Genomic DNA, 43416 nt, shown 5'->3' on the forward strand with positions numbered 1-43416 from the left:
TACCGATACCAGCGACGCGACATGTCAAGTGGGACCACGAATAGGTTTTCGCGCTCGATCTCCTCCAGGACCGAGGCCGAGCCAGACGTTTGAAGCATCGCATCGCACAGCGCGCCGCTGAGCCGTGCCAGCACTGACGTGTGCAGTAGGAAGCTGCGCAGTTCAGGTGATTGGTTGTCGAGGACCTCGGCCATCAGGTAGTCGACGATATGACGGTTGTCGCCCGCGAAGGTCCTGATGAACGAGGAGGCATCAGGACGCCCGGTAAGCGAGAGCGCGGCAAGATACAGGCCTGCGGCCCACCCTTCGGTGCGGCGGTGCAAAAGTTCAATGTCTGCGTCAGCCAAGTCGAGCCCGAACACATCGTTCAGCAGGCGGGCCGCGTCAGTAGCCCCGAAACGTAAATCGTCGCTTCGCATCTCGACGAGATCGCCGCTGGCTCTCAGTCGACCCAACGGCAACATCGGATCCGATCGGGTCGCCAGAACCAGCCGAAGGTTCGCCGGCATCCGACCGATGACGAACGCCACCTGCTCGTGAACCGCTCGATTCATCACCACGTGGTAGTCATCGAGAATGAGCACCATTGGGCTGGCGATCATGTCCAGATCATTCAGCAACGTAGGCAGGACGACCTGCACGGGGTCGGCGCCCATGGTCAGGAGTTCGACCGCGCGAGTTCCCACCCCCGGACTGACTTCCTGCAGCGCGGCGACCACGTACATCCAGAACCACACTGGGTCGTTGTCGGACCGATCAAGCGACAGCCAACCGAACCGCAGGTCGTCGCCCGCACTCATCGCCCACTGCGCCAGTAATGTCGTCTTGCCCCAGCCCGCCGGCGCACTCAGCATGGTCAACTTGCGGCGCCGCCCCGCGGACAGGGCGGCCAGCAGCGTCTCGCGCTCAACGACCTCGCCCGCGATCGCCGGGACGTGCAGTTTGGTCGCGAGCAGAACAGCTCGCTCAGCGCCTCTTGCGACGCCGTTGTCGCCAGGTCCATCCGAGCCGAGCATGTCCGAACTCCGTGAATCAGTTGAACCAAGCGTCTGGGCCGGAACACTCGGTGTCGAGGCATCGTGGGTTGGCGCCGGCTTCTCGCCTTCCCCGCCGCTCGCTACGGGCTCGCCCGGGTTCGGCCCGCGGGGCGATCGCGGAGATTTCATTGAATCAGATGTGTTCTCCCCGACTACTTCAGGCGCCCGCTGGCGGTAACCGTTTGAACTGGTGAACCCGCTTGCCGCCATCGGTTCGGCGATTTTCTCGTAAGCCGCGCTCCCACTGTGCCCGCTCACCGTATTTCTCCTCTTCGCCCAGCAATGCTTTTACTCATGCACCTCATGACAGCCCCGAACACGAATCACGAGCGTCTCAACACGAGGTGAATCGGCGTCTCAAAGTGAGACGTCTGCGGCGCGCTGACGGCCTCCGTCGTCGCCATCGCGAACTCATGGCCGTCGTGACACCAACGCGTACCCACCGACGCCGAACACGACCGGCACCATCATCAACATTCCCAATACCGTGCTCATCATTGACTTCTCGATTCCTCTGTATCCGATCCTCTGTGCCGCCGGTGTCTGGTTTGTGCTGCGGCGGTCGCGGCGATTCGGAATTCAATGACAACGTTGGCAGGCAGACACCGCCGTCACCATCGCCCAGCGGGTGATCTTTAATGGCGGGTCGGTGTATGGCTAGTGACGTCGATAATTGACCGATTGGTCAATCGGAGTCCTGCGTCAGCTGCGCCAATTGGGCGCGTGAAGTGATTCCCAGTTTGGCAAATGCGTTGTGCACGTGGGTCTTCACCGTGTGGGGGGAAAGGTGCAGCTCGGTGGCGACGGAGCGGTTGGTCGCGCCCTGTGCGATCAGGTTGATGACCTTGAGTTCGGAATCGGTGAGGCTGTCCCAACCCGTTTTCGTCCGCGGGTGCGTGGCGATGCGGCGCTCTACACCCAATCGGCGCAGCGCGCGGCCCACCCGGCGGGCATCGGCAATCGCTTCGCAGGCGATGTAGGTGTCGAATGCCGCGTTCAGTTGGTCGAGCGCCTCGCCGTTGCGCTGTGCGCGAGCCAGTTCGGCAGCGGCGTCCTCGGCAGCGCTTGCATACAGAAGCGGCCGCGAAGACGCACGAAGCATGTCCGCAGCAGCCACCAATATTGAAGCGTCACGCCCGATTATCCCGCGGGCATATTCGGCCACCCCTACCAGCAGCGGCACCGTTGGCCGCTCACGCTCCAGCACCTCGTTCGCCTGTAAGACACGTGCGCGCAGGCCGGCGTCGCCGGCCGCCGACGCCACTCGCGCACCCAAGATCACGAGCTCTAAGACCTCTGGCGTAAGTGGTGTCCCGAGTAGGGTGATGTCGCCGCCGAGCCAGCGCATTGCGTCATTGATGTCGTCGCGCTGCCACGCTGCCCGCGCCAGCACGTGCGTTGCCATCCGACGTACGAACGATGAGCCTGCGGGGTAGGCATCGCGAGCATCAATTTCCATTTGCTGCAACAGGTTTCGGTCATCGGTGCGCACCGCCACCTCGGCCAGAATCATCATGCGCAACATGTCCGCCTCGGTCGCCCCGGTGGCCTGCGGCGGCGGTTGGGACTCAACGGCGGCGCGAGCGGCCGACAACCGGCCCGCGGCGAGATGGACACGCCCGACAACGAGCGCCCACATACCGAGGTGCATCGTGTTGCCTTCCCGGCGGGCCTGCTCTGTTCCGTCGGCGATCTGGACCGCAGCGTCCTCCAACCGGCCGACCAGCGCCAGCTGGTTGGCGTAGTGCATGGCGGCGGCCAGGTAGTGATCTGTGTTCACATCACCCGCGCGGGCAAGCGCGCAAGCCTTCTCTAGGCGGCGTAGCGCGCTGCCCACGTACCCGTCCCCGCCGTCGAGGCGCGCCAGGGTGACATCGGTCAGGATGCTGGCTTCGAGATCACCGGTGGCGGTCGCGGCGGCGGCAGCCTCGTCGGCGGCCGCGCGCTGTTCGCCGCCTTGGTCGTACATCAGGTTGTAGGCCAGCCAGGCCAGGTGCCGTGCCCGGGTGACTTCGCTGATGTCGCCCAATTGCAGCGCTCGGCGATTCTCGTCAATGCGTCGTTGTGTGCTGTGCCTGGTGTGCGCCGCCCGCCGCAGACGAATTTCGGCCTCCTGCTCGGGCGACGCGGTCTCTGAGAGCGCCACGACGGCCAACTCTTCCGCCTCGACGTGGCGGCCGGCCCTGTTGAGCCACTCCACCGTTTCCCCGACCAGGGATCCATGCTCAGCGTCGTCGGCCGGCAACAGCTCCAACGCACGCTTGCTCAGGTCCGCAGCCCCACTCGCGTCGCCGTGGCCAACCGATTGGGCAGCTTGCCGTAGTGCTTCGATGGCCTCGCGGTCTCCCGGCTCGGCGCTGCGTGCCAGCTGGGTGGCCACCTCGGCCGGCGCGGCGCCGATACCCAGCATGACCGACGCCGATTGTCGCTCCATCGCCCGGCGCAGCGACTGCGGCAACGACTGCCGGGTGGCCTCCCGCAGCAAGTCGTGCCGAAATCTCAACTGGTCACCGTCTTCGACGAAGAGATCCGCGCGTACCGCCTCTTCGAGCGCCGACAGCAACGTGACCGGCTGGCGGTCCAGCATCGCGGCAAGCAAGCCGGCCGAGAACCGGTCCGGCAGCACTGCGGCTACCCGCACCACCTCTGATGCATCCTCTGACAGCAGGTCGAGTCGTTGCTCCATACTGGCGCCGAGACGGCACGGCAGCGCATATCCCGCGGCCACCGCACGCCCGCCGTTCACAGTGAGCCGGTCCTCCTCGCCCAGCCCCCTCAGGATCTCGCTGACCAGAAATGGATTTCCGTGGGCTTTGGCAGCCAGATTCAGTAGCGACGCATCGGCTTTCGCCCGAACGGCGTCTTGGACCATGTCGGCGACCGCGTCCGGCGTCATGGCCGTCAACCGCAAGAAGGTGGCGTTCGCGCGCTGCAGCAGGGACAAGGTCTCCTGCACTGCAGGCCCGCCTGCCCCGGTGCGTGCGGTCAACACCCACAGCACCGCCGCATCCGGACGCGCGGCGAGCGACCGCAGCGCCAACAGCGTGCCGTTGTCGGCCCAGTGAATGTCCTCCAGCACGATTGCCAGCGGAGTTCCGGCGGCCGCCGTATCAATCGCGTCGCCCAAATCGTGCACGACCCAGTAGTGCAGATCCGCCGAGCCGCCGAGCTGGCGCAATGCCTCGGCGTCCCCGACGGGAGGATCAGCGTGCAGGGTGGCCATGAACAGCGAGAAGAACGGCACCGTCTGCTGGTACTCGAACGCTTCCCCGAACAGGGTGCGCACCCTGGACCTTTCGGCGCTCGCCAACACCTCGGTCAGCAACCGACTCTTGCCGATGCCGGGTGGGCCCTCGATGACCAGCGCTCCCCCGCGCCCCTGGCCCAACGCAGTCACCAGCGCGCCAATCAGTTTCAGCTCATCCGCCCGGCCCCGAATCGGCGGCGTGCCCAGTCGTTGGCCGCCGACATCAAATAGGCCGGTTGGAGGACCCACCGGGTGTCCTATCTACCGTTTACCGATTGTCACTGCAATGCACGTCATTGTATGCCCGCGCACGTCCGTACCCGAGTGCTCTCGGTCAATCAGCGCCGCGCATGAGCTGCGTCAATTGGGTGCGCGAAGTGATGCCGAGCTTGGCGAAGGCATTGCGTAGATGCGTTTTAACGGTGTGAGGCGAGAGGTGCAGTTGCTGTGCGACAGAGCGGTTCGTCGCGCCTTCGGCGATGAGATGGACGACCGTGAGTTCTGAATGGGTCAGGCTGTCCCAGCCCGTTCGTGCTCGCGGGTGCGTGACGACGCGCCGTTCCACACCCAATCGGCGCAACGAGCGGCCGACGCGGCGGGCATCGGCGAGCGCTTCATGTCGGATGTAGGCGTCGAATGCCGCATTGAGTTGGTCGACCGCCTCGTCCATGCGGCCGACGCGCGCGAGTTGGGCGCCCGCGTCCTCGGCGGCGCCGGCATAGAGAAGCGGCCGCTCAGACGATCCAAGCAACGCCGCGGCGGCCACTAGCGCCTGCGCGTCACGCTCCAGTATCCCGCGGGCATATCCGGCCACCGCCGCCAACAGCGGCACCACAGGCCGTTCACGCTCCAGCACCTCGCTGGCCTGCAAGACCCGCGCGCGCAAGCCGGCATCACCGGCGGCCGAGGCCACCCGCGCGCCCAAGATCAGCCGAACCAATGCATGGGGAAAAAGGGGTGTCCCCAGCAGGCTGATGTCGGCAAGCCAGCGCGCTGCCTCGTGAACGTCATCGCGAGACCACGCTGCCCGCGCCAGCACATACGCTGATGCTCGACGTTGGCCCGGCGAACCGGAGTGGGCATCGCGTGCATCAATAGCTGTCTGCTGCAGCAAGTTTCGGTCATCGGTGTGGGCGGCCACCTCGGCGAGGATCAGCATACGATGTACGTCCTGCTCGCTCGCGCCTGTCGGCTGCGGAGGCGGAAGCGAATCAGCAGCGTCGCGAGCGGCCGACAGCCGGCCCGCAGCGAGGTGCACCCATCCGCTATAGACGGCCCACGTTTCGAGGGCCAACGCGTTGCCTTCCCGGCCGGCTTGCTCCATGCCTTCGGCGGCCCTGGCGGTCGCGTCGCCCAATCGGCCGACCACTGCCAGCAGGTTTGCGTGGAACATCGCGGCATAGGCATGTGCCAACGCCGTCTCATTCGTATAGGCGAGTGGTCGAAGCCGTTCGATGCGGCCTAGTGCGCGGGCCGGGTACCCCTCACCAGAATCGAGCAAAGCGTGGGTGACCTCGGCCATGATGGTGGCCTCGAGATCACCGATGGCTGCCGCAGCGGCGGCAGCCTCGTCGGCTGCGGTGCGCCATTGCCCGCTTTTGTCCTGCAGTACGAGGTTGTAAGCCAGCCATGCCAGATGCCGCGTCCGGGTGACCTCGCTGATGCCGCTCAATTGCAGCGCTCGGCGGTTCTCCTCTACCCGCCAGGGCGTGCTGTGCTTGGTATGCGTCGGAAGCCGGAGGCGGATCTCGGCCTCGACTTGGGGAGAGGCCGCCTCCGCGAGCGCCACGATGGCCAGTTCTTCGGCCTCGCCATAGCGGCCGGCCCGGTTGAGCCACTCCACCGTTTCGGCAACCAACGATCCGTAGTCACGGTGCTCGGCGGGCAGTAGTTCCAGTGCGCGCTTGCTCAGGTCCGCGGCCGCGCTGGCATCGCTGCGGCCCAACGATTGAGCGGCCTGGCGCAGCGCGTCGACTGCTTCCATGTCTCCGGGCTCGGCGCTGCGAGCGAGTTGGGTTGCGACCTCCTCGGGCGCCGCGCCCATGTCCAGCATGACGGTTGCCGATTGCCGCTCCATCGCTCGGCGCAGCGACCGGGGCAGGGATTGCCGAGTCGCTTCACGAAGCAGATCATGACGAAACCTCATCTGATCAGCGTCTTCGATGAGCAGGTCGGCACGGACCGCTTCTTTGACCGCCGATATCAGCGTTGCCGGTCGGCGTTCGAGCATCGCGGCGAGCAGCCGGACCGAGAACCGGTCAGGCAGCACCGCGGCTACACGCACGACTTCGCTCGCAGCGTTGGAGAGCTGGTCGAGTCGCTGCTGCATGGTGTCGCTGAGCCGTCGCGGCAACGCGTCTCCGGTGGCGGCCGCGCGGCCGCCGCTCACATCGAGCCGGCCTTCCTCATCCAGTCCGCGCAGCAGCTCCGTAAGTAGGAACGGGTTGCCGTGCGCCTTGTCGGCCAGACTGAGCAGTGACGCATCCGCGTTGGCTCGCACGGCGTCTTGCACGATGTCGGCGACCGCGGTCGGTGTCATGGCCGTCAACCGCAGAAACCTGGCATCCTCCCGTTCCAGGGCGGTCAGCGTCTCGCGAACCGCCGGTCCCCCAGCGCCGGTTCGCGCAGTGAGCACCCACAGCACCGGGGCATCGGGCCGCGTTGCGGCCAACGACCGCAGCGCCAGCAGGGTGGCGTTATCGGCCCAGTGGATGTCCTCGAGCAGGATCGCCAAGGGTGTCCGGGACGCCGCCGCGTGTATGGCGGCTTGCAGGTCGCGCACCACCCAATAGCGGAGATCGCCCGCCGTGCCCAAGCGACGCAAAGCCTCCGCATCACCGACAGGGGGATCAGCGCGCAGGGTCGCCATGAACAGCGAGAAAAACGGCACCGTCTGCTGGTACTCGAACGCCTCGCCGAAGAGTGCCCGAACACCGGCCTTCTCGGCGAGCGCCAAGACCTCGGTCAACAGGCGGCTCTTCCCGATGCCGGGCGGTCCCTCGATGACCAGTACTCCGCCTCGCCCCTGAGCGACGGCAGAGATCAGCGCGCCGATTACCTTCAACTCGCCCGTCCGGCCCCGAATCGGCGGTACGCGCGCCTTCCCCGACGCCCTCGTGGTGTTCACGCGAACCGCCGCCCACCGACGCGGAGTAGGCGGGTGAAGGAACCCCAAGGTGTGTCGTCCACAGTTCTCGGCAACGCTAGCGCTGACAGTCAGTGTTAGCGTGCTCCTCCGCCTTATTTGCTGTGAATCGCGTACTGGCGTCTCGAAGCGGCATGCCCGTGGGCGTGCCGAACCGCCCGTCATCGTCGTCCCGCTCGGCTTCCCCGAACGTCTCGGTTCGTCTGAGCAACGCCGTCGTCGCGCGTACAGTGAGTGCGTCTCGGGAGGTGTTTGACGCCTGTGGCCCGAGGGCGCTGAGCCCTCAGCTACAGGGACGGTCACGGGTCGGGGCTAAGTGACGGCGAGCCGAGGTCGAGGTAGCTGGAGGATGAGGTCGCAGGCCGGCCACACCACTGAAATTGAGCGGGTCAGGGAAGAGTTTCTGACCGTCGGCTCGACCGACGTGGTGCGCCCAGTCGACGAGGACTCGCTGCGGCCCGGTGTTCTGGACTCTTGGCGTCGGTCCCAGATCCTGCACGTTCACCCCGACCGGGTCCAGCTGCCCTACGTGCGCGAACCAAATAGGGGTTCGCGGTTGGCCCGCGCGGCCGCGCCGGTGCTGCAGCGCGTCACCGAAGACCTGGCTACGCAAGCTGTCAGCGTTGTCCTGACATCGACCAACGGCGTGGTGCTTGAACGTCACGCCGCAGAAGTGTCCATCCTCAACGCGTTGGACGCGATTAGCCTCGCACCGGGTTATAGCTTGGCCGAAGACGTGGCGGGTACCAACGGGATTGGCACCGCTCTGGAGACTGGCCGGCCCGCCTACATCCGTGGCGGCGAGCACTACGTCGGGATGTTCACCGGTTTCGCCTGCGCGGGATCGCCGATCCGGGATCCGATGACGCGCAGGTTGATCGGCGCCGTCAATCTGAGTTGCCTCGCAGACGAGTCCGATCCGCTGTTGTTCGCATTGGCTACCAGCGCCAGTCGCCACATCGAGGATCGGATGCGGGTAGTGGCTCACGAGCGCGAGAACGCGCTTCTAGAGGCGTACCTACAGCAGGCACGACGGTCTTCCGGCGGTGTACTTGCCATCGGTGGCGATATGGTGTTGATGAATTCCCAGCTGCGTCTGACACTGGATGGCAACGAGCAGAACGTGCTGCTCGAACACGCCTCCGACCTGCTTAGTCGCACGGTGTCGGGGACAGCGCTGGCTGTTCTGCCGAGCGGACGCATCGCCAAGATCACTACTGCCGATCGGTCGACATCACGCGGCCGCACCAACGTCGTCTTCCACGTTGATCTTTCCGACGGGATCGGCTCGCACTCTGCTCGACTGAGCCGCTCGGCGCACGTCTACATTCCTGGCCTGGCAGGCCGCAACAGCGCCTGGCTGCGCTGCTGCCAGCAGGTGCGCCAATCCTGCCGCGACCGCGACTGGGTGATGGTCGAGGGAGAGAAGGGTTCCGGCCGGGCACGGCTGGCTCAGGCGGTCGCGCAGGACCTGAACCCGGGGCGAACCGTTCGGGTGATGCGCGCCGAGACGTTTCCAAGCGCCGCACGTCTCGTCGCCGAGCTGGCAGCCGAATCGGGCGATGACGACTTCGCGCTGGTGCTCGCCGACGTGGATGAGATCGACGAGGACACACTCGACGCGATGACCTCGATACTGGTCACGCGCGCTGGGCGAGGATGGATCGCCGCGACCAGCAGTAGTGCGCACCCGTCAGGAGCGATCAAGCGACTGCTGCCACTGCTTTCTCTCACCGTCACGGTGCCGGCTCTGCGACACAGGATTGACGACCTCCCCGAACTCGTGTCCGTCCTACTGCGCGAGATCACCCGGGGTGCCGATGTGGGGCTGGCTCCCGATGCAATGCGCCAACTCAGCAAACTGCCCTGGCCCGGCAACGTCTCGCAGTTGCGCCGAGTTCTGACTGAAACCGTTGCCCGCCAACGATCCGGCGTCATCACCTCCGACAAATTGCCACCGGAGTGCCGCTCCGTCACCCGACGCAAGCTGACCCAAATGGAGGCATTGGAGCGCGACGCGATTGTCCGGAGTCTGCAAGACAACGGCGGGGACAAGAAAGAGGCGGCACACGCCCTGGGAATGTCACGCGCCACCATCTACCGCAAGATCAACGAATATGGCATCGCCTAACCCCCAAAAATCACCCGGGTGAATTAGTTCGTCGGGCGATGACCGCTGATCCCACGTCGGTGGAAGATCATCATCAGCCGGAGTGCGGAGGATGCGGTGAAGCCGACGATGTACCAGATCTGTGTTCAGGGCCGCTTGACCGAGCGGCTGGCGTCGGCACTCGAAGGGATGACCCTCCATGGCGGCGCCGTCAACACCGTGTTCACCGGCGAAGTCAAGGACCAGGCACAACTCTACGGATTCCTCGACCGGCTGCGCGATCTGGGCCTTGAGCTCATCAGCGTGCAGCCGGAGACCGAGCCAGGTCAGAGCGAGGCGGCGACAGCCCAAAGTTCTTCGGCCACAGCGGGGTCGGTCCAAGCAAGTCCACTGAGCACCACGTCGGTCGCACCCGCATCCAGATAGCGCTGAAGCTGACGCCTGACCGATTCCGCTGAACCCACCGCCGCGAGGTCTGTCGCGCCAGAGATACCCTCTCGCGCAATCACCTTCTGATACGACGGAATGGTCTCGAAGAAACTCAACTGCTCGGCCACGAAGTTCTTTGCCGCATCAACGTCGTCGGACACAATTGCCGGCACCTGCGCGATGATCCTAGGTTTCGGCCGTCCCGCGTCCGCGGCCGCCTTCGCGACGGCCGGTTCGATGAACTCTGCGATGGTCCGCGGACCCGCGAGGTAGGGCAGGGTGCCATCAGCCAGCTCGCCGGTGACCTGCAACGCCTTTGGGCCCATCGCGGCGACGTACACCGGGACGGGCGTGCCCCCGGCGACCCGCACCGGCCATGCGGGACGTGCGCTGATCTCGTCGCCACTGAAGTCCACCGCACCGGTATCGAAGATCGACCGCAGCACCGTCAAGTGCTCGCGGAGGCGTGTGATCGTATTCGGCCACGACGAACCGAAGGCCTGCCGTTCAGGCTGATGCGAGCCGAGACCCAGTCCGAGGCTGAAGTTCCCGTGCGACGCAGCCTGTGCCGTCTGCGCCAGAGACGCGACGATCAGCGGATGACGGGGGTTGATCGGCACCACCGACGTGCCGACACCGAGCCCCGGCACGGCCGCGCCGACCACGGCGGCGAGGGCGATCGCGTCGTGATCATTCTGCTGGCTCAGCCAGACCTGCCGGACGCCGAGTTCGTATGCACGGGTGGCTTGCGCCACCACCTCATCGACACGATTGATTGCTTGCGGGTTGGGAAACAACACTATTCCAGTCGGCATGATGATTAGAACGCTCGCACCGGTGTGAAAACTCCCGACCTAGTCACTTGACCAGAAGCCTTGCCGCACTGGACTTACTGACGCAGGCCAGCCTCGACGTGCTGGACGTACCGTCTCGTGTCGAGCTCCGCAAACCAGGTCAAACCATATGGACTCCAGGGTAATTGGCGATCTCCTCGCTGAGGCTGTCCGACGTCCTCGACTAGACGAATTCCAGAACATCGGCCACAGGACGGCGCGGCTTCTGCGGCCAGTTTTGCGGAAGCTTCGACCCCACCGCCAGCAGCATGACCGGCACTTCGTCCTCAGCCAACGCGAACTCGCGCGCCAGCGGTTCCGGGTCGAAGGCGATCATGGGCGTTGAACCCAGGCCCAGCGCGTTGGCCGCATACATCATCGCCGTCGCGGCGATGGCGCCGCTGCGTAAGGCCTCGTCGCGTTGGCACTGCGGCTTCTCGAAATACAACCGGCGCGCTGCATTTTCGTAGTCCAGTACTATCTCTGCCGGCATGATGCCCGCTTCCACCACGGGTGCCAGCCGCTGACGCACGACCTCGTGATCGGGCAACTGGCCGCAGATGATGAAGGTCACTGCCGCGGCGGTGACCTTGGGTTGATCCCAGGCGATCAAACGCAGCGCAGCCTTGGCTTCCGGCGTCCGTACCGCGATGAAGCGCCAGTTCTGCAAGTGGAAGGACGTCGGCGCAGTGGTCGCGATCCTCACCAGTTCGCGAATTTGGTCGTCCGTCAAGGAAAACGCCGGATCGTACAGACTCGTCGTGCTCCGGCTCACGAGGCTTTCAATGACGGGGTTGGTCATGGTGATTCCGTTGGTCATGGTGATTCCGTTGGTCATGGGGATTCCGTTGCTCATGGTGATTCCTGTGGAGTGAAGGGATGGGTTGGGGTACGGCGACGTCGAAGGGAGGGCCACTATCGGCGCACGCCCGCGCTGGGTTCCGGATAGTCCAGATCGGCTGCAGTCAGCCGGTAGATTTGCAGTGTGAGGCCGTAGTACTTGTCGGTCTCGCCGACCCACTCCATTCCGACCCGCCGTGCAGTGGCGATGCCTCGGATGTTGCCCAAGCGCACAACCGCGAACACCTCCGATACTCTGTTGGCGAAAGCCCGATGGGCCACCGCGTGACCGGCCTCGGAGCCGTAGCCGTGCCCCCAGGCAGTGGGGGTGATTTGCCAGCCGATCTCAAGGTCGGTACATCCGGGTGGCAATGGCAACAGGGCGACCGCTCCGATGATCTGCCCGCTGTCACGAATCTCGATGGCCCAGTGGCCGAGTGGCCGCCCGGCTTCATCGTGTTCGGTGATCCACCGTGCCAGCAGTTGCCGCATTTCGTCGCGATCGACCACGCGCGGCATCGCGGGGGTGAGCCAGCGCGCGACTTCCCGCTTGCCGAATATCGCCAGCGCAGCGTCGGCATCGTCAACTGTCCACGGGCGCAACCGCAGGCGCTTGGTGATCAGCTCGTCGGTTCCCGCTACTTGGACGTGCGCGTCCTCGGACATCGATTACTCCTTCCCACCAGATGGTCCGCTTGCCGTGGTCGGCTGACGAGGGTCTTCAGTAATGGACAAGTTCGGACTCCTCGGCGAGCAACGGATCCCAGACCTGATTGACCGTTGGATGTGGCGCGACAACATGACGTAACACCGTGGTTGGGACCTTCGCGACGATAGCCAGGGTGGCTGCTTGAATCAGTTCGGAGAACTCCGGTCCGACGAAGGTCGCTCCGAGCAGTGTGTTGGTCACGGCGTCGATGACCAGTTTCGCCCACCCCTCGAAGCCATCCCGATAAAGCGCAAGCCGTGTCACGGTTTCGGGGTAGTGGGCAGTTCGCGTCCGTACTATGAACCCGGCTGCGCGAGCCTGACATTCGGTGCGCCCCACCTCGGCGACTTGAGGGTCAGTGAAGATGACTTGCGCCGCGTTGCCGGTGTCACGGACAGTTAGTTCGTTCTCCCACAGTTGTCGCCCGCCGGCGCGGGCGGCGATGATGTCGGCCACGACGCGGCCGTGGTACGTCGAGATGTGCGATAGCAGAGCGCGTCCGGTGGTATCACCGAGGGCGTACAGCCAGTCGCCAGTGACACCGATCGCCTGTAGATGATCGTTCACGGAAACGAACCCACCGACTGGCAGGCCAACGGTTTCCAGTCCGATGTCGTCGGTATTGGCGCAGCGTCCAGCCGCCAACACGATTTCGTCTACCTCGATCGTCTGGTCGTTGAAAGTTGCGGTCACTGGGCCGCCCGCTTTCACGCGCGCTGCCTTTGACAACTCCGTCTCGAAGTGAATCTCGACGCCTTTGCTTCGCAGTGATTGCTCGACCAGTTCGCGGGCTTCGGGTTCGGAGTTGCGAAGCAGGGTGTTCCCACGTACCAGAAGTGTCACTGCGGAGCCCAAACCCGCCAGGATTGTCGCGAACTCAACACCGACTACGCCGCCACCCACCAGGAGCGCGCGAGGTGGCACGCGCGTCATGGTCGCCAGATCCCGATTGGTCCATGGGCATGCGTGCGCCAACCCAGGTATCGCCGGCACGCTAGGACGAGTGCCCGTGGCCACAACGACCGCGTGGCGTGCGGTCAGGACAGCTTCGGCGCCATCCGCATACGCCACGCGCACTGCTCGTTCGCCGCTCAACCGACCGAAGCCATGAAACACGGCGACACCGGCTTCCCGCAATGAAGATACTTGGCTTCGATCCGAGAGATGCTCGATGATCGAGTCGCGTTTCGCGAAGACAGCCGGGATGTCCAATTCCTGTCCCGAAACGGCTTGTCGTACACCAGGAACGGCCTTCGCCAGGTTGAACACCTCGATCGGACGAAGCAGTGTTCTGGTCGGGTTGCAAGCCCAGTAACGACATTCACCACCGACCAGCCGATTCTCAACGAGCGCTACCGCAAGGCCGGCCGACGCAAGGTTACGCACGGCGGCCACACCGCCCACCCCGCCACCGAGGACGATCACGTCGAACTCTTCGCCAGTCACATCTACCCTCATTTCCGAAGAACGGGGGGCCCGAAGTACGGTGCGTCGTGCTGTAGCTGGAAATCCAGTACGGCGAGCGGCATCTGCGCATCGAGGAGAACGGAATCGTATTCGCACGCCATCACCGACGTGGCGTCGGTATGCGGGTTGCGCCCGATCAACTCGACCACCAGCCGCAGTCGCGTCGACTCGGTGACGCCACGTCCCAGGACCCGGACCTCGGGCAGATCACTGAGCATGTCGAGCCGCATCGGTACCACCCTCATCGGGTGGCTGCTGCCGGCTGTACGGCCGCGGAGGGATGTCAATACGATGATGCCGGTGTCGGCAAGCAATAACTCGTTCGACAATGCATTGCCGGTCAGAGTGATCGAGATCGAACAATGCGATTGCGGCGGTTCTGCCGCAGCCATCGCAGTGGCTTCGACCAAGACCAACTCACGGGTGACCTCGCGCCATTGGTGTGCCCGTTCGTATTCCGAGTCGGGGTCTGTTATCGCTGCGCTTGCACGCTCGGCCGCGTTCTCGCGTGTCATGCGATCCGCCTTCGAGTTCAACGCGTCCACCACGCCCAGGTCCTTGTGGTACTCGTGTACACGATGCTCCTTGTTTGACTGCATGGTCGAATGTCGGGCGACCCGTTCTCCGGCGCGGTTCTATAGATTGATGGCCCCTCCGACCAGGGCGTGAAAGCATTCCTGTAGCCCTTCACCGAGTGTGGGATGGGTGTGTACGTTTCGCGCCAACTCGGTGGCGGTGAGGTCCCACTGCTGCGCCAGCGTCAACTCGGGAAGGAGTTCGCTGACTTCGCTGCCCACCAGATGCGCTCCCAGTAGCTCGCCATGGGCATCGTCGGCAATGATCTTCATGAAACCGCCGCGTTCGCCCAGTCCGTGTGCCTTGGCGCTGGCCTGCATGGGAAAAGTAGCGACCCTCAAGCTGTGGCCTGCGGCACGGGCCTGCTCTTCGGTGTAGCCGAAGCTGGCGACCTGTGGCTGGCAGAACGTCACACGCGGCATCATCTGATAGTCCAACGGCATCGTCGCCACGCCAGCAATGGCTTCGGCAGCGACCACACCTTGCGCGGAAGCGACGTGCGCCAGTGTAACTTTGGCGGTGACGTCGCCGATCGCATGGATATGCGGTGCGGACGTACGCATGTAGTCGTCGATGTCGATGGCGCCAGCGGCGGTGATACGCACTCCAGCTGCATCGAGACCGATTTCCTCGACGTTCGGACAAAATCCGATGCAGATGAACGCACGGGCGGCCTGCGCGCTCGCGGACGTTCCGTCAGCGCCGGTGTGGCTGACGACGACATGCTCGCCGTGGTCAACGACTTTGTCCACCCGGGTGGATGTGTGAATCGCTATCCCGCGTCGCCGGTAGTGCCGCTGAAGTTCCCGTGAAACATCGGCGTCCTCGTTCGGAAGAACGCGGTCGGCGAATTCCAGAATCTCAACGCGGACACCATAACTGTGCAGGATGTACGCGAACTCCATGCCGATGGAGCCGCCACCGATGATCACGATGGACTCGGGCAGATCAGCGCTGAGAATCTGCTGCTCATAGGTGACGATGTTGTCGCTGAGGTCAACTCCGGGCAGCATGCGCACCCGCGATCCGGTCGCGATGACGGCGTGGTCGAAGCTGAGTAACCTGCTACCTCCCTCACGCAGGTCCACCCGAAGCTGGTGGGAATCGATGAAACGACCGTGGCCGTCGATCTCCGTGATGTTGTTCTTGCGCGTCAGAAAGTGCACTCCGCGGACACGTGCCTCGGCAACTTCGCGGCTGCGCGACACGGCACGGGCGTAGTCGAGACCAATGTCACCGGAGATACCGAATGCCGCAGAGTCGTGGGTGACGATGGAGGCAATCTCAGCATTGCGCAGCAGCGCTTTTGACGGAACACAGCCTGTGTTGAGGCACACTCCGCCCCAATAGCGTTCCTCGACTATGCCGACACGCATTCCCAGCTGGGCGGCGCGGATGCCTGCCACGTATCCGCCGGAGCCCGCGCCGAGGACGATGAGGTCGAAGTGGTCGCCGGCGGGCGATGTCATCTTGGCTCCTGTTTTGTCGGGCGGACTGACGTTTCGGTGATCAGCGGGGAGCGTCAGCCTGCCTTGGCGACTATGGCCCGTCTGCGGGTTGCGTCGATCGCATCCGCCAGGAGCCACAGCGCCAAGCCGAGGTTCGCGATGTCCTTCATCAGGAACTCGCCGTCGGCGGACAAGATGGGAAAGCCGCCCGCAGAGGCTTCACCCACGCCGGGGGTCGTGACCATGAAACTCAGCGTGGTCACGAAGAACAGCGAGGCGAATACGCCGCCCACCACGGACGCCTTCGGGAACCACGGCTTGACCGCCAGCAGTGCTGCGACAATCAACTCGATTGATCCGTTCAATCGACCAAAGGCGTCGATCGACATGAGGTCGTACATCCAGCTCAAGAGAGGGCTATTGGCTACCCAATGTGAAATACCCTGGGCCTCATAGGTAGTGAACTTCATGGCGCCGAACCAGGCCAAGACTATGACCAGGCCATACCGAGCGACGATCGCCGCGAGCGCGGACGTCCGGGCGCTTCGAAGCTCATCAGCCACAGTGCTTGTGGCGCTATCGTAAGACATGCGGTCTCCCTTGGTATTTCATTGCACCGCTGTGGCGATGTCCGGCTGCTGCCATGCGGCTCAGGTCAGCGCTTACTATCCGTGCACAGTGGGTGAGTTGTCGTCATCCGGCTGTGCATCTCACCCGGGTGAGTGGTTCTGCCGCACCGTCCGGTGACGTGGTCCTCCCCCAGGCCGCCGGCTGGGCGAGTCGACGAGCAGATTACGCAATTGCTCTCGGCCGCGGTTGATCCGTGAACTCACGGTTCCCTGTTCGGTCTCCATGATTGCGGCGATCTCCTTGTAGGAGAGGCCGACGACATCGGCGAAGTACACGGCCACGCGAAACTGTTCGGGCAGGGACTGCATCGCGGCCTTGATCTCGGAGTCGGGCAGCGTTGCGAGAGCCTCGTCTTCGGCCGACCACAGGCCCGCCGATCCGTGCGCCGCGCTGGCTGCCAACTGTCGGTCGGTGATGTGGTCGGTGGGGTACTGCACCGGCCGGCGCTTCGCGGTTCGATAGCTGCTGATGCAGGTGTTGGTCATGATCCGAAACAACCATGCCTTCAGATTCGTATGCGGTTGAAACGAATCCCTACCGGCGTACGCCTTGAGCAGCGTTTCCTGCAACAGATCCTCTGCGTCCGCGAGGGCGGTGGTCATCTGAATCGCCCGCCTACGGAGCGGCTCGAGCAGCGGGATCATCTCACGTTCGAAGTGAACGGCGCTCGCCGGATCCACTGTTGCGCTGGCACATTCAGTATGCGCGCGCGCCACGATTCATTCCCATTGTCACGTCCGGTTCATCGTCGGTTGCACTTGCCCTTCGCTCTCCTGCTGTTGAGCCAGCATTCAGTGACGTGGGTGAGTTGTCGTCGAACCCTTTCGTCGCCATCGGTGACGCTCATCCTGGTGCGTCGTCGTCCGTGGTGAGTGGGCCGTCTCCCGTATCGACCAAGAACACTGCGAGTAGTTCGGCGGGTTCGGTAGCGCTGGCATTCTCACTGATCGTGTGGTGTGCGCCTGGGGGTTCATTCCACGTCTCGCCAGCGCGATAGACACGTGCGGGCTCGCCTTCGACCTGGCTGCGGATCGCTCCGGAGATCACGTACACCACGATGAACGCCGATTCTGCGTGGTGGTGAGGTCCGCTCTTCGCCCCTGGCGGATAGCTGACCGTCACTCCTACCAGCGATTTGCCGGAAACGTTGGTCGGACGATCGAAAACCGTTCGGGTGAACGGTGTTCGAGCTGAGTCCCCGGTCGCCGGCTCGGCGTGGGCTGCAGGAGCAAGAAACGCAATCGCGATCAACGCAGGGAGCATGGTCTTTACCGCCATGTTTGGGTGCCTTCTCTTCGGGAGTCTTGACGACTAACTGATGTGATGCGGTTTGGGGTCGTGCCCGCCGCTGGAGTTGCATCCCGGTCAGCGGCGGGCTCAGCCTCAGAGTCCCCGGCGGCGCCGGCCGATCATGCGATGGTTTCTTGTCAGTCTTCGACTACGCGCACGATCGTCTTGCCAGGAATGCGCTTGTTCGGAGCGAACGCGGCAGCTGCTTCAGCGAGTGGCAGCACGGCGCCAACCGGCGCCTTGAGGCGTCCATCGCGCACTCGCGCAGCGAGGGCGGCGAGCTGGGCGCGATCAGCTTCGACAACGAAGAACACGGCCCGACCGTCCGGCGGCTGGATGTGCGGCGGCTCGGCGACGGTGACGACCGTTCCGCCTGCGCGCACCAATGTGGCCGAGCGGGCCAGAATGTCTCCGCCGATCACGTCGAACACCACGTCGACTTCCCCTGCATCCTCCAGCTTTTCGGTACCCAGATCCAGGAAGGTGTGGACTCCCAGCTCGGCCGCCAGGTTGCGATCCGCGGTCCGGCCGGTGCCGATGACGCGCGCACCGACCTCACGAGCAAGCTGCACTGCGGTCGATCCAACCGCACCGCCAACGCCGTGGATCAGAACCGTCTGTCCAGCCGTGAGGTGGCCGTGGTCGAACAGAGCCTGCCAGGCGGTCAGTCCAGTAATCGGCAGCGAGGCGGCAACAGTGTGATCGATGTCGATCGGCAATGGTGCCAGATTTCGGGCTTCGACCGCGGTGTACTCCGCCAGCGTTCCGTTGCGCGACCAGTCGGTCAGGCCGAACACCCGCTGGCCAACACTCAATCCGGTAGTGCCGTACCCCAATTCAACCACGACTCCGGACAGATCATGGCCGGGCACGCTCGGCGTGCGGTCACGACCGGCGCGATCGGTCCAGGTGTCTGGCCACTCAAGCTCATTGAATATGAAGCTCGCAGCGTGCACGCGCACAACGACATCGTTCGAGGCTGGCTCGGGGTTGGGCAAGTCGGTAAACGACAGGCCGGCGACCCCGGCCTCACGATCTGAAACAGCGATGGCTTTCATTAGACGTCCTTCCTCACGTGGGTTGTTTTCTTGAGACTGACGAGTCAGCATTCCCGGACGCGGGGTGATCGGGCATCACCCGGCGAACCAATTCACCCGGGTGAGGACGAAAGGCAGTACTGAGGGCCGGTCGGCTGGCGCCCCTTGGTCATCCGGTTGCTTCGCGGATGTAGCGGCCGATCTGGCGCAGTGAGCGGGCAGCTTCGGGGATCATCGGCGCGCCGAGCTGGAATACATGGATTTGGCCCGGCCACAGCTGCACCTCGACGGGCACGCCGGCCGCGGCGAGTCGCTGGGCCGCCAGCTGCGCGTCGTGCAGCAACACCTCGCAACCAGACACATGGATCAAGGTGGGTGGCAGTCCGGGTTGGATGTGATCGAGCGGTTCGTAGAGCGCGTCGGGATGCGCGTTCGGGTCGCGGCGGGCTGCGGCGCGGGTGATCAGGCCGTGGAAGGCATGAAAAGCTCTGGGGGCAAACATTGCATCCGAACCAGAGTTGGGATGCGGCGTTCTCTGTGGTCTGCGCAGTTGCAATAGCGGCGACATGGCCACCAACGCTGCGGGCTGCTCGCCGTGCTCGAGCAGGCGTTGGGCCAGCGCGAATGCGAGATAGCCGCCGGCGGAGTCACCGGCAAGCACGATCTGGTTGGGTTGGTAGCCTTTTCGGCGCAACCACCGGTAGCCGTCGTAGCAGTCGTCGACCGCCTCGCGGATGGAATGTTTGGGGATCTTGCGGTAGTTGGGCACCAGTATGGGGCTATCGGCGAAACCCGACAGCATGCTCACGAGTCGTCCGTGGGAGTAGGGACCGCACGTGAGGAATGCCCCACCGTGCAGATACAGAACAGCCCGGCGGGTGCCGTCAGCCGGTAGCACTCCGGCGGCGCGGACGAGTTGCGCGGTGCAGTGCGCAAGCTCAACGCGGGTGCGCACCGTGCCCTGTGTCGGCGCGATGGCCCGGGCGCCGAACTCGACGGCGCCCCACGGCCACGGCGCCGAGGGCAGGCAACTACCCACGCTCAGCGTCGGCCGAATCATCAGCCGGGCGCCGAGCCAAGCGAGCCGCCCCGCGAGGCTAGGACCGTCCTGCACGACTTCTACGACAGCGCCCGCGCGGAGTGGGTGGCGGCGTCGGCCCCTTCCGGCCGTGGCTGCTCTTCGAGCGGGGACCGCGAACCCGGACATGGCGGCAGGTGCGCTCATGTCGATGCTTCCAGGCGAGAGTCACCAGATGTGCGACGCCACCCGATTCGATTCCAGGGGGCGCCCCGGCCGGTGTCGAGCTCATCGGGTCGCCCCTGACTTGGGGCCGGCGCACACTCCTCGCATCCGCGCGATACCTGCCTGTCAGCGAATCTGGGTGAGTCGCTCCGTGTTTGGCAACCTCCGCATAACGGCCGCGGCGCCACCGCCATGCGGCGGCGCCTACTCAGCGCGTGCTGCCGCCGGGCGTGCTCGTCGTCGGCGTAGGCGATCAGCCCGGCCGCGACCGAGGATCCCCCACAAACGGCGGCGGCGACGCCGAAATGGACTAGCTGACAGTCGATCAACATCAAGGCCGCGTAATCACCGGCCACCACAGCCACGAACAACAACGCGATGCGTAGTGGCGTCATGATGTCGGTCACTTCGGCCAGACAGGATGAACGGCGAAGACGTTGCGCAGGCACTCAGTGGCACGCCCACAGGTGTTGCACATCGGTTGGGTGCCGCGTCGAAACGCCATCTCGCACTTGTCGCCCACGTACGTGGCCATCGCCCGTCGCATGATGGACAGGCAGCCACGGCATAGCGTCTCGACGACGTCGCCGTCTGGGCTCAACCCCATCTGCTCGCATCCGTCGATGGCATGTATCTCGGCGACCGCCACTGCCGGCGCGCCGCACGCAGTGCCGGTCGACACCCGCTGGGCACTGCAGATGGGCCTCAACGTGTGAAGTTGATCCTCGATCGCGGGAACGGTGTCGATTGCGGCGACTCCTTTTCGCTGCGCCGAACGCCGGACAGACGCAACGACGTCCCGCAGTCGACGGAGCTGCCACGGTGTTCGGGCGACGCTCGCCTCACCAGGCGATCGTTTTGATTTGCAACGCTTCACTCTGGTTTCTCCCGTTTGTGGTGACGGCTTTGCGCGGTGGTCAACGCAGCCACACCTCGTCCTCCGACAATGCGACCCGTTGCTCGCTGATGTGCGAATACGAGTCAGCTACAAGATCGGCTGCACCTACTCCGGCCATCTGCTGAGCCAGCATTCAACGAAGTGGGATGAGTGGTCATCACCCAGCGAACTGATTCACCCGGGTGATCGGCGCATTTCGCAACATGGTTGGCGGTGGCATCTTGAGCACGTTCAGCCAGATCCTGGTCGACGTTGACGTCCGCGCTCGCACCATTCCGCACTCGACGCCGTGCCGGCGCACCCCAATCTGAAGACGGGCGCGCCGGCACATGGTGGTGACGCAGGGCAACGGTCAGGCCGTTCGCCGATCGATCCATCTCGAGGTGTCGCCGCCCGGGACGGCGACGGCCCGCAGCAATTGCTCGTGGCCGTCCCGAATACCGCGGTAGCTCGACAGATAGCGCTCGATCTGTTCACGGCGCAACGGCCGAGCCCAGATGTTCTCACCGGGAATCTCGATGCCACTGTCGTTGGACGCCGCCCGTTGCCGGGCGCCGACGCGGAACCCGACCACCGACGCGATCATCAACACGACCATGCTGGCGCCGATGATCCCGGCCAATGCGCTTTCGGCCGCCAGTGCGTACACGAACATCCCGAGTGCCACGAATCCCAACAGCAGGCACACGTACGCCACCACAGTCATCGAAACCCTTCGCAATGCCCTCAACACGCCTATCACCTCTCGAAACATCGATCCTTGTTCACAACGCTACGCGTATCGTAGCGCTACGCCTAGTGTAGCGTTTCTTTGGCGGCCGATATTCCGCCGATTGGGAAGGAGTCGCGGATGGCGCAGCGTCAGGACGTTGACGATGCAATCGCGGACGCCACCTTGGCGCTCTTGCGCACAAAGGGTCCCCGATCGGTGACCGTCGAGGCCGTGGCGGCGCGCTCGGGCGTTGCGAAGACCACCATCTACCGACGGCATCGTGACCGCAGGGAGATGCTGTCCGTCGCGTTGGCACGGACGACCACTCCCGAACCGCTTGCTGCGCAGGCGGATGCGGCCGATGCACTGCGCTGGCTCATCAGAGAAGCGGTCAAGGCAATCGAGGTCGGCATCGGCTTCGGCGGCTTCGCGGCCATGCTCACGGACGATGATCCTGACTTCACCAAACTCTTCCGCCGGATCCTTGCCAAGCAGCGCGCCGAACTGGAATCGGTAATCGATGCGGGTAAGGCCGACGGATCGTTCCGCCCCGACATCGACCCGGCCACACTCATCGATGGCGTCGTCGGCGCACACATCGCCGAGCGCGCCCGAACTGGGCGGGTCGCCACCGGATGGGAAAGCAGATTGTTCGATCTCTTCTGGCCGATTCTGCGGGCCTGAGCGCGTCACACCAGCAGCAAGATCGCCGCCTAGGCAGAGCAACACTGCGAAGGCCGCGACGCTGGAAAACCATTCTTCGGTCCAGGGTTCCGATTACGGGTGTTTCGCGCGCTAGGCGATCACTACGATCTCTGCAATCCACCTTCGCTGCTGCCTTTTCAACAGTCGTCGATCAGGCGCCAAGGTCGTACTCCGAAAAAGCCGACCTCTATCGCAGCGTTCTGGGCTCTGACCGTGCCGCGGCCGACACATACATCCGTCGACAACGGGACAGGCCCCCTGTCGTGGGGGCCTGCCTCGGTGAGGCGGTTACACCTGTGCATCATCAGCAGCTGAGCGTCACATACGCCGTCATGTTCGTCACGGTCGTGGCGATGTTAGGCCCAGGCGTGCCGAGCACGTTTCCAGGCACACCCGAGTCGGTACGCGAGTATGTCTGGCCGGGGCGCACTTCGGTTACCGTGCACTGATCCATGAGGCCAGTACCGGTTCGGCTGACGATGACGTTGTAGCCGTCGGATTGAAGTTTGCCGATGGTCTGATCGGCTGTGCTGACGCCGCTGGGGGCAGCGCTGGCCGCGGCGGCGGTGCCCAGCCCGAGCGCCGCGATCGCGACGATGGTTCCAACTGTGGTGGCAATATTCTTCATCTCAATCTCCCTCTGTAGGTAGCTATTTCGCTGCCTTCTGGCCATCGCATACGAAGTTGCCTGTGCCCCAACATCGAAATGAGACCCGACGAGATGCTCGTCGGGCCTGAACTGCTGTGGCAGCGTACTGTCGGCCATCGTCCGCCCAGTGGCGGGTGTCAACCAGAAGTCACCTAGTCCAAACAGGAGGACAGTCGCTTCTATTCCCGAGTGTTCCGTGCGAAATGCGCCTTGCTATCACGGCTTTGGCAGGCGTCTGGCGACATAGGTGGCACGTCGGTTGCCGTTGAGAGGCCATTCACGGTGGCATGGTTGGCATTTGAGATGACGGGCGTGGGCTCGGAGCAATGATCGATACCTGTGGATGAGGCTCGGCGAGGCGGCGTGAAGGTGGGCGCACATTCCCGAGGACGATCCATCGCGGAATCAGGTATTCGATCAAGACCGGCGTTGGCGCTGGCTGGGAAGGTACGCCCATGCTCACCGTAGTTCACGATGCTGATGAGGCCAATGGCAATGAGGCCGTCAAGCGTTCGCTGCTTGATGAGATTGTCCGCGACGGCGCCCCGGACGATGTTGGCTGCGGCGTTGCAGGCCGAGGTCGACGCGTATATCGACGCGCACGCCCGTGAGGTCGATGCGGACGGCCGCCGTTTGGTGGTGCGCAACGGCTATCACCAGTCCCGCGAGGTGCTGACGGTCGCGGGCGCCGTCGAGGTGACCGCGCCGCGGGTCAACGACCGGCGGGTGGATCCCGTTTCTGGTGAACGGCTGAGGTTTTCCTCGGCGATCCTCCGTCCTGGGCGCCGAGCATTGGATCCGATCGAAAGTCTTTTTGCCACCGTGCGGTTGCGGACCAAAGCCACCAAGGGACCCGGCGCCCGCGCCGCGGGAATTACCATGGCTTACAAGCTGATCGAACCGCACAGGCCCGCTGAACCCGGTGAGTCAACCGATACCGTTGTCGCCTGAAACATCGGCGTGGTGGCCTGGGCGATGCCTATCGCTCGTCGTGCAGAAGTGCTGCGAGGGCACGCGCGGCGTGGTCGAAAGGTTCGATGCTGCCCGCCGCTCGACACAAGACGTGGGCACCCTCCAGAATTGCCAGCAGCATCTGCGCCAGGTCGGATGCAGCGTTGTGGTCCATGCCCGCTGACGCGAGGCGCTCTGCGAGTTGACCAGCCCATGAGGACAAGGAGGCTGCTGCGACGGCTCGTAGCGGGTCGGACTCACCGGTAGAACCAACAGCGACAGCCGCTACTGCGCACCCTCCGCCCGCAGCGGACGCCTCGACTACGGGCCGGATCCCCTGAACGAACGACTCGACCACGCCGCGTGGAGTCGTCGCCTCCAGAGCGGCAAGGTATCCGCGGACCTGTCGGCCGTTGGTCTCCGCGGCCTCCGCCGCCAACTGCGTCTTGCCGCCGGGAAAGTGGTGGTAGATCGCGCCTCTAGCGGCGCCGCTGCGTGCCAGGACGTCACTGAACGACATGCCCGACAGTCCGCGCCGTTGGAGTTCCACGATGGCGGCATCGATCATTCGCCCTCGAGTATCGCGCATGATTGGCTCTCTTCACGACTTGACTAGTACGTACATCCTAGTACTCTTCGACTAGTACGCCCATCCTAGTCCTCGACCTTGGAGCCTCAATGCCGATCACAGTCACAGCCCCGGCCGGAGTACTCACCGACGACGGCGTACGGGCGGTGATTCCTCGATTGACTCACGCCGTGCTCGACATCAGCGGTGGCATCGGAAATGACTTCTTCACATCGCTCATCGGCGGCATCGTCAACATCCTGCCCCCCACGACCATCTATGGCGGTGGGGTCAATCGACCGATAGTCATCGTGGAACTCAAACTGCCCAACATCGGGCTGCCGTCAGTGGACAACCGGCGCGAATTCATTGACGCCGCGACCCGAATCGTCGCCGAATCGACACGCCCCGACCATGATCCGAAGAACATCTGGGTCAACGTGATCAACGCGCCCGACGGCGGCTGGGGCATCGCCGGGCAGGCATACACAGGCGACGAGCTGATCAACTCGATCGCCGGTCACGCCAAGGCGAACTCGGTGATCGATTCCCCATCATGAGCGCCGCCGACGAACGTCGGGCCGGGTCGGCCTGCTGGATCGATCTTGGTACGCCCGATCCGACGCCGACGGTTCGATTCTACGAAGCGCTGTTCGGTTGGAACGTCGCTAGTCCGGATTCCGACGGCTATCGTCTCGCCACTCTGGAGGATCACCTCGTTGCCGCGTTCGGGCCGGCAGCAGATCCCGGCGCACCGTACTGGACCGTCTACCTCCACACCGACGACGCTCACGCAAGCGCGCGCCGCATCGTCGATGCAGGCGGATCAATCGTGACCGCACCAGCGAAGGCGGGCGACTCCGGAGTCGCGGCCACTGCACAAGACCCGAACGGCGCGACGTTCGCACTATGGCAACCGACCGGCCACCGTGGGTCGTGGGTGTCCAAGAGGCCGGGGACCCTTGCGGGTTTCGAGCTGACAGTAGACGACGCCGCCGAGATCAAGCGGTTCTGGAACGCCGCCACCGGCTGGACATTCGACGACTCCGGTTCCATCAACTGTCAGGGAGCGGTCGTCGGAACCTGGCGACCATCGGCACTGAACGTGGAGTCCACGTTCAGCTCACCATGGCTGATCAACCTCCGAGCCGGCAACGTATCGGAACGGATGGCGCACGCAATCGCCCTGGGCGCCATAGCCATCGATCCCGATCGAGGGATCCTTCTCGACCCTGCCGACACTGCGTTCAGGCTAGTCACCTAGCCGCGGCACCGAGGCGCCTAAAGGGATTCCAATGCCTCCCGCCTACGGCGAGTCCTGCGGACGACATCCTGCTGCAACGACTGCGCACCACGGCGCGACCCCGCCGAAGCGGGCAGTCGGCTGGGAACGGACGGAAAACACCGTGCGCTACCGGCTCCGCAAGGTGGCCGAGATCACCAAGCTGCAACTTCATTTCCCAAAAGGGCAGCCGGCCAGGATGATCGACCTCGCCAACAATGACAGTACTGACGATGCGCGCTGTCGAAACCCGACAATGCGCGGCGGCATCGTTGTTCGGCGCGGGCAAGCCCGGACAGGCAATCCGGACCACCATGGACGTTGAAGCCAAACGGTATGAGAGGTGGAGCCTTGATGGACGACGCAGAACGCTACCGCGATCAATCGTCGCAGCTGGTGCGCACCTAGCTGGGTCGTCGCCACCTGGCCGAGACTCCGGCGTCAACGCGGCTCAGGTCAAAGCTGCCCGCGCACCGAGCCCCGCGGCGGGCGCCTCGCCGGTCCTCCACGCGTCGACCGCTCATTGGTCGTTTTACAAATCGACTTGCCCAGAGTGGATTTCGGTGACCATCTCACGTCCGCATGATCGCCCGATCGGCATTCAGGCGCGCGGCTGTCGAAGCCTTCGAACCCTTGACTTTGCGGCTACTGCAGTGGTCCGTCGTCGGGCTGTTTCGCCGTAATCCTCTGCTGCGTGCTAGCGATCGGTTTGAGGTAGTGGTCGTGGCGCTGGCTGTCATGGTGTCGTTGCTGGTCGTCCCGATCGCCGCGGCGGTCGGTACCGCCGTTCATGATTCACGCCGCGATGTCTACACCCAGCAGGGAGACACTCCTCACCTTGTCACCCCGGCGATCACCGACGACAACCTGCTGCACATCAGTTCGCCCGGGCCGAGCAGCGGCGCCCGGCAAATCACAGCGCGGAATGGCTTGATGAAGCGGCTGACACGCCGGCTATGGGGTCAGCGCTTGCGCTTCCGCAGAATCGGTGTCGACTCTATGACCTTGGTGCGCTTGGCAGCCCGACGTTCCTTGATGGACAGTGCGGGCTTCCGAAGAGTCTTGCCCGGAGATTTGTCAGCCATTGTCGCTCCTTAATACGAAGTGGCAACCACCTGCCCCCGACCATACGTCAGAAAGAATAAAAAGCCACCTGCCTAGCTATTTCGCGCTTTTCACCCGTCATGTACTCATTCCTTCGCGGGATCGGCCCGGTCATGGGGCTGCGTTGTCGGATCGGTACAACCGGGGCTTGGCTGCTTGTCGTAGTTCAGCAAACGGTCCATGCAATTGGTGCAACACCATGGAACCAACACCGAAAGATCCGGATATGGAGGTTAGCGATGGGCGGCGGCGGGCGCATTGACGGCGGGCCCCAGTCGGCAATCGCGGTCGGTGCGGGCATCGTGGGGCCCTACGCCCTTCACGTCGCCGAGCTGAACCAGTCTGCTCGACAATGAGTTCGGACAGCCATCAAACCCGAACGCTCACAGGCGGTTAAAAGGAAGTGCCGTGTCTCCAACAGTTCCCACGTTCGCCACGCTGAACGACCAACTCAACCAGGCGCACCGCCGAGTTCGTGAACTTCAAGCCCGCGAAAGAGAACTACTCGCCCAAAACAGAGCCCTCCGTGCCGTCATCGCGGCCTTCATACAGGAAGATCACCGGTGCACCGCCGCCGAACACACGTCCTCGCCCAACGATGGCACTGCTGGCAGGTTCTGCATCAATGCGGACGTCAGAACGAAGCAGTTCCCATATGTTTGACCTCGGCCCCATCGGAGCGGTGTTCCTCATCATCGCCGTGTTGTGGCTCATCGCCGCCATCGCATACGGGCGTGATGACCGCTGACAATGCACCGGCGCCGACGTGCGCGCGAAAGTGCGCGGCGATCTCGTCACTCGTGGCCAGCCACGCGTCCGGTTGGCCGGCGAGGAAGGCCAGCGCCTGGTCGAGGTACTTGTGCCGGAACGGCTGGCCGATGACGAAAGGATGCAACGCCAGAGCCATGACGCGACCGCTGGTCGCCGAGTCGGCGTGGAGCTGCTCGTATTGGTCCTTGACCATCTGGACGAACTCGGGGCCGGTGATGCCCTTGCCGAAGATCAGCAGGTCGTTGAGCTCCACTGAGTATGGAACGCTGATCATTCCCGGCACGGTCAGCGGGTACGGCTGATCATCATTGGTCCAATCGAGGACGTAGTGAAACCCCAACTCTGCCAGTAATTCCGGCGTGTGGTGCGTCTCGGTGAGGCCCGGCCCCATCCAGCCACGGGGCCGCTGGCCGGTTGCCGCCACCATGGCATCGACGATCTCGGCGAGCACCTTACGTTCGTCGGCCACGGTGATGCCGGTGTGCAGGATCGAGTTGGTGCTGCCATGCGCGAGCCACGACCAGTTTCGGGCCATTCCGGCCGAGATGATTTGCGGGTAGTTGTCGATGACCGTCGAGTTGAGCAGGACGCTGGGCCGAATGCCGTGCCGGTCGAGGCTTTCGATGGTGCGCCAAATCCCGACCCGCGCACCGTAGTCCCGCCACCCGTAGTTCAACGCGTCCGGCGTGAGCTCGGCGGTGCCCGGCCAGATGCTGGTCGACGGACGGTCGACGAGGAAGTGCTCGACGTTGAGACCGACGTAGACGGCGACCCTCGCGTTGCCCGGCCACGTGATCGGCGGGCGCTCGGTGATGGGGCTGTAGTCGAAGGGTGGACGAGGCTGCGCTGTGGTCATGCCCGCACGGTAGGAGCTGACATCAGTGTCAGGGTCAAGCTGGGCGGCGGTATAACGGAACGCATGCGGATCGGTGAGCTGGCACGGCGAACGGGAGTGAGCGAACGGTCGTTGCGCTACTACGAACAGCAAGGCTTGTTGGTGTCGGACCGTACGCCGGGCGGGCAGCGCGAATACGCCGAGCGGGCGGTCGATCGGGTGATCCGCATCCAGGAGCTGTACGCGGCCGGACTGCACAGCAGGACGATCGCGTCACTTCTACCGTGTATGCGGGACGGTGACGGCGGCCCATCGTCCAAAGCGACGCCGCGACTGGTCAGCGACCTCAACGCGGAGCGGCTGCGCCTGGACAGGGCGATCCGGGATCTGGCGTACTCCCGTGACGTTCTCGACGGCGTCATCGCGGCCGCATCCGACGACGGCACCGGCCGCCTCTGAGCGGTCGGCGGACTTGGCATCATTCTGCGTTCATCCCTTGAATGCGCTGGACAGAGCCTCACACTGAAGGCATTGGCGCTCCGCACCAGGAATTACCCGCGTGCAACGCAGTGTTGACCTTGTGACCGCGTAGGAAAGCGAGAATCGTCTGTGTCCCCTTCCACGGAATCAATCCATCTGGCCGTCGCCCTCGACGGCGCGGGTTGGCACCCGGCTTCCTGGCGCGAGCCCGACGCCCGACCCGCCGACCTGCTGACACCTCGCTACTGGACCGATCTGGTTGCACGAGCCGAGCGCGGGCAGCTCGACTTCGTCACCATCGAAGACGGTCTGGCCCTGCAGTCCGACCATCCCTGGCGGTCCGATGAGCGCACCGATCGTGTGCGTGGCCGGCTCGACGCGGTGCTCATCGCGTCCCGAGTCGCACCCACCACGAGCCACATCGGCCTGATCCCCACCGCCATCGCCACACACACGGAGCCGTTCCACCTGTCCAAGGCCATCGCCACGCTGGACTACGTGAGTTCGGGGCGCGCTGGTGTCCGGGTGCAGATCTCGGCCAGCCGCGAGGCGGCCGGGCACTTCGGCCGCCGCGAGATCCCGGAGCGCTCCCCCGCCCTCACCGACGATCTGGTCGGCGAGGCCGCCGACTACATCGAGGTGCTGCGGCGGCTCTGGGACAGCTGGGAGGACGACGCCGAGATCCGCGATGTCGCCACCGGGCGGTTCATCGACCGAAACAAGCTGCACTACATCGACTTCGAGGGCGCGCACTTCTCGGTGAAGGGGCCGTCCATCACGCCACGCCCGCCGCAGGGGCAACCGATCGTGGCCGCGTTGGGTCACGTCGACCCGGTGTATCAGCTGATCGCCGGTGGCGCCGACGTCGGTTTCGTCACCCCGCACAGCGCGGAAGAAACGGGCGCACTGGTAGAAACGATCGCCGCCCAGCGGCCGGCGGGGCTGGCCCCGGTGCGGGTGTTCGCCGACCTGGTGGTGTTCCTCGCCGACACGGCCGAGGGCGCGCGTGCCCGCAAGGAACGTCTCGATGAGCGGCTTGGTGCCGAATACCGCAGCGATGCCGAGGTATTCGTGGGCACGGTGAGCGAACTGGCCGATCTGCTGCAGCAGTGGCACGCCGCCGGTGCGGCGGGGTTCCGGCTGCGCCCGGCCACCCTGCCGCACGATCTGACGCAAATCACCGATGCGCTGGTGCCCGAGCTGCGCCGCCGCGGCGCGTTCCGCGACCACTATCAGGGGGCCACCCTGCGCGATCTGCTCGGCTTGTCGCGCCCCGTCAACCGGTACGCAGGAGTATCAGGGGCGAGCGAAGCGACGGGAAAGGTACAGTAATGACCAAGCCAGTCAAGCAGATTCACCTCGCCGCACACTTCCCCGGCGTCAACAACACCACGGTGTGGAGCGATCCCGCCTCGGGCAGCCACATCGAGTTCAGTTCGTTCGTGCACTTCGCCCAAACCGCCGAACGCGGGAAGTTCGACTTCATGTTCCTCGCCGAGGGTCTGCGCCTACGCGAGCAGGGCGGCCAGATCTACGACCTCGACGTGGTGGGGCGGCCCGACACCTTCACCGTCCTCGCCGCCCTCGCCGCCGTCACCGACCGGCTCGGGCTGACGGGCACGATCAACTCGACTTTCAACGAACCCTATGAGGTGGCACGACAATTCGCGTCGCTCGACCACCTCTCAGAGGGCCGTGCCGCGTGGAACGTCGTCACCTCGTGGGATGCCTTCACGGGCGCGAACTTCCGCCGCGGCGGATTCCTCGCCGAGGACAAGCGCTACGAACGAGCGGAGAGCTTCCTCGACGCCGCGCACGTACTGTTCGACTCCTGGCGCGGTGACGAGATCGTCGCCGACAAGGAGCGTGGCGTCTTCCTGTCCGATCCGGCGGCAGGCGCGTTCACGTATTCGGACGCGCACTTCGACATCAGCGGCCGGTTCAACGTCCCCCGCAGTCCGCAGGGCAGGCCCGTCATCTTCCAGGCCGGTGACTCCGACCACGGGCGCGAATTCGCCGCCGCCGCAGCCGATGCCATCTTCTCCCGGCACGGAACACTGGAGGACGGCCAGGCCTTCTATGCCGACGTCAAGGGTCGGCTGCCGAAGTACGGGAGGGAACGCGATCAGCTGCTCATCCTCCCCGCCGCGACGTTCGTCCTCGGTGACACCGATGCCGAGGCCGCCGAAATCGCCCAGGAGGTGCGCCTGTCACAGGTCTCGCCGCAGACCGCGATCAAGTTCCTCGAGCAACTGTGGAACCGCGACCTGTCCGATCACGACCCGGACGGCCCACTGCCGACCGTCGATCCGATCGTCGGCGAGAACACCATCGCGCGCGGCCGGGCCAGCGTGCGGATGCACCGCGACCCCATCGCCACCGCCAATGAGTGGCGAGCCAAGGCCGAAGCCGAGAACCTGACCAGCCGCGAACTCATCGTCGAGGTCACCGGCAGGCAGAACTTCATCGGATCACCAAATACGGTGGCCGACAGGATCAACGACCTCGTCCAGGCCGATGCCAGCGACGGATTCATCCTGGTTCCGCACGTCACACCCGGCGGACTGGACCCGTTCGTCGACAAGGTCGTGCCGCTGCTGCAGGACCGCGGCGTGTTCCGAGCCGACTACGAGGGCACGACGTTGCGCGACCATCTCGGCCTGGCCCAGCCGGCCCGTGCGGTCGCCGCAGCGGACCGGGGCTGAGCCCGACCACGACTCAGAAGACGCGCACCCAGTCGACGAGCATCTCCGCGGGGTATGTCCCCGTGCTGGGATCACCACCGCCGGAGCCCGCGACCGCGAGGTTCAACACCGGGAACAACGAGTACCCCGGGAAGTTGAACGGCCAGTTGTCCAGGGAGTTCGCCGGCACCTCGAAATAGGGTGCTGCTCCGTCGACGTAGTCCAGCCAGAAGTACATCCCGGCGTCATTCCACGTCATGCGCCACGTGTGCCACCCGCCGTCCACCGGGAACGGGTTGGTGGCGAACGACGTTCCGTCCAACCGTGCGTGCACGGTCGTTCCCGACGGCCACTCCCCGTTGCCGTACCACTCGACCAGGTCGACTTCTCCGCCGACCTCGGGATGGTCGTTCATCAACCACCAGGCGGGCCAGCAGCCCGCCGTCAGGCAGTTGAACTTGATCCGGGCTTCCCACGTGGTGCCGATACCGCCCCACCACGTGCCGCGAACCTTGCCGCTGACGTACTTGCCGTTGTCGCGCGTTGCGCGGATGACGAGATTCGAGTTGCCGTCGAGGAACACGTGCTGGCGATCGTCGCGGTACTGACCCATGTTCTCGGGTCGATCCCAGAACACCGGGTTCTTGATCAGCTCGCGGGCTTTCGACACCATCCACTTCGAGGCATCGGGTGCCGAGCCGGCCGGACCATCGAACTCGTCGTGGAAGAGGTACGCCTGAGTCTGAGCAGTCGCCGGCGGCGCGGCGGGCACCGGGTTCGGCGGTGCACCGGGACGGGCCGGATCGGCCCCGGCGACGGGCGCGGGGATGGCGGCCGCCAGCAGGCCGACCCCCGTCATGAACATCAAACTTCGGCGATCGATCTGAGGCACAGCGACACGATAAAGCCTGAACCCCGAATCTTGCGCGATTCGACGCGTGGCGTCCCGACGACGGCCGCCGCGACCGAACGGGTGAAACGGCCACCGCCAATCGTGCGAATCACGTTTGTGCAGGTCTAGCAAATGCCACACTTCAGTCATGTCGCGACGCTCATTCTGATTCGTCGACCCGAGGAGCAGCCATGACTGGCCAATTTCCGACGCAGCAGCCCGGATTGAACTACCTCACCGAGGGCGGCCAGGAAACCGAGATCATGTACAAGTACGGGTTCGACCTCCCGCACTTCGCCATGTTTCCCCTGCTCGACGACCCACGCGCCGTTTCCGAGCTGCGCGGCATGTACGGACGCTACTTGGACACCGCGGCCCTCCACGGGTTCGGCGTGGTCATGGGCGGCTTCGACTACCGCGCCAGCCCGGATTGGGGCTCGTTGCTCGGCTACTCCCGGGAGGCGCTGGCCGAGATGCAGTCGCGTTCGGTCGACTTCCTGCGCGACGTCGCACGGCCATACGAGGGTCAGGTGCCGGCACTCCTGTACGCCGGTATCGTCGGCCCCCGCGGCGATGCCTACGAACTGAACAAGACGATCACCGCCGACGAGGCGCAGGAGTACCACGGCGAACAGTTGGCCAACCTGGCCCGTGCCGGCGTCGACCTGGTCGAGGCGATGACGTTCACCTCGGTGCCCGAAGTCATCGGTTTGTCGCATGCCGCAGCGGGCGCGGGATTGCCCCTCGCGGTGTCGTTCACACTCGACAACGCCACCCACCAGCTGCCGTCGGGGCCAACCCTGAAGGACGCGATCGAGACGATCGACTCCCACGCCGGGGATGACCGGCCCGCGTTCTACGGCATCAACTGCTCGCACCCCTTGGAGTTCATGCCGGCCATCGAGCCGGGCGACTGGTTCGCGCGGGTGCGGTGCCTGCGACCCAATGCCGCTCTGATGGACAAGATTTCGCTGTGCACGCTCGGGCACCTCGAGGCGGGTGACCCGGTGGAGCTCGGCAAGCTGATGGGCGACGTGGCCCGGCGGTACCCACACATCGACATGTGGGGCGGCTGCTGCGGGACGTGGGACACCCACCTCGACGAGATCGCGCGAAACGTCTGCGCGGCGAGGGATGCCGGGGTCCCCGCCCCGTAGGTGCATCGTGAAGTACACGCTCCGGGCCATGCTCGCCGTCAGCATGCTGGCGGGCTTCTACCTGGTGGGTCTGGCCATCGTGGTGGCACTGGCCTACGTCGGATACCTGTTCTCGGTGATCGGAATCGGGCTCATCGCGGGTTGCTTCTGGATCCTCGCGGTCGTCGTCGCGGTCGCCATCGGCAAGAGCATCGCCGCCCAGCGAAAGCACGGTGACCCGGGCCGGGGAAGCGTCCTTCTCGGTGAGGAGGAGCAACCCGAGTTGTGGCACGAGGTCCGGGAGCTCGCGGGTTTCGCCGGAACGCGGCCGCCCGACGAGATCCGGCTCGTCGCCGTCGCGAATGCTGCTGTGTCAGAGGACAGTACGCTGCTCGGACTAGTGGGCGGGACGCGGCGGATGTTCCTCGGAGCCCCACTGCTCATCGGGTTCACCCGCCAGCAGCTTCGCGCTGTGTTGGCACACGAGCTCGGCCACTACAGCGGCCGCCACACCGCCCTGGGTGCGCTCACCTATCGCGGCCAGGAGGCCATCGCACGGGTTCTCGACGATCTCGAGGACAGCTTCGCTCGCAAGCCGCTCGAGCTGTATGGCGACTGGTACCTTGCCATTTCGCAGGCGGTCAACCGCCGCCAGGAGTTCGAGGCCGATCGGCTGAGCGCCGAACTCGTCGGCGGCGCAACCGCCGCGGAGGCATTGCGGCAGAACGAGGTGCTCGTTTTGGCGTGGCGCCTCTTCCTCGATCGGTACGTCGCCCCTGGCGAGGACTTCGGCTGCCGTCCCAGGGATTTGTTCGACGGGTTCCGCCGCTTCGTGGACGATCCCGAGCGTCGACGCCAGCTCGCCGAGGCGCGGGAAGACCTTCCCGAACCGCCGCGGTCCGTCTACGACAGCCATCCACCGACCGCCGAGCGATTGGCGGCCTTCCTGGCGGTCGATGGTGGCGCTGCTCAGCCGGACGTGTCGGAACCGGCGATGACCATGCTGCGCGACCCCCAGGCCGACCTGGCGCGCCTCGCCGACGTCCTGTACGCCGATACCGATCTGCGCCCCGCCGAGTTCGAGGAGATGGTGCCTCTCGCCGCCAGATCCGGCGCTGCCCTGATGGCCCAGATCCTGCTCGACGTGGTGCGAAAGTGCGACGTTCCGAGTCCGACCCTTGGCGGCGTGGTGGCGGCGCTGAAGCAGGGGCAGTCCGAGGCGCTGCTCGGTCTGGTGGAAAACTCGGAACTCGATCACCCTGACGGTCGACGTCAGACGTTCGCGCGCATTCTTGGCCACGCCATCGCACACGCTCTCATCGAAGACGGCTCGGCGACATACGAACTCGACTGGGGCGGTCCGCCACGACTCGTCGACGCCGCGGGCGAGCCGCTCGACCCGTTGACCCCCGCCTACGAAGCACTCAGCGGGGACGACGACGCGGTGGCGGCGCTCGAAGAATGGCTGGACCGGCACGGCGTGCGCCGCGACCTCGAGATGCCACCGCTCCCCGTAGAGAAGACCCCGGTGCAGCCCACCCGATGGTTGGGGCTGCTGGCGCCGGTCAACGAAGACCTCTTCAGCCGTCGAGCGGTGTTCGGCGTCGCCGACAGCGGACTGCTGATCTGCAGACCTCGGTTCCGCGACCACTGGGCGGCGGCTATCGCGACGCATAGCTTCCGCGACGCCGGGAGGACGTACGTCAACCGGTTGGCCGCTCAGCAACCGGCCGATGTGCTCGCCAATGGTCGGGCACGGCACCTGGCCTGGGACGACATCGCGTCGATCGTGGCGCGCAACGGTCCGTTCAAACACTCGATGCGCATCAACACACGTGATGGCTCGACGTTGAGGCTCGAGTGGCCCGCGACGGCCCACATGCAAGGCAAGGTGTGGGCCACCCTCACCCGACACGTCGGAGAGCGGTTCAAGATCGCGTCCTGACCGCCGTTTTTGTGGTTGCTGGAGGGGCTCACGTTACTGTTGAGATCCCTGAGATCCGCCCAAATCCGACACGCCCGACCCGCCGCTGCAGGCGCCGCTCGTTGTCGTCGGCGTGCCCTATCTTGGACCGTCCGGGCACCAGTCGAAAGGGAGTAGGTGGACAACAACACGGCGATGTCGGCTGCCGACCTGATCGACCTCAACCGCGACATTCAGGGTTCGCCGACGATCCGGCTGCTGGCCACGCTGAACCTCGGCGTCTACGCCACGCTGATGGAGCGCCACCTCAGCGGCGGCGTGGTCCCCGAAACCGAACTGGTGGTCCACCTCGAGCGCGATCTGGAGGAGCTGGACCGTCCCGGCGGCGAGCAGTCCGGCCTGGGCCTGATCAAGTCATGGGCCAGCCAGGGCTGGCTGCACCGGGTGGCCGACCAGCGCGCGGGCGTCGAACGGAACCTGTGTTACCTGACGCAGGACGCGCGTCGTGCCCTCGACTTTCTGCGGGGCATGCGCCGCCAGGACACCATCGCCACCGGCGGCTCGATCAATGGCATCGCGTCGCGGCTCAAGCAGGTCGCCATCCGCGTCGGCAACGATCCCGACCGGATCCGCGCCGGCATCGAAGCCGAGATCGCCTCCCTGCGAGCGGAACTCGACGAACTCGACGACGGCCTTCGGGAGGATCGGCTCTCCGAACCCGACCTGACCGACATGTACGACGAGGCCCGCGCCATCGCGCTGCAGATGGAGCGGCTCATCACCGACATCGGCCAGTACGGGACGATGATCGAGCAGGCGACTGCCGCCCTCGACGAGCCGATCGACAGCAACGTCGAGTACCGCGACCGCCAGCGCCAGATGTACGCCGACTACCAGGCGGCCTGGGACTCCCAGGGTCGTGACTCGCACCGCGCGTTCCTCCGGATGATCAACGACCCCGATCAGCGCGCCGAGTTCGAGGCCGACGTGGCCGCGGTCGCCGAGGCGCTGCCAGCCCTCGACCCGGCGCTGCGCAGGGTGATGGCGGGGTTCTTCGAACTGGTGGGCCACCAGATCGACGAGGTGGAACGGATCCAGCAGCGCTGCGCCCAGCGGGTCAAGCGGTTCACCGCGTTCGGCACGCTGGAGCAGAGCCGCGGGGTGGCCCGTCAGCTCAACGAGGCCATCGGCGCGGCCCGCGCCCTGCTGAAGGCGTCGCTGACCGATTCGCGGCTCGACCTCGAACTGCCCCTCGCCCGCCACGCCATCAGCTCGGTCGGCGCCCTGAGCTTTCGGATCGGCGAGTTGTCCAATCCGAAGCCCGCCCAGGCTGCCGATGGCGAGGTCGACTTGTCCAGCTTCTCCGCGCTGACCACGCAGGTCGACGCCCCGGCGATGTCGGACATGATCAACGCGGCGATCAGCACGGGCGCTCGGCTGTCGCTGCCCGACGCCGTCGAGATGCTCGACTCGGCCTATCTGGGCCACGTCATCGTGCTGTGGTCCTGGGCGCTCAAACAGCCAAGCGCCGCACAGTCATCCGACTCGGTCACGGTCCGCTTCCAGTCCCTGGACGGCCGCGACCGTGAGATGGAGGTTCCGCATCTGATGTTCACCGAACCGATCTCCAGTCTGTTGGGAGCCGCTCCGTGACCACCGATCAGGGCATCGACTTCTCCTCGCTCCCCCAGGTCGATCAGACCGCCCGCACTCCGCACCAGCGTCGGCCCCGCTTCGACGGCGACGTCAGCGAGCTGCCCGACCGCGCCTGCTGGGCGCTGCAGCAGCTGCTCACCCGGCGCTACATCAGCGCAGAATCGGACCGCGACCTCTACACCTGGGTGCTGGAGTACCGCGCACAGCTCAGCGTGCGCCTATCCGAGCTGGACCTGCTGCTGCGCATCGTCGAGGGCGTCGACGTCGCCTTCGTCGAACAGGCCCGCTACGAATCCGCCAGGGGCGTCAAGCTTTTGCGACGCGAACCGCTGGGCACCTACGACTCGATCCTCGCGTTGCACTTGGCGCAGATCATGCGCGCCTCCGGCGATCAGACCGTGCTGATCAGCCGCGACGAGGTGCACGGCCTGTTCGCCGGGGTGCTCAACGACACCGACCGCGACGCGGTCACGTTCACCGCCCGCATCGACGCGGCGATCGCCCGCCTCACGGGGCTCGAGATCCTGCGCAAGACCCGCGACGACGAAGACAGCTACACCGTCAGCCCGGTGATCACGGCGGTCATGACCGCCTCGGTGATCACCGAACTGCAGCAGCAGTTCGAGCTGCTGCTCAACGGCGGCGGCGCCCCACAGGAGGAAGCAGACCTTGATGCCTGAGCAGTTCCACCTCTCGCGCCTACAGGTCATCAACTGGGGTGTCTTCGACGGGTATCACTCCATCCCGTTCAGCGAAGGCGGCGCACTCATCGCCGGAGCCTCCGGCAGCGGCAAATCCTCACTGCTGGACGCGATCTCGCTCGGCTTCCTGCCCTTCAACCGTCGCAACTTCAACGCCTCCGGTGACAACTCGGCCGCTGGATCCAGCGCGGGCCGCCGCACGGTCGACAAGTACGTCCGCGGCGCGTGGGGTCAGCGCAGCGACGGCGGCACCAGCCGGGTGATGTACCTGCGCGGCGACGGCACCGCGTGGTCGGCCGTCGCCGTCACCTACACCGGCAACAGCGGCCGCACCGTCACCGGGCTGGTCCTCAAGTGGCTCACCGGTGAATCACGCTCGGACTCCTCGAGCCGGTTCGTCCTGGCCGACGGGGACCGGGACATCGAAGACGTCTGCAACCGTTGGGCCGCCGGGCGATTCGACTCGGGTGTGTTCAAGGAGGACAACTGGCGGTTCTCCACGAAGGTGGAGTCGCAGTACCTGGCCCAGCTGTACGCGACCATCGGCATCCGCGCCTCCGACGCCGCCCAGCAGTTGCTCGGCAAGGCCAAGTCGCTGAAAAGCGTTGGTGGCCTGGAACAGTTCGTTCGCGAGTTCATGCTCGACGAGCCGGGCAGCCTGACCCGACTGCCCGAAGCGCTCAAGCAGATCGATCCGTTGGTGGAGGCCCGCGAGCTGCTGGCGGTCGCCCAGCGCAAGCGCAAGATCCTCGGCGACATCGAGAAGATTCAGCAGCGCTATGCCTCCGAATCCTCCGACCTGGGCATCATCGACCTGGTCGACCAGCCGATGGTGCGGGCCTACACCGATCACGTCCGACTAAGCCAGTGCCCGGCCCAGATCGACTCGCTCGACAGCACCATCGACCAGCTCGGCAACGAGTACGAGGACGTCACCCGGGCGCTCAACATCGCCAAGGCCGAGGCGGATTCGCTCAACGCACAGATCAACGGATCCAGTGCCAGCATCGGCCCGCTGCAGTCGCAGGTGCAGGCCGCCGAGGCGCAGGCCGAGGAAGTCTCGCGCCGCCGCGCCGCCTACGAATCCATGCTGACCGCGCAGGACGTCGACATCCCGGACACCGCCGACGAATTCTGGAACCTACGCGAGGAACTCAGCACCCAGGCCACCGAACTGCTGGCCAAACTCGACCGTGGCCGGGAAGCGTCCACCGACGCCGAATACGCGCAGAAGGTCGCACGGATGGCCCGCGACGACGCCGCCAAGGAACTCAAGCGCGTCGAGCACGTCGGCTCGGCGCTCCCCGAGTCGGCGATCACGATGCGCGAACACATCTGCGACGCCGTCGGTGTCGACCCTGGCGCGCTGCCCTACATCGCCGAGCTGATGGATCTGCGGCCCGAGCAGAGCCGCTGGCGCGTCGCGGTGGAGAAGGTGCTGCGCGGAGTCGGGCTGCGCCTGCTCGTTCCCGACTCGCACTACGCGGCGGTGCTGCGGTTCGTCAACGAGACCAACATGCGCGGACGGCTGCAGCTGCACCACGTCCGTTCGTCCGCCAGCGGGCGCGAGGCCGAGCCAAACACGTTGGCGGGCAAGCTGTTCATCGTCGACCCGACGCACGTCTGCGCTGCCGAGGCCGCCGACGTCATCGCCGCGGCCGGTGACCACATCTGCGTCGACACCCCTGACGTCTTTCCCCGCTTCCGCCGGGCAGTCACCGACACCGGCCTGTACAAAGACTCCGATCGGTTGGCCATCAAGGACGACCGGCGCGCACTCAAGCAGTCGGAGTACATCTTCCAGGGCGACGTCGCCGCGAAGATCGACGCGCTGACCGTAGACCTGGCCAACGCCGAGGAGGCATTTCAAGCAGCGCGCCGTGCGGCCGACGACATCGCCGCCGAGCGCCAGCAGTGGCGGGACCGGGCCGCGGCGTGCAAGGCGATCTGCGAGCAGTTCCCGCAGTGGAACCACGTCGACACCGAGACCGCCGACGGTCACGCCGACCGACTGCGCGAACAGTATGAGCTGCTGCTGGCCGATCATCCCGACATCGAGGCACTCTCGGCACGTGCCGACGAATGCTGGGAGGAGATCCAGACGCTGATGACGCGGCGTGGGTCGATCGAGACGCGCCGTGACGACTTGGACGGTCGCCGGACCCGGCTATTGGAGCTGCAGGAGCGCCTGACGCCGGCGTTCGTGTCGGAGCCGCTGACGGAGTTGCTCAACCGCTACGCCAGCGACGTGCCGGTGGCGTTGGAGCTGCTCAACCCCGAGCCGCACCGCGAGGCGGTGTTCAACGCCATCCGCCGCGAACGGGATCAGCTGCGTGAAAGCCGCAGGCGCTCATACGATGAGCTGGCCCGCATCCTCAACACGTTCGACACCGCGTTCCCCGACGCGATCCCCAACGACAGCGACGTGTTCGACGAGCGCGTGCACGACTACGTGGCGATGTGCCGGCACATCGACGAGCGCGAACTGCCCGAGGCCTATGAGCGGATGATGCGGCTCGTCACCGAGCAGGCTCCCGATGCGATCCTCACGCTGCACCGGGTGGCCGAGCAGGAAACCCGTCGCATCAGCGAGCAGATCGCCCGCGTCAACACCGGTTTGGGCTCAGTCGAGTTCAACCGGGGCACCCGGCTGACGCTGCGCGCCACCCCGCGCAGCCTGACGGCGGTCGCCGAGCTCACCGAGATCGTGAGGGCCATCTCGCGGCGGATCGCGGAAGTCGGCCTCGGCGACAAGCAGGCGATCCTGGACCAGTACGCCGACATCCTGCGGCTGCGCAACCGGCTGGCGTCCACGGCGCCCGAGGACAAGGCGTGGACGCGGGACGCGTTGGACGTCCGCAACCGGTTCACGTTCGACTGCGCAGAGTGGGATGTCAGCACCGAGGAGCTGATCCGCACCCACAGCAACGCCGGCGACAACTCCGGTGGTGAGCAGGAGAAGCTGATGGCGTTCTGCCTGGCGGGCGCGTTGAGCTTCAACCTGGCCAGTCCCGAAAGTTCGGACAACAAACCGGTTTTCGCGCAGCTGATGCTCGACGAGGCGTTCTCGAAGTCCGACCCGCAGTTCGCGCAGCAGGCGCTGCAGGCATTCCGCAAGTTCGGCTTCCAGCTCGTCATCGTCGCCACGGTGCAGAACGCGACGACGATCCAGCCCTACATCGACAGCGTGGTCATGGTGTCGAAGAAGGAGGCCAGCGGCCGCAATGCCCGGCCCGTCGCGACCGTGGCGACCAAGACCATCGCGGACTTCACGAGCTTGCGGCAGGAGATGACGCTATCGGCTGCCGCCGCGCGAGTGCCCGCGACGGTGTGAGCCCGAGTTCGCTGCCGCGGCGTACCTCCAATACCAGCATCGCGACATGCAGCGATGCCGTCGACTCTGCGTCCGTGAGGTCGACGCCTAGTTTCGTCTCGATACCCGATAGCCGCTTGTAGAGGGCTGGCCTGCTGATGCCGAGCCGGGTCGCAAGCGCGACCTTGTTCGCGCCCAGCCGCAGGTACTGCCGCAGTATCTCGAAATCCGTTGGCTTACTCACTCTCTCGGCTGTCAGCAGCGCCTTGAGTTCGGTTTCGGCGAACGCCTGAACTCGCGGGTCGTCTTGCAGCAACGAGACCAGCCCCCGCAGTCGGACATCGGAGGTGCGGTAGAAGGGCCGAGGCTGCCCGCCCATCGCCAATGCTGCCTCGGCTACGTGCGCCGCGCCGGCAATCCCGACGATGGCGTCGGTGATCAGTCCGGACGGCTCGCCCACTGCGAGTACCGACCGCTGACCGCCATCGACTCGCGCGACCTCTTGCGCCACGTCCAGCCCCAATGCGCCCCAAGCCTTCTCCGCTGCACCTGCCCGGCTCGCGCTCAATGCCACCACGGCGCCGATCTCCCCGTCGCTGCGGATCGTGAACAGCCCGGTGTGGCCCGACGCGTTCACGGTGTGTGCCACCGCATCGAGAAGCCTGACGTTGCGGCGCTGCCCGGCAACTGGATCGGATCCCGTCGACGCGTCTTCCGTCCGCACCACCACCGGGTGATACCGCGAGGTCTTTCGGAGACCCAGCGCGTACGCCCGGGCGGTGATCTCTCGTTCGTCGGTGACCCGGCTGCGAAGGACGTCGTCGATCAGCCCGCTCTGAGCCTGCTGGTGAAGTCCGGACCGGTCCCGCTCGACCATCCGGTGCAGCGCGAGTGCAGCCGCAGCACGCTCGAGCACCATCTTGGCGCGCGACGCGTCCGCGGGAAGACGCGGGACGACCAACCTCCCCCATTCTTCGCCGCGGGGGCCCACCGCAGTCATCGCCCAGCCGTCGCGGCCTTCGGAGGCTCGCCGGGAGCGGTATTCCCAGTCATCGAGCAGCGTCGCCGTGGTACCCGGCCCCGGCGCTACGGCAAGTGCTTGGTGCGCAAGGTCTTCCAGCACGACCGGCTCATCGAGAATTCGAGCGGCGGCGGTGACGATCCCGGGCGCTGATACCCGTTTCATGCTCAGGTCGGTAAAAGTCTCGTGCACTCGACGATCGAATGCGACAGCTTCGAACTGCTCGGAAACGATCCGTCGGTGCACCGCCTCGGTCACTTCGACGAATTTGATCTCGCGGTGCAGCACTATCAACGCGATGTTTGCATTCGTTGCTGCCGAGGCCGCCGTGCTCGGCAGAGGCGCGTCCGGGGTCAGTTCTGCGATGACCCCGAGGGCGCCCGCCTCGGCAATGCTTCGCAGGTACCGGGCCGGAGATCTGCGCAGCGCGGCACCGGTTGTCAGTACCAGCTCGCCGCCCTGCAACAGGCTCGACAAGTCGGCGACATCGCTGACGTGAATCCAGCGGATCTGATCGTCCCATCGGCAGTCGCTCAGCACCTCGGGCTGCCCAGCTTGGATGACAGGCATCTCGACGACTTCGGACACTGTGAGCGGCATTTACATAGTGTAAACAGCTAGCGGAGATTATTGACACTCTGCAGCAGTCGGTAGCCGCGCATCGGAGGCAAGCTGGACCCGTGCAGAATGCGATTACTCATTGGTTCGACAACAAGGCCTTCGCGGGCAGTGGCGGTTCACTGCCGGTGACGAACCCCGCGACCGGCGCCGTGACGGGGCAGGTGGCGTTGGCCACCGCCGAGGATGCGCGCACCGTGATCGACGCGGCGGCCGCGGCGTTCCCGGCCTGGCGTGACACCTCGTTGGCCAAGCGCACCCAGGTGCTGTTCAAGTTTCGTGAGCTGCTCAACGAACGTAAGGGCGAGCTGGCCGAGATCATCACCAGCGAGCACGGCAAGGTCGTCTCCGACGCTTTGGGTGAAGTGTCTCGCGGCCAGGAAGTCGTCGAATTCGCCTGCGGCATCCCCCACCTGCTCAAGGGCGGATTCACCGAGAACGCCTCCACCAAGGTCGACGTCTACTCGGTGCGCCA

General features: G+C 65.2%; 36 protein-coding genes and 1 pseudogene (1 of these 37 only partly in view). 16 read left to right on the forward strand and 21 right to left on the reverse strand.

Annotated features, from left to right (window positions below):
* From N536_RS0109840 to N536_RS0109855, 3 genes are all read right to left on the reverse strand, one after another.
* Positions 1–1295: the 5' portion of a LuxR C-terminal-related transcriptional regulator gene (locus N536_RS0109840; protein ID WP_231514469.1), read on the reverse strand. The gene continues 1267 nt to the left of window position 1, outside the view; 1295 of the gene's 2562 nt are visible here — the first part of the coding sequence; its start codon is at positions 1293–1295; its stop codon lies off the left edge, out of view.
* A 427-nt stretch (positions 1296–1722) separates the two neighbouring features.
* Positions 1723–4533, reverse strand: coding sequence for a LuxR family transcriptional regulator (locus tag N536_RS0109850; protein WP_029113457.1), 2811 nt, complete (start codon positions 4531–4533; stop codon positions 1723–1725).
* Positions 4534–4618: 85 nt separating this feature from the next.
* A complete protein-coding gene (locus tag N536_RS0109855; RefSeq protein WP_029113458.1) occupies positions 4619–7411 on the reverse strand; it encodes a LuxR family transcriptional regulator in 2793 nt (930 codons plus the stop codon).
* Positions 7412–7985: 574 nt separating this feature from the next.
* Here N536_RS0109855 and N536_RS0109860 point away from each other — a divergent pair.
* Complete coding sequence (locus N536_RS0109860; RefSeq protein WP_304413321.1) at positions 7986–9560, forward strand: sigma-54-dependent Fis family transcriptional regulator; 1575 nt, start codon at positions 7986–7988, stop codon at positions 9558–9560.
* Positions 9561–9865: 305 nt separating this feature from the next.
* Here N536_RS0109860 and N536_RS0109865 read toward each other — a convergent pair whose 3' ends face one another.
* From N536_RS0109865 to N536_RS0109930, 13 genes are all read right to left on the reverse strand, one after another.
* Positions 9866–10783 (reverse strand): LLM class F420-dependent oxidoreductase, encoded by a 918-nt coding sequence (locus tag N536_RS0109865; RefSeq protein ID WP_029113460.1) that lies wholly within the window; start codon positions 10781–10783, stop codon positions 9866–9868.
* Positions 10784–10985: 202 nt separating this feature from the next.
* Positions 10986–11657 carry a nitroreductase family protein gene (locus N536_RS0109870; RefSeq protein ID WP_197040103.1) on the reverse strand — a complete coding sequence of 224 codons (672 nt, stop codon included), beginning with the start codon at positions 11655–11657 and terminating at the stop codon, positions 10986–10988.
* 59 nt (positions 11658–11716) lie between these two features.
* On the reverse strand, positions 11717–12307 hold the full coding sequence (locus N536_RS0109875; protein ID WP_029113462.1) for a GNAT family N-acetyltransferase: 591 nt from the start codon (positions 12305–12307) through the stop codon (positions 11717–11719).
* A gap of 55 nt (positions 12308–12362) precedes the next feature.
* Positions 12363–13808: an NAD(P)/FAD-dependent oxidoreductase gene (locus tag N536_RS0109880; protein WP_029113463.1), complete on the reverse strand. Its 1446-nt coding sequence runs from the start codon at positions 13806–13808 to the stop codon at positions 12363–12365.
* Positions 13805–14365 carry a hypothetical protein gene (locus tag N536_RS37940; protein ID WP_155948534.1) on the reverse strand — a complete coding sequence of 187 codons (561 nt, stop codon included), beginning with the start codon at positions 14363–14365 and terminating at the stop codon, positions 13805–13807. The genes N536_RS0109880 and N536_RS37940 overlap by 4 nt, the downstream gene beginning before the upstream one ends.
* 87 nt (positions 14366–14452) lie before the next feature.
* Positions 14453–15862 carry a dihydrolipoyl dehydrogenase gene (gene lpdA, locus N536_RS0109890; RefSeq protein ID WP_029113464.1) on the reverse strand — a complete coding sequence of 470 codons (1410 nt, stop codon included), beginning with the start codon at positions 15860–15862 and terminating at the stop codon, positions 14453–14455.
* Between the two features lie 53 nt (positions 15863–15915).
* Positions 15916–16431 (reverse strand): YkgB family protein, encoded by a 516-nt coding sequence (locus tag N536_RS0109895; protein ID WP_029113465.1) that lies wholly within the window; start codon positions 16429–16431, stop codon positions 15916–15918.
* Positions 16432–16551: 120 nt separating this feature from the next.
* Positions 16552–17190, reverse strand: a complete 639-nt coding sequence (locus tag N536_RS37945; RefSeq protein WP_051574384.1) for a sigma-70 family RNA polymerase sigma factor — start codon at positions 17188–17190, stop codon at positions 16552–16554.
* A gap of 124 nt (positions 17191–17314) precedes the next feature.
* Positions 17315–17749 (reverse strand): cupin domain-containing protein, encoded by a 435-nt coding sequence (locus N536_RS43510; RefSeq protein ID WP_029113466.1) that lies wholly within the window; start codon positions 17747–17749, stop codon positions 17315–17317.
* A gap of 149 nt (positions 17750–17898) precedes the next feature.
* Positions 17899–18819, reverse strand: a complete 921-nt coding sequence (locus tag N536_RS0109910) for an NADP-dependent oxidoreductase (RefSeq protein WP_029113467.1) — start codon at positions 18817–18819, stop codon at positions 17899–17901.
* Positions 18820–18967: 148 nt separating this feature from the next.
* Positions 18968–20023, reverse strand: coding sequence for an alpha/beta hydrolase (locus tag N536_RS0109915; RefSeq protein ID WP_029113468.1), 1056 nt, complete (start codon positions 20021–20023; stop codon positions 18968–18970).
* Positions 20024–20444: 421 nt separating this feature from the next.
* Positions 20445–20723: a hypothetical protein gene (locus N536_RS42935; protein ID WP_231514471.1), complete on the reverse strand. Its 279-nt coding sequence runs from the start codon at positions 20721–20723 to the stop codon at positions 20445–20447.
* Between the two features lie 568 nt (positions 20724–21291).
* Complete coding sequence (locus tag N536_RS0109930) at positions 21292–21645, reverse strand: hypothetical protein (RefSeq protein WP_064751531.1); 354 nt, start codon at positions 21643–21645, stop codon at positions 21292–21294.
* A gap of 144 nt (positions 21646–21789) precedes the next feature.
* Here N536_RS0109930 and N536_RS0109935 point away from each other — a divergent pair, with 144 nt between their 5' ends.
* Positions 21790–22335, forward strand: coding sequence for a TetR/AcrR family transcriptional regulator (locus tag N536_RS0109935; RefSeq protein WP_029113471.1), 546 nt, complete (start codon positions 21790–21792; stop codon positions 22333–22335).
* A gap of 325 nt (positions 22336–22660) precedes the next feature.
* Here N536_RS0109935 and N536_RS0109940 read toward each other — a convergent pair whose 3' ends face one another.
* Complete coding sequence (locus N536_RS0109940) at positions 22661–23122, reverse strand: hypothetical protein (RefSeq protein WP_369798408.1); 462 nt, start codon at positions 23120–23122, stop codon at positions 22661–22663.
* Positions 23123–23460: 338 nt separating this feature from the next.
* Between N536_RS0109940 and N536_RS41410 the strand changes: the two are divergent.
* A pseudogene (locus N536_RS41410) lies at positions 23461–23779 on the forward strand (transposase); the annotation flags it as partial.
* A gap of 205 nt (positions 23780–23984) precedes the next feature.
* Here N536_RS41410 and N536_RS0109950 read toward each other — a convergent pair.
* Positions 23985–24524, reverse strand: a complete 540-nt coding sequence (locus N536_RS0109950; protein WP_036435931.1) for a TetR/AcrR family transcriptional regulator — start codon at positions 24522–24524, stop codon at positions 23985–23987.
* Positions 24525–24634: 110 nt separating this feature from the next.
* On the opposite strand from N536_RS0109950, the gene N536_RS0109955 reads away from it, so the two are divergent.
* The 4 genes from N536_RS0109955 to N536_RS42565 all read left to right on the forward strand — a co-directional run bounded on the left by N536_RS0109955 (position 24635) and on the right by N536_RS42565 (position 26904).
* Positions 24635–25084, forward strand: coding sequence for a hypothetical protein (locus N536_RS0109955; protein ID WP_029113475.1), 450 nt, complete (start codon positions 24635–24637; stop codon positions 25082–25084).
* Positions 25081–25788, forward strand: coding sequence for a VOC family protein (locus tag N536_RS37950; RefSeq protein WP_051574386.1), 708 nt, complete (start codon positions 25081–25083; stop codon positions 25786–25788). The genes N536_RS0109955 and N536_RS37950 overlap by 4 nt, the downstream gene beginning before the upstream one ends.
* Before the next feature lie 142 nt (positions 25789–25930).
* Complete coding sequence (locus N536_RS42940; RefSeq protein WP_231514472.1) at positions 25931–26131, forward strand: hypothetical protein; 201 nt, start codon at positions 25931–25933, stop codon at positions 26129–26131.
* 257 nt (positions 26132–26388) lie between these two features.
* A complete protein-coding gene (locus N536_RS42565) occupies positions 26389–26904 on the forward strand; it encodes a hypothetical protein (RefSeq protein ID WP_051574387.1) in 516 nt (171 codons plus the stop codon).
* 640 nt (positions 26905–27544) lie between these two features.
* Here the strand turns inward: N536_RS42565 and N536_RS37960 are convergent.
* Positions 27545–28537: a polysaccharide deacetylase family protein gene (locus tag N536_RS37960; protein WP_081809136.1), complete on the reverse strand. Its 993-nt coding sequence runs from the start codon at positions 28535–28537 to the stop codon at positions 27545–27547.
* Positions 28538–28600: 63 nt separating this feature from the next.
* Here N536_RS37960 and N536_RS0109975 point away from each other — a divergent pair, with 63 nt between their 5' ends.
* From N536_RS0109975 to N536_RS0109985, 3 genes are all read left to right on the forward strand, one after another.
* Positions 28601–28975, forward strand: coding sequence for a MerR family transcriptional regulator (locus N536_RS0109975; RefSeq protein ID WP_036435933.1), 375 nt, complete (start codon positions 28601–28603; stop codon positions 28973–28975).
* Positions 28976–29125: 150 nt separating this feature from the next.
* Positions 29126–30328, forward strand: a complete 1203-nt coding sequence (locus tag N536_RS37965; RefSeq protein WP_036435935.1) for an LLM class flavin-dependent oxidoreductase — start codon at positions 29126–29128, stop codon at positions 30326–30328.
* Positions 30328–31701, forward strand: coding sequence for an NtaA/DmoA family FMN-dependent monooxygenase (locus tag N536_RS0109985; protein WP_029113476.1), 1374 nt, complete (start codon positions 30328–30330; stop codon positions 31699–31701). The genes N536_RS37965 and N536_RS0109985 overlap by 1 nt, the downstream gene beginning before the upstream one ends.
* Before the next feature lie 13 nt (positions 31702–31714).
* Here N536_RS0109985 and N536_RS0109990 read toward each other — a convergent pair whose 3' ends face one another.
* Positions 31715–32563, reverse strand: coding sequence for a family 16 glycosylhydrolase (locus N536_RS0109990; protein WP_029113477.1), 849 nt, complete (start codon positions 32561–32563; stop codon positions 31715–31717).
* Positions 32564–32763: 200 nt separating this feature from the next.
* On the opposite strand from N536_RS0109990, the gene N536_RS0109995 reads away from it, so the two are divergent.
* The 5 genes from N536_RS0109995 (at position 32764) to N536_RS0110015 (ending at position 41323) form a co-directional block, all read left to right on the forward strand.
* Positions 32764–33729, forward strand: coding sequence for a homocysteine S-methyltransferase family protein (locus N536_RS0109995; RefSeq protein ID WP_029113478.1), 966 nt, complete (start codon positions 32764–32766; stop codon positions 33727–33729).
* 7 nt (positions 33730–33736) lie between these two features.
* Positions 33737–35653 carry a M48 family metallopeptidase gene (locus N536_RS40685; RefSeq protein WP_197040104.1) on the forward strand — a complete coding sequence of 639 codons (1917 nt, stop codon included), beginning with the start codon at positions 33737–33739 and terminating at the stop codon, positions 35651–35653.
* A gap of 174 nt (positions 35654–35827) precedes the next feature.
* A complete protein-coding gene (locus N536_RS0110005; RefSeq protein ID WP_036435989.1) occupies positions 35828–37285 on the forward strand; it encodes a DUF3375 domain-containing protein in 1458 nt (485 codons plus the stop codon).
* The gene (locus tag N536_RS0110010; RefSeq protein ID WP_029113480.1) at positions 37282–37968 is read left to right on the forward strand and encodes a DUF4194 domain-containing protein; all 687 of its coding nucleotides are present in this window, start codon (positions 37282–37284) and stop codon (positions 37966–37968) included. Before N536_RS0110005 ends, N536_RS0110010 begins: the two co-directional genes overlap by 4 nt.
* On the forward strand, positions 37961–41323 hold the full coding sequence (locus N536_RS0110015; protein WP_029113481.1) for an ATP-binding protein: 3363 nt from the start codon (positions 37961–37963) through the stop codon (positions 41321–41323). Before N536_RS0110010 ends, N536_RS0110015 begins: the two co-directional genes overlap by 8 nt.
* Here the strand turns inward: N536_RS0110015 and N536_RS37975 are convergent.
* The gene (locus N536_RS37975) at positions 41259–42923 is read right to left on the reverse strand and encodes a PucR family transcriptional regulator (RefSeq protein WP_051574389.1); all 1665 of its coding nucleotides are present in this window, start codon (positions 42921–42923) and stop codon (positions 41259–41261) included. The two genes, N536_RS0110015 and N536_RS37975, sit on opposite strands and share 65 nt — an antisense overlap.
* A gap of 80 nt (positions 42924–43003) precedes the next feature.
* On the opposite strand from N536_RS37975, the gene N536_RS41415 reads away from it, so the two are divergent.
* The coding region (locus tag N536_RS41415; protein WP_197040105.1) for an aldehyde dehydrogenase family protein at positions 43004–43416 on the forward strand (413 nt) is incomplete at its 3' end.

This window comes from Mycobacterium sp. URHB0044 (genome assembly GCF_000620625.1).
Classification (GTDB): domain Bacteria; phylum Actinomycetota; class Actinomycetes; order Mycobacteriales; family Mycobacteriaceae; genus Mycobacterium.

What these genes read in the sequence shown, in the direction of transcription:
- N536_RS0109915 (WP_029113468.1), bottom strand. Translation starts at nt 20,023, where the DNA reads ATGAGCGCACCTGCCGCCATGTCCGGGTTCGCGGTCCCCGCTCGAAGA.
- N536_RS0109955 (WP_029113475.1), top strand. Translation starts at nt 24,635, where the DNA reads ATGCCGATCACAGTCACAGCCCCGGCCGGAGTACTCACCGACGACGGC.
- N536_RS0109950 (WP_036435931.1), bottom strand. Translation starts at nt 24,524, where the DNA reads ATGATCGATGCCGCCATCGTGGAACTCCAACGGCGCGGACTGTCGGGC.
- N536_RS0109895 (WP_029113465.1), bottom strand. Translation starts at nt 16,431, where the DNA reads ATGTCTTACGATAGCGCCACAAGCACTGTGGCTGATGAGCTTCGAAGC.
- N536_RS0109985 (WP_029113476.1), top strand. Translation starts at nt 30,328, where the DNA reads ATGACCAAGCCAGTCAAGCAGATTCACCTCGCCGCACACTTCCCCGGC.
- N536_RS0110015 (WP_029113481.1), top strand. Translation starts at nt 37,961, where the DNA reads ATGCCTGAGCAGTTCCACCTCTCGCGCCTACAGGTCATCAACTGGGGT.
- N536_RS0109870 (WP_197040103.1), bottom strand. Translation starts at nt 11,657, where the DNA reads ATGAGCAACGGAATCCCCATGACCAACGGAATCACCATGACCAACGGA.
- N536_RS0109910 (WP_029113467.1), bottom strand. Translation starts at nt 18,819, where the DNA reads ATGAAAGCCATCGCTGTTTCAGATCGTGAGGCCGGGGTCGCCGGCCTG.
- N536_RS0109865 (WP_029113460.1), bottom strand. Translation starts at nt 10,783, where the DNA reads ATGCCGACTGGAATAGTGTTGTTTCCCAACCCGCAAGCAATCAATCGT.
- N536_RS0109995 (WP_029113478.1), top strand. Translation starts at nt 32,764, where the DNA reads ATGACTGGCCAATTTCCGACGCAGCAGCCCGGATTGAACTACCTCACC.
- N536_RS0109930 (WP_064751531.1), bottom strand. Translation starts at nt 21,645, where the DNA reads ATGACTGTGGTGGCGTACGTGTGCCTGCTGTTGGGATTCGTGGCACTC.
- N536_RS0109875 (WP_029113462.1), bottom strand. Translation starts at nt 12,307, where the DNA reads ATGTCCGAGGACGCGCACGTCCAAGTAGCGGGAACCGACGAGCTGATC.
- N536_RS43510 (WP_029113466.1), bottom strand. Translation starts at nt 17,749, where the DNA reads ATGGCGGTAAAGACCATGCTCCCTGCGTTGATCGCGATTGCGTTTCTT.
- N536_RS0110005 (WP_036435989.1), top strand. Translation starts at nt 35,828, where the DNA reads ATGTCGGCTGCCGACCTGATCGACCTCAACCGCGACATTCAGGGTTCG.
- lpdA (WP_029113464.1), bottom strand. Translation starts at nt 15,862, where the DNA reads ATGACATCGCCCGCCGGCGACCACTTCGACCTCATCGTCCTCGGCGCG.
- N536_RS37950 (WP_051574386.1), top strand. Translation starts at nt 25,081, where the DNA reads ATGAGCGCCGCCGACGAACGTCGGGCCGGGTCGGCCTGCTGGATCGAT.
- N536_RS0109935 (WP_029113471.1), top strand. Translation starts at nt 21,790, where the DNA reads ATGGCGCAGCGTCAGGACGTTGACGATGCAATCGCGGACGCCACCTTG.
- N536_RS0109940 (WP_369798408.1), bottom strand. Translation starts at nt 23,122, where the DNA reads ATGGCCGACAGTACGCTGCCACAGCAGTTCAGGCCCGACGAGCATCTC.
- N536_RS0109975 (WP_036435933.1), top strand. Translation starts at nt 28,601, where the DNA reads ATGCGGATCGGTGAGCTGGCACGGCGAACGGGAGTGAGCGAACGGTCG.
- N536_RS0109880 (WP_029113463.1), bottom strand. Translation starts at nt 13,808, where the DNA reads ATGAGGGTAGATGTGACTGGCGAAGAGTTCGACGTGATCGTCCTCGGT.
- N536_RS42565 (WP_051574387.1), top strand. Translation starts at nt 26,389, where the DNA reads ATGATCGCCCGATCGGCATTCAGGCGCGCGGCTGTCGAAGCCTTCGAA.
- N536_RS37960 (WP_081809136.1), bottom strand. Translation starts at nt 28,537, where the DNA reads ATGACCACAGCGCAGCCTCGTCCACCCTTCGACTACAGCCCCATCACC.
- N536_RS37975 (WP_051574389.1), bottom strand. Translation starts at nt 42,923, where the DNA reads ATGCCGCTCACAGTGTCCGAAGTCGTCGAGATGCCTGTCATCCAAGCT.